This window comes from Pontibacter chinhatensis, from assembly GCF_900113285.1.
Taxonomy (GTDB): domain Bacteria; phylum Bacteroidota; class Bacteroidia; order Cytophagales; family Hymenobacteraceae; genus Pontibacter; species Pontibacter chinhatensis.
This window is the reverse complement of the sequence record NZ_FOOT01000001.1, coordinates 634,388-692,058: the sequence shown is the minus strand read 5'-3', so window position 1 is coordinate 692,058 and position 57,671 is coordinate 634,388. Positions and strand designations below refer to the sequence as shown.

Annotated in this window: 38 protein-coding genes (1 of these 38 cut by a window edge); 15 read left to right on the top strand and 23 right to left on the bottom strand. The window is 51.0% G+C overall.

Annotated features, from left to right (window positions below; genetic code table 11):
- Positions 1 to 3,420: the 5' portion of an alpha-2-macroglobulin family protein gene (locus BM040_RS02960; RefSeq protein ID WP_092098857.1), read on the bottom strand. 2,016 nt of this gene lie to the left of the window's left edge; only the first 3,420 of its 5,436 coding nucleotides appear in the window; the start codon lies at positions 3,418 to 3,420; the stop codon falls past the left edge of the window.
- 411 nt (positions 3,421 to 3,831) lie between these two features.
- Complete coding sequence (locus tag BM040_RS02955) at positions 3,832 to 7,218, bottom strand: SBBP repeat-containing protein (protein ID WP_394333070.1); 3,387 nt, start codon at positions 7,216 to 7,218, stop codon at positions 3,832 to 3,834.
- Positions 7,219 to 8,047: 829 nt separating this feature from the next.
- On the opposite strand from BM040_RS02955, the gene BM040_RS02950 reads away from it, so the two are divergent.
- From BM040_RS02950 to BM040_RS02940, 3 genes are all read left to right on the top strand, one after another.
- A complete protein-coding gene (locus tag BM040_RS02950) occupies positions 8,048 to 8,848 on the top strand; it encodes an alpha/beta fold hydrolase (RefSeq protein ID WP_092098853.1) in 801 nt (266 codons plus the stop codon).
- 3 nt (positions 8,849 to 8,851) lie between these two features.
- Complete coding sequence (locus BM040_RS02945; RefSeq protein ID WP_092098851.1) at positions 8,852 to 10,894, top strand: PAS domain-containing hybrid sensor histidine kinase/response regulator; 2,043 nt, start codon at positions 8,852 to 8,854, stop codon at positions 10,892 to 10,894.
- Positions 10,895 to 11,348: 454 nt separating this feature from the next.
- A complete protein-coding gene (locus tag BM040_RS02940; RefSeq protein WP_092098849.1) occupies positions 11,349 to 13,853 on the top strand; it encodes a PAS domain-containing sensor histidine kinase in 2,505 nt (834 codons plus the stop codon).
- A 137-nt stretch (positions 13,854 to 13,990) separates the two neighbouring features.
- Here the strand turns inward: BM040_RS02940 and BM040_RS02935 are convergent, their stop codons facing one another.
- From BM040_RS02935 to BM040_RS02910, 6 genes are all read right to left on the bottom strand, one after another.
- The gene (locus BM040_RS02935; RefSeq protein WP_245756076.1) at positions 13,991 to 14,599 is read right to left on the bottom strand and encodes an ankyrin repeat domain-containing protein; all 609 of its coding nucleotides are present in this window, start codon (positions 14,597 to 14,599) and stop codon (positions 13,991 to 13,993) included.
- Positions 14,600 to 14,658: 59 nt separating this feature from the next.
- On the bottom strand, positions 14,659 to 16,017 hold the full coding sequence (locus BM040_RS02930) for an amidohydrolase family protein (RefSeq protein ID WP_092098845.1): 1,359 nt from the start codon (positions 16,015 to 16,017) through the stop codon (positions 14,659 to 14,661).
- Between the two features lie 80 nt (positions 16,018 to 16,097).
- Entirely contained in the window at positions 16,098 to 16,946 is an 849-nt protein-coding gene (locus tag BM040_RS02925; RefSeq protein ID WP_092098843.1) for an AraC family transcriptional regulator, read from the bottom strand.
- A gap of 162 nt (positions 16,947 to 17,108) precedes the next feature.
- The gene (locus BM040_RS02920; protein WP_092098841.1) at positions 17,109 to 17,564 is read right to left on the bottom strand and encodes a lipocalin/fatty acid-binding family protein; all 456 of its coding nucleotides are present in this window, start codon (positions 17,562 to 17,564) and stop codon (positions 17,109 to 17,111) included.
- 133 nt (positions 17,565 to 17,697) lie between these two features.
- Entirely contained in the window at positions 17,698 to 18,105 is a 408-nt protein-coding gene (uraH, locus tag BM040_RS02915; protein WP_092098839.1) for a hydroxyisourate hydrolase, read from the bottom strand.
- A 72-nt stretch (positions 18,106 to 18,177) separates the two neighbouring features.
- On the bottom strand, positions 18,178 to 18,747 hold the full coding sequence (locus BM040_RS02910; RefSeq protein WP_092098837.1) for a Crp/Fnr family transcriptional regulator: 570 nt from the start codon (positions 18,745 to 18,747) through the stop codon (positions 18,178 to 18,180).
- Positions 18,748 to 19,173: 426 nt separating this feature from the next.
- Between BM040_RS02910 and BM040_RS02905 the strand changes: the two genes are divergently transcribed.
- On the top strand, positions 19,174 to 19,857 hold the full coding sequence (locus tag BM040_RS02905; RefSeq protein ID WP_092098835.1) for an NAD(P)H-binding protein: 684 nt from the start codon (positions 19,174 to 19,176) through the stop codon (positions 19,855 to 19,857).
- Between the two features lie 168 nt (positions 19,858 to 20,025).
- Here BM040_RS02905 and BM040_RS02900 read toward each other — a convergent pair whose 3' ends face one another.
- Positions 20,026 to 20,898 carry a cyanophycinase gene (locus BM040_RS02900; protein ID WP_092098833.1) on the bottom strand — a complete coding sequence of 291 codons (873 nt, stop codon included), beginning with the start codon at positions 20,896 to 20,898 and terminating at the stop codon, positions 20,026 to 20,028.
- A gap of 196 nt (positions 20,899 to 21,094) precedes the next feature.
- Entirely contained in the window at positions 21,095 to 22,294 is a 1,200-nt protein-coding gene (locus BM040_RS02895; protein WP_217646683.1) for an MFS transporter, read from the bottom strand.
- Positions 22,295 to 22,970: 676 nt separating this feature from the next.
- Here BM040_RS02895 and BM040_RS02890 point away from each other — a divergent pair.
- The 5 genes from BM040_RS02890 (at position 22,971) to BM040_RS02870 (ending at position 26,851) form a co-directional block, all read left to right on the top strand.
- On the top strand, positions 22,971 to 23,441 hold the full coding sequence (locus BM040_RS02890; RefSeq protein WP_245756075.1) for a thioredoxin family protein: 471 nt from the start codon (positions 22,971 to 22,973) through the stop codon (positions 23,439 to 23,441).
- A gap of 35 nt (positions 23,442 to 23,476) precedes the next feature.
- On the top strand, positions 23,477 to 24,526 hold the full coding sequence (locus tag BM040_RS02885) for an FAD:protein FMN transferase (protein WP_092098829.1): 1,050 nt from the start codon (positions 23,477 to 23,479) through the stop codon (positions 24,524 to 24,526).
- 5 nt (positions 24,527 to 24,531) lie between these two features.
- Positions 24,532 to 24,756, top strand: a complete 225-nt coding sequence (locus BM040_RS02880; protein WP_092098827.1) for a DUF4266 domain-containing protein — start codon at positions 24,532 to 24,534, stop codon at positions 24,754 to 24,756.
- Complete coding sequence (locus tag BM040_RS02875) at positions 24,747 to 25,955, top strand: DUF3570 domain-containing protein (protein WP_092098825.1); 1,209 nt, start codon at positions 24,747 to 24,749, stop codon at positions 25,953 to 25,955. Before BM040_RS02880 ends, BM040_RS02875 begins: the two co-directional genes overlap by 10 nt.
- A 152-nt stretch (positions 25,956 to 26,107) precedes the next feature.
- Positions 26,108 to 26,851 carry a phosphatase PAP2 family protein gene (locus tag BM040_RS02870; protein WP_175490957.1) on the top strand — a complete coding sequence of 248 codons (744 nt, stop codon included), beginning with the start codon at positions 26,108 to 26,110 and terminating at the stop codon, positions 26,849 to 26,851.
- Here the strand turns inward: BM040_RS02870 and BM040_RS02865 are convergent.
- From BM040_RS02865 to BM040_RS02845, 5 genes are read right to left on the bottom strand one after another with little or no spacing between them, the layout of a single operon-like run.
- Positions 26,835 to 27,563 (bottom strand): phosphatase PAP2 family protein, encoded by a 729-nt coding sequence (locus BM040_RS02865; RefSeq protein ID WP_092098821.1) that lies wholly within the window; start codon positions 27,561 to 27,563, stop codon positions 26,835 to 26,837. The genes BM040_RS02870 and BM040_RS02865 overlap by 17 nt on opposite strands.
- Before the next feature lie 7 nt (positions 27,564 to 27,570).
- Positions 27,571 to 28,704: a VIT1/CCC1 transporter family protein gene (locus BM040_RS02860; RefSeq protein ID WP_092098819.1), complete on the bottom strand. Its 1,134-nt coding sequence runs from the start codon at positions 28,702 to 28,704 to the stop codon at positions 27,571 to 27,573.
- Between the two features lie 30 nt (positions 28,705 to 28,734).
- Entirely contained in the window at positions 28,735 to 29,853 is a 1,119-nt protein-coding gene (locus BM040_RS02855; RefSeq protein WP_245756074.1) for an efflux RND transporter periplasmic adaptor subunit, read from the bottom strand.
- A 31-nt stretch (positions 29,854 to 29,884) separates the two neighbouring features.
- Positions 29,885 to 34,255: a CusA/CzcA family heavy metal efflux RND transporter gene (locus BM040_RS02850; protein ID WP_092098814.1), complete on the bottom strand. Its 4,371-nt coding sequence runs from the start codon at positions 34,253 to 34,255 to the stop codon at positions 29,885 to 29,887.
- Between the two features lie 11 nt (positions 34,256 to 34,266).
- Positions 34,267 to 34,749, bottom strand: coding sequence for a hypothetical protein (locus BM040_RS02845; protein ID WP_092098812.1), 483 nt, complete (start codon positions 34,747 to 34,749; stop codon positions 34,267 to 34,269).
- A 553-nt stretch (positions 34,750 to 35,302) separates the two neighbouring features.
- Between BM040_RS02845 and BM040_RS02840 the strand changes: the two genes are divergently transcribed.
- The 3 genes from BM040_RS02840 to BM040_RS02830 all read left to right on the top strand — a co-directional run bounded on the left by BM040_RS02840 (position 35,303) and on the right by BM040_RS02830 (position 41,512).
- Positions 35,303 to 37,009 (top strand): ArnT family glycosyltransferase, encoded by a 1,707-nt coding sequence (locus tag BM040_RS02840; RefSeq protein ID WP_092098810.1) that lies wholly within the window; start codon positions 35,303 to 35,305, stop codon positions 37,007 to 37,009.
- Positions 37,010 to 37,348: 339 nt separating this feature from the next.
- On the top strand, positions 37,349 to 39,886 hold the full coding sequence (locus BM040_RS02835) for a cation-translocating P-type ATPase (RefSeq protein ID WP_092098808.1): 2,538 nt from the start codon (positions 37,349 to 37,351) through the stop codon (positions 39,884 to 39,886).
- Positions 39,887 to 40,558: 672 nt separating this feature from the next.
- Positions 40,559 to 41,512, top strand: a complete 954-nt coding sequence (locus BM040_RS02830; protein ID WP_092098806.1) for a sugar phosphate isomerase/epimerase family protein — start codon at positions 40,559 to 40,561, stop codon at positions 41,510 to 41,512.
- Positions 41,513 to 42,003: 491 nt separating this feature from the next.
- Here BM040_RS02830 and BM040_RS02825 read toward each other — a convergent pair whose 3' ends face one another.
- Positions 42,004 to 42,732, bottom strand: a complete 729-nt coding sequence (locus tag BM040_RS02825; protein ID WP_092098804.1) for a LytR/AlgR family response regulator transcription factor — start codon at positions 42,730 to 42,732, stop codon at positions 42,004 to 42,006.
- Positions 42,701 to 43,738, bottom strand: a complete 1,038-nt coding sequence (locus BM040_RS02820; RefSeq protein WP_092098802.1) for a sensor histidine kinase — start codon at positions 43,736 to 43,738, stop codon at positions 42,701 to 42,703. Before BM040_RS02820 ends, BM040_RS02825 begins: the two co-directional genes overlap by 32 nt.
- A gap of 256 nt (positions 43,739 to 43,994) precedes the next feature.
- Here BM040_RS02820 and BM040_RS02815 point away from each other — a divergent pair, with 256 nt between their 5' ends.
- Both BM040_RS02815 and BM040_RS02810 read left to right on the top strand, forming a co-directional pair.
- On the top strand, positions 43,995 to 44,909 hold the full coding sequence (locus BM040_RS02815; protein WP_245756073.1) for an ABC transporter ATP-binding protein: 915 nt from the start codon (positions 43,995 to 43,997) through the stop codon (positions 44,907 to 44,909).
- Positions 44,906 to 48,496: an ABC transporter permease gene (locus tag BM040_RS02810; RefSeq protein ID WP_092098800.1), complete on the top strand. Its 3,591-nt coding sequence runs from the start codon at positions 44,906 to 44,908 to the stop codon at positions 48,494 to 48,496. The genes BM040_RS02815 and BM040_RS02810 overlap by 4 nt, the downstream gene beginning before the upstream one ends.
- Positions 48,497 to 48,818: 322 nt before the next feature.
- Here the strand turns inward: BM040_RS02810 and BM040_RS02805 are convergent, their stop codons facing one another.
- Together BM040_RS02805 and BM040_RS02800 are read right to left on the bottom strand one after the other, a co-directional pair.
- Positions 48,819 to 49,547 (bottom strand): LytR/AlgR family response regulator transcription factor, encoded by a 729-nt coding sequence (locus BM040_RS02805; RefSeq protein ID WP_092098798.1) that lies wholly within the window; start codon positions 49,545 to 49,547, stop codon positions 48,819 to 48,821.
- Positions 49,534 to 50,595, bottom strand: a complete 1,062-nt coding sequence (locus BM040_RS02800; protein ID WP_175490956.1) for a sensor histidine kinase — start codon at positions 50,593 to 50,595, stop codon at positions 49,534 to 49,536. The genes BM040_RS02805 and BM040_RS02800 overlap by 14 nt, the downstream gene beginning before the upstream one ends.
- A 223-nt stretch (positions 50,596 to 50,818) precedes the next feature.
- On the opposite strand from BM040_RS02800, the gene BM040_RS02795 reads away from it, so the two are divergent.
- Positions 50,819 to 52,681, top strand: coding sequence for an alpha-amylase family glycosyl hydrolase (locus tag BM040_RS02795; protein WP_092098794.1), 1,863 nt, complete (start codon positions 50,819 to 50,821; stop codon positions 52,679 to 52,681).
- A gap of 238 nt (positions 52,682 to 52,919) precedes the next feature.
- Here the strand turns inward: BM040_RS02795 and mnmE are convergent, their stop codons facing one another.
- From mnmE to BM040_RS02775, 4 genes are all read right to left on the bottom strand, one after another.
- The gene (gene mnmE / locus BM040_RS02790; protein ID WP_092098792.1) at positions 52,920 to 54,296 is read right to left on the bottom strand and encodes a tRNA uridine-5-carboxymethylaminomethyl(34) synthesis GTPase MnmE; all 1,377 of its coding nucleotides are present in this window, start codon (positions 54,294 to 54,296) and stop codon (positions 52,920 to 52,922) included.
- A 440-nt stretch (positions 54,297 to 54,736) separates the two neighbouring features.
- Positions 54,737 to 55,315 (bottom strand): thioredoxin family protein, encoded by a 579-nt coding sequence (locus tag BM040_RS02785; RefSeq protein ID WP_092098790.1) that lies wholly within the window; start codon positions 55,313 to 55,315, stop codon positions 54,737 to 54,739.
- Positions 55,316 to 55,370: 55 nt separating this feature from the next.
- Positions 55,371 to 56,249, bottom strand: coding sequence for a metal ABC transporter permease (locus BM040_RS02780; protein ID WP_092098788.1), 879 nt, complete (start codon positions 56,247 to 56,249; stop codon positions 55,371 to 55,373).
- Between the two features lie 84 nt (positions 56,250 to 56,333).
- Positions 56,334 to 57,617 (bottom strand): metal ABC transporter permease, encoded by a 1,284-nt coding sequence (locus tag BM040_RS02775; protein ID WP_092098786.1) that lies wholly within the window; start codon positions 57,615 to 57,617, stop codon positions 56,334 to 56,336.
- Positions 57,618 to 57,671 lie beyond the last annotated feature (54 nt).

Below are 57,671 nucleotides of genomic sequence, written 5' to 3'. Positions count from 1 at the left end.
CGACACCAGTTTTACCCGCTTGTTGGTAAGCGGATTGATGCGCTTGGCCAGGTCGTAGCCGTCGCCGCCCGTGCTGGAACGGTTGCCTATCTCGGGAAACAGGTAGGGGTAGAGGTCATAGCCGGTCACCTCCAGCGCGCGCTTCTGGTAAAAGAATCCATGCGGGTCAGGTGTCTGGTAATCCTTTATCTGCAGGATGCCTTCATCTACCACGGCCAGCGTCACTTCCGCATTCGGGGCGGTTTTAACCTTCACCTGCTGTACGCGGCTGGAGCGGGAAGCCTCCGGGGCAAGTATGGCCACGTCCAATTTCGTACTCTTTTTGGTAACGGTCAAAGGCTTGAAACCTCGGGCGATGGTCAGCGGCATCTGGTTGTCCTTTACCTGGCGCAGCGCGATGGCCGTGATGTAGGCCGTGGGCAGGTGCTCGTCTTTGATAGGCAAGGTGAGCGAAGCGGCTTTCTTGTCGGTTTTGAGGTAATAGTAGCTGAGCACATTGTTCTGCTCCACTGTTACTAGAATCTTTCCGGCAAACGGAGACTTAAACAGCACCTTGGCCTGCTCGCCTACTTCATACTTTTCTTTGTCCAGCGAGATGTCCACTTCGCCTTCTGTGTTCACGGCAAAGGAAGTACTTTCGGTGTCGCCCCAACCGTAGGCGTAGAATTCCTGCGCCACGTAGTTGTAGGCGCCCGGGCGCATCACCCTTATTTCATACTCGCCAGACGATACTGGCGTGAAATTGAACGTAGCGCCGGTGGCAGGTATGGCTAAAGTTTGGCTGCTGATAACGTTCTCTTTGCGCTGCGATTTATAGTTATACTCGTCGCTGTAGCGCTCTATCACCGACTCGTAGGTATAGCGCACCAGCTGCACGCGGGCGGTGGTGGAAACAGGCGAGCCGTTACGGTCCAGGGCAATCAGTGGGATGTTCATCGCACGGCGGGTGCTCACGTAATCATCAAAATTTTTGATGCCGAAGAAGGCCTGCTGCGTGCTTACATCAAACTTGCTGAGGCGGTTAACCGGGCGACCGCTTTCATCAAACACCGTAGTATAAAGTGAACCGTCCAGCAGACCGATGTCCTGGAAATTCTCCAGTTCAAACACTTCCTGTCCTTTGCCCTGCGCATCGGTTTCTCCCTGGCGGGTGCTGGTCTGGATGTTGATGGAACCGGAGGTATGGATGTCGAAGGTATAGTCGGCGTAGCGTTTGGCTTCGAAGGTCTTCTTTTTCAGGCTTAGCTGGGCCTCGTAGTTGCGTTTGGCAGCGGGCGGACCGAAGAGGTTTTGGGCTGTCAGATTCAGCACCAGCTTCTCGCCGGCGTTATAAGTGCTTTTGTTCAGCGTAGCTGTCACCTTCAGGCGGTCGGGCATAAACTCTTCCACACCGATTTTTTTGGCGCTCAGCAACACATCGTTGCCCGAATATACTTCCAAGGTATAGGTGCCTGTCACGGCCGCTCCATTCAGAATAAAACTGGTCTCGCTGGCGCCCTGCTTGTTCAGTTTGCCTTTGGTGCTGCGGTACTCTTTGCCGTTGGGCAAGAGCAGCTTCACTTTAACAGGCAATCCGGCCACCGTTTTCCAGTCCGGCGTACGCACCACGGTGTTGACGTGAATTGTGTCGCCGGGACGGTAGAGGTCGCGGTCACCGTAAATAAAGGCGTCATAATTCAGGTCGTTCAGCCGCTTGCCACCCACCTCGAAACGGGAGGTGTTTACCTGCGTCTGGCTGTAAGGCATGTAGTTAAAATCATCACCTTTGCGGGCCGTAATCATCCCCATCTTGAAGTCCGGCGCTGCCTGGCTTATGTTGCTGAACCGGGCGACCCCGTCCTTATCCGTCGTGGCTAGGTGCACCACTTGGTTGTTCGTGCTGATGAAGCGAATCTCCACACCTTCCATAGTCGTCGCCTCCCGGATGGAATTGGCAAACACGACCACTTCATTTTTGCCCTGTTTGGCAATCAGACCGATGTCCGACACCGATACGATTCTGGAATCCTTCAGCCAGTTTTTGTCGGTGCTGGCCACGGTGATGACGTACAAACCCTTGAACTGGCTGTCGAAATCAAGGTCGTTCAGGTTAAGGTTGAGCAGGTAGGAACTGCCCTGCTTGCGCAGGCTTTCGGTGCTGTACTCGCGCTCGAAAAGCGTGTTGCCGTTGTTCTCGTTCACGTCGTAGTAGGAACTGGAATAGTATTCCTCGGTCTCCTCGTCGTAATAGCCGTCGTACATTTTGCCCTCGCGCAGGTAGTGCAAAATGTTGTTTTCGTATACTTTGCTGATGCTTACCTTAATGCGCGGCACCTGGTTCAAGTTTAGGGCGAGATTCCGTGCCCCCTGGCTGCTGAGGTAAATGCTCTTGCCGCTGGCGAAACTGATGCCGGGTTGTGCGCTGGCAAAGGTCACGCTATGCCGGTAAGGCCGGCCCATCGGTTTGCCCTCCATCCCCATCAGGTCGCCCGATAGGGTGAGGGTATAGGTGCTGCTCTGGTTGAAATTTCCTTTCAGCACCAGGCCATTCTGCAGGCGCTCCACGGTATACTCCCGTCTTGGACTCACTTCAATTAAGTTGCCAATGTTGCTGTTGGTAACAGGTTGTGTGGTGAGGATGTAAATGCGCTCCTGCCCTTCTTCTAAAGCCGTAAGCACTTCTGCTACCATCATGCGCTGGCGGCTGGGTAGCAACACATCCCGCTGGATGGTCTGGTCGGACTGGTTGGTACTGCCGGCCACGCTCAGGCCCTTGGCTATACTTAGACGCAGCGGAATTTCCTTGTCCTGTTGCCCCTCCACATTCTTTACCCTTATCGTGATGTTGTCGCGGTTGCCGCTGGTCAGCTCTACGGGCAGTTCTTTGGTGCCGGCATATACTTTTAAATGCTCCCGAAGCTCCTGAAAAAGCACCGGATAGTTAAAGTCGAGCTGTAGGCTGGCCTCCAGCTGGTTCGGACTGTTCTCGTTGGCTACCCAATAGCTTTTCACCTGTTGCAGCCGGAGGTAAGGGGTATGGAAAGTGAAGCCTTGTCCGGCAGGGATTTTATACTTGGTGGCGGCGTGCCGGAGCAGGTTTTCGGTCAGTTCAGCCTTGTAGTCAGTGGTAGGGGCAAAGGACTTGTCCGGCGAGAAAACCAGTTCGTTCGGAGCTGTCCATTTATACTTGCCGGCCACCTTGGGCGTGATGGTCAGGTAGGGAATCGTGTCCCATCTGTTCAGTAGCGAGTCGCCCACTAAATCTTTATCAAAGGTAAACACCAGGTTCTGCTCCCGGGCAATTTCCTGTTCGAAGTTTTTACTTTGCAGCCGCAGTTCGTCGCTGTTGCTGCGGCACGCCGCCAGGCAAAGAATAAACAGGAATAAGCCGAATCGATACAGGTAATAAAGCGGGGTGGAGCGGACTTGTGTTAATTTCATAGTAAGGGTAGAAGTAGGGCAAGCGTTTATCAGTGCTTTTTAAGGCAGGCTTCCTATCTGCTATGTACGCAATAGCACCAAACAGGTAGTCGCACATAATCAGAGGGAATATAGCAAAATTGGTATGATTATGTATGAAAAAGTATAGCCTGAAAGATTTATAAAACTTAGCAGCTTAAAATGACTTCTGGAAGATATGCTAACTCAGGTAAAGTAGTGAAGAACTGAGCCAGCTTTTAGAGTAGTCTCTAGTGGCAATACAAACAGATACTTTACAGGTCAATGCTGATTAGGACTATGGGCGTCCTGCCTGATTAGAGCTTTTGTTGATATGTATACTCAAAAGAGAGCCTACCGCTGAACACCAGCGGTAGGCTCTAAAGTGTTTCTAGCTTGATAGCAGCGACTGCTCTACCGCTCTACGACTATCTTGACAGTCTGAACTTTTTTTCCTGCAGCCAAACGGGCAACATAAAGGCCTTTTTGCAGGTCCTCCGCACTCACCTCATGCTCGTAGCGGTGGCCTACCTGCGCCTTACCATTGGCGATTCGTCTCACCAGCGCCCCCTTTAAGTCGTAGAGTTCCAGACTGTACTCTGTGTCCTGGTCAGCGGTAAAGGCCAAGGTAGTGCGCTCACTGAAGGCAGTGGGGTAGGCCACAAATTCGCTCGCAGAATGTGCTTCCTCCAGTGCAAGAACAGCGCTCTCCCTGCGGGTCTTCATGTTCGGTGTATGGATGGTGATATTGCCGCCGCCGATAGCTGCGCAGGCCGATGCGTTCTCATCTAAGTTTGTGGAGCAGGCAGGCTGATTATCATAGACCCCCGCACCGCGGGTGCCATCAGCCTTCAGCTCCCAAATCAGGATGCGCAGCCGGTCCTCTGCTTTGGCCCCTTGGAAATTTCCGTCGGTAGCCGAGACAAGGTAGGCAAATTTGCGCGGGTCGGTGGTCATGCCCCCTGAGCCACTTATGTAGGAGAGGGTGCCCTGGCCGCGGTAGAAAGCCTGGTTACCGGTGATGACCAGCGACCCATCCTCTACGTTAGTGCTGTGAAAAATAGCTGGTCCGCTTTCCAGCAGGAGCATCAGTGAGCCTTGCGCTACGTCTTCCGTTTTAGGTTTATACTTTGCCACCAGGGCCCATTGAACCCTGCTGCTGGCTTGCATGAGTTCAAAATCCGGGTTGGCAGGTGTGGTGAGCCAGCCGCTGCCGGTGACAAAGCCAGCCTGCGGGTTGAATACATGCACATAGATCGTAGTGTCTTGGGCAGGGCAGCCCGCGCCGGAGCTGTAGCTGATACTCAGTTTGTACACATCTGGCGTAGCGGGCCAGTCAACCGAGATGGAGGAAGTGCCCTGTCCGGTGAAGCCTGTGTAGTCATTGCCGCTGGAGCCGGTGATGCGCCAGGTATAACTGGTGGCGTTGGAGCCGGTGAGGGTGTAAATAGCATTTCCGGTGTTCACGGCAGCTGTTGTACTGCCCTGGATGGCCGCATCAGCCAGTACTGCGCATTGGCCCTGGCTGTATTTGACGGTGAGGATGTCAGCCCCAGTTCCTGGACGGAAGCTGTAGCCGGTAACGAAGACATTGCCTTCAGTGTCTAAGGCCAGGTCCCTGGCAGTGTCATCTATCTCACCTTCTTCTGTCTGGATAGCCCATACCTGGGTGCCGTCTTCAGCCTTATACTTTATCGTGTTAAACGCTCCTCCCGAAGATGTTTCGCTGTGGCCGGTCACATAGACGCCCCCTGCGTTGTCCACAGCAATGGCGGTTGCAAAATCTAAGCCATTACCATCATACCGGGCAACCCATTTCTGCTCTCCAGTGGCAGCTTCGTAACCGACGGTGATAACATCATACGCAAAATCCACTTCTTCGCCCCCTATACTTTGGCTGCGCCCGGTAACGTATACGCCGCCGTGATTGTCGACCGCTATGGCTGCTGGGTAATCATAGCCATCCCTGCCGGCATCATACCGGCTCACCCATTGCTGCTGCCCGGTTGCCGCATCATAGCTTACCGTTGCATAATCCGCATAAGTATGGATGCCTCTGCTGTAGCCAATAACGTAGACACTTCCCTGATTATCGACAGCAATGTCTGAAACCCATTCCTGTCCATCGGCCTCCCCGTTGAAGGTTCTGGCCCATGCCTGCGTGCCTGTAGCTGCGTCGTAACGGACGGTAAGGTAGTCGCCTGCGCTATTTCCCGTCACATAGACGCCCCCTGTGCTGTCAACCGCAATGGCTTCTGCAAGATTGTCGTTATTGCTTTCTCCATGGAAGGATGAGACCCATTGCTGCTGCCCGGTTGCTGCATCGTAGCGGATGGTAACGTAAGTAGAGGTGTTTTCCCCTGTTTCGCTACTACCAGTTACGTAGAGGCCTCCTTTCCCGTCTAGAGCTAGTCCTGCAGCATTATCCCAGCCGTTGTACTCCCCGTTATAGCGTTTCTCCCAATCCGTGTTGCCGGTAGAGGCGTCGTAGCGGATAGTGACGTAGTCCCCATCGCTGCTTCCCGTCACAAAAACACCTCCTTCGTCATCAACGGCGATGCCGCTTACATGACTATTGAAGCCTCTATCATATACACTGACCCAAAGCGCCTCTCCTGTAGGGGAATACTTGATGGTGACAAAGTCGGCTTTACCTACGTTGTAGTTGTGGTTGTCATTCGTGCCGGTTACATAAGCATTCCCGGCAGCATCTACGGCAACAGCAATTCCATAGTCGCTTTGACTTCCAAAGCCATTATACCGCTGCTCCCAATCTTTTTCGCCGGTAGTAGCTTCATAGCGGATAACCACAATGTCGGGGCCTGTTTCTCTGGCAGGGTAGAACCCGGTCACAAACACGCCTCCTTTATTATCGATGGCAATGCCCCTTGCCTCAGCCCAGCCTTCGTCTTTTTCTCCGTAAGAACTGACCCATTTTAGATTACCTGTGTCTGCCTCATAGCGAATGGTGGTAAATACGTGGGTGGTTTCCCCGGTTTGGCTGGTACCGGTAACAAAAATGCCTCCTTGGTTATCTACGGCGATGCCCGCAGGCTGATCCCGACTATTGTCCTCTTTATTATAGTAACGAAGCCATTTCTGCTCTCCGGTGGCAACATCATACCTGATAGTGGTGAAATCTGAATTGTTGTAGGTGCTGCCGCTATACCCAGTAACATACACGCTCCCTTGGTTGTCGACGGCAATAGCGGTTGCCCAGTCGTAGCCGTTATCGGCATTATTGTGCTGGCTGGCCCACAACTGTTCTCCGGTGGTAGCACTGTAGCGGACAGTGGCGATATCATACCCCGTCGTGCCATTGTAGGTGGTACCGGTTATAAAGACGCTGCCCTGGTTATCGGCATCGATGAACGGCTCCCCGAAGAAGCCCCCCATGCTGTAGCGGCTCACCCAGTCCTGTTTGCCGGTAGCAGCATCATAGCGAACAGTGACGTAATCGGCGCCAAAATCTCCCGTGTAGCTTACACCGGTCACATAAACGCCGCCCTGGTTATCAACGGCAATGGCTGTCGCAAAGTCCGTGTCATCGTTCTCCCCGTTGTAGGTACTGGACCAAATCTCATTTCCGGTAGTGGCATCATAACGGATGGTAGCATAATTGGGGCTCTCTGTACTGATGGAGGTATTGCCGGTGATGTAGACGCTCCCTTGGTTGTCGACAGCGATGTCTGTAGCGCGAATACCTGTAGCGTTATCCCAACTTTCTGCACCAGTTTGTGTGTCGTAACGGACTATCGCATCGCCAGTAGCCACATATACGCCGCCTTTATTATCTACCACAATGCCTCTAGTTTCACTAAAAGATCCTTTTGCGTATTCCTGTACCCATAGTTCTTCCCCTGTCGGAGAAAGCTTAAAAGTCACAACTTTACTTTCGTATGTATTGTTGTTGGTGGCGGTGCCACTGACATAGCTATTGCCTTCATTGTCTGTAACGATAGTTTGAGTATATCCAGGTTTGTCTCCCGTTGGTCCGGAACTATCATATGTTCTGATCCATTCCTCAACGGGCTGCTGCGCCTCTGCTTTCATACTTAAGGTTAACAAGAATAGCCAAAGGCAGTAAAGTAGTTTTGTTTTCATGTGCGTGGTAGGTTTAAGATTGTACAATTAAATAAAGCATGCGTAGCAAAGAGAAGCTTCTGGTAGTGGAACAGAAGTCATGGAAGCTGCTGGGATACAATTGCTTACTTGAAATGTGTACGTTTTATATGTGAATAATTGCATTTAAGGAAGCTCAAATTTTGCTTTATTTTGTTTCAGTAGATGCTCACGGTGTGAAGGGTATAAAAGTGATGATGAATAGCTGACTGCCGCCTGTAGCATAATATGTGGAGGTATATCGGGTGATACCAAATAGGCCACTGCTACCATCATTGAAGTGCCGCAGAAATTGTAATTTTCTTTCTCCCAAGCTTTTACTTCAATATGTTGCGTCACCTGTGGCAAAGCAAACCTTTCTTAAATAGAAGGTTATAATCCTATACTTCGGACCGGTTCTGAAATAGACTTGTATCTAATTGCACTGGCAGGCTAAAAAAGTGAGAATAATCCGTTATATTTGAATATTAAGCAATTCTTTCCTTTTACAACTTTTCATAATTACAAGATGGATGTTCTTAAGAGAAACAATGTACAGGTAAGTGGAAAAGGCGAGAAGGCGATGGTCTTTGCCCATGGCTATGGCTGTGATCAGAACATGTGGCGCTTTATCACCCCTGCCTTCGAGGATGAGTATAAGATTGTGCTTTTTGACCATGTGGGCAACGGTAAATCTGATGCCACTGCCTATAACAAAGTAAAGTATGGCACATTGCACGGGTACGCAGATGATGTGCTGGCCATATGCAAGGCGCTGGACTTAGAGAACGCTATTTTTGTCGGGCACTCCGTAAGTGCGATGATAGGAGCACTAGCCGCCGTAAAGGAACCTAACCGGTTTGAAAAACTGGTAATGATCGGCCCTTCCCCTTGCTATATCAATGATGAGGGGTATATAGGTGGTTTCTCTAGAGAGGATATCGACGAACTGCTGGAGTCGCTGGACAGCAACTACCTGGGTTGGTCTGCAGCCATGGCTCCCGTGATTATGGGCAACCCGGGCAGGCCTGAACTGGGAGAGGAACTAACGAACAGCTTCTGCAGAACCAACCCTGAGATTGCCAAGCATTTTGCCCACACCACCTTCCTGTCTGATAACCGCTCAGACTTACAGAAGCTCAAGACAAAATCGCTTATTCTGCAGTGTTCAGAGGACGTGATTGCGCCAATGGAGGTGGGAAAGTATGTGCACGAGCAGATTGCAGATAGTGAGTTCATCCTATTAGATGCTACCGGCCACTGCCCGAACCTGAGCGCACCAGAAGAAACCATAGCAGCGATGAAGACGTTCTTGGAACGTAACAGATAAAACATGACTGGAGAAAATGGGGAGAAAAGAGCGGAGTTTAGCGTTCTGATAGAGGAAAGCGCAGAGGATCTTTATGAGAATGCTCCGTGTGGTTATCTCTCTACACTGCCGAACGGCACTATCGTCAAAGTAAACAAGACATTGCTGCGTTGGCTCGGTTACGAAGCAGAGGAGCTCTTGCATCGTAAAAAGTTTCAGGACCTGTTGCCTGTTGGCGGCAAGCTGTATTACGAAACACACTATGGCCCACTGCTCCAGATGCAGGGTTCTGTTAGCGAAATAAACTTTGATCTGAAAGAAAAGCAGGGGCAACGGTTGCCGGTGCTCGTTAATACCATCCAGATTGTGGGCGATGATGGCAAACCGTTGCTAAACCGTACCACCGTCTTCAACATCACAGACCGCAAGAAGTATGAGCAGGAACTGCTCAGGGCCAGGAAAGAGGCGGAAGAAGCGGCCAAGGTAAAGGCTGAGTTCCTCTCCACGGTCAGCCACGAAATCCGAACGCCTCTGAATGCCATAGTAAGCATTGCAAACCTGCTGCAGGCAACAGACCACTCAAAAGAACACAAAGAGTACTTCAGAGCCCTTAAGCTATCGGCCGATAGCCTCTTCCACCTCATCAACGACATCCTGGATTACAGCAAGATTGAGGCGGGCCGGGTAGAACTTATCGAGAGGCCAATGAGCCTGCGTGAGTTGGTTTATTCTCTTGTATACTCCGTCAGCATTACGGCTGAGGAGAAAGGGCTTGCCATGAAGGTGGAACTGGATGAGAGACTGCCGGAGCAGGTATTGGGGGACCCGGTTAAAGTCGGTCAGATCCTCACAAACCTGCTTGGCAACGCCATTAAGTTTACCGAGGAGGGGTATGTCGCTCTAAAATTACAAGTACAGGATCTGACAAATGAGGAAGCTTCCATTCACTTCCAGGTGGAGGACACCGGTATAGGCATTCCGCCCGACAAGTTAGAGAAGGTGTTTGAAGAGTTCACCCAGGCCAGTTATGACGTAAACCTGAAGTATGGGGGAACAGGCCTTGGCCTGACTATCAGCCAGAAGTTGCTATCCTTGTACGGGAGTAAACTCTCTGTTGAGAGCGAGGAGGAGAGAGGCACTACGTTTTTCTTCAACCTTCGGCTCAAACTTGCACCGGAACAGAATGCTACACCTGACGAGTTGACAAACGAATCAGAAGACTTTATTCGAGGCGTGAAGCTCTTACTGGTGGAGGACAACCCTGTTAACGTGTTGGTTGTATCCAGGTATCTTCAACGGTGGGGCGTGGAGTACGATGTGGCAAAGGATGGCATAGAAGCGGTGGAGCATGTGATGCGCCATGATTACAACCTGGTGTTAATGGACCTGCAGATGCCGCACATGGATGGCTATGAGGCCACATCGAAGATAAGAGGTCTTAGAGAGGAGAAGTACAGGCAGCTGCCTATTATTGCCCTTTCAGCCTCTGCCAGGTACGATTTTAAAGAACAGATGGAGGCCGCAGGCATCGATGACTTCATCAGCAAGCCATTCAACCCCATGGAGCTACGGGCTAAAATAACCTTCCATAGTCTCAACGCTGCTCAAGATGCGCTGGAGCCTGCAGGTACGGAGGAGTCACCTGGTTTCGAATCCTCTTGGCACTTAGAACCACCTACTGAACCAGATGCGCCTGCCTTTACATTGACTACCCTTGAGGAAATGCTGGAAGGGGACGAAAAGGATTTGGAAGAACTAGTCAGAATGACAATTCGCAATTTTGAGATTGCAAAGCTCGAACTCCAAAATGCACTTGTCTCCCAGGATCTGAAATCCTACAGGTCCAGTAATCATAGAATACGAATGACTGTGGAGCTACTGCATGCCGGCAGACTACTGAGCACCATCGAAAGGGGCAGAAGCCTGCTGGAAAGCAATGTGGCAGCAATGGAAGAAAAAGAGGAGGCATCCGTGGCAATGGGGGAGGAGTTCAACAGCGTTATCTCGGGGTTGAAAGACACGCTCATCAACCGTTGGGGCAGCGTGGAGGCGACCAACGGCCTTTAATCCTCTAATCTTCCAAGCTATTCTCATTCCCCGCGTCAAATAAAGATCTGTGATTTTGCTCCTAAGAGACCATCTGGTAGAACTGGAGTAAAGTATAAGGTCAGGCCTTCCCGCAGGAAAAGACAAACCTGAAGCATATTAGTCAAGCCCTTTATACTTGGTGCCCTTCCTATTAAATCACTCACAAGCTTTAGCCAAACTCAGCTTTGATGGCCGCTGGTCATACTTTTTCTGTTTCCATAAGGCAGGTCATTTAATTATCAGGCACCTTAGATGGGAAGTATAGCTTACTTTGAATTAATACAAAACTGTGAGTAAGCCTTTTCAGCTGTTACACAGCTTATTGGAATCGGATGCTGCCTGGTAAATCAGATTTTATGCCTAATCACTTGTCGATTTACTACTAACCCATGCGTGTTAGCAGCGTATATAGTCAACCTTTTATGACCTATTAATGATCAATAAATCATTTCCCGCCGCATCCGAAAATAATCCATTTCAGCCAGTACCTTTTCAAAAGGTGTTTGAAGCACAAGCAGCCTTACAGCTCCTTCTCTCACCTGAGTGGAACATCATAGGAGCTACGGATGCATATCTTCGGGAATGCATGACCGAGCGGGAAAGCATTGTGGGGAAGAGTATCTTTGATGTTTTTCCTGAGAACCCTGAAAATCATGACTCGTCAGCTACATCTAAATTAAGAAGATCCTTGGAGCAGGTCTTTGCTACTGGTAAGCCGCACCAGATCAAATCCTTCCGATACGACATACCTGATCCGGAGAGGTCAGGAATTTTTTTGGAGCGGTTCTGGTGCACTACCAACACACCTGTTATAGCTGAAAACGGCAATGTTATATACATCATACATGAAACCACAAATATTTCAGATGAAGTAAAGGCCAGAGAGCAGCTAAATGAGAGCAAAGAGAGGGAAAGACAAGCCCTGGCGCAAGCTGAACAGCAGCGAATTCGGTTGGAGCGTTTGCTGGAACAGGCACCTGCTGCCTTCGCTATGCTCGAAGGCCCTGCGTTTACGTACAGTGTACTTAACAATGCGTACCAACAGCTTTTCCCTGGTAGAGAGTTAGTTGGTTTGCCCTTGTTTGATGCCTTGCCAGAGCTTAGAAACCAGGTGGTGTATGACATCATCCACAACGTCTATAACACAGGGGAAACATTTGAGGGAAAGGAAGTTCTCATCCCGGTGGCCCGCTATAAAGACCAGCCCTTAGAAGAAATTTACTGGAACTTTATTTACCAGGCACTTTACGATGCTGATGGCAAAGTTACAGGTATCCTCATCTTTGCACTGGATGTGACAGAGTTTCTCGTAGCCCGGAGACAGGTAGAGAAAACCGCCAGCGCGCTACAGGACCTCAATCGGAAGCTGGAGGAAAGGGTGGAGGACAGAACGAAGGAATTACGAGTAGCACAGGCAGATGCGCTCAACAAAAAGCAACAGTTAGAAAGCCTGTTTATGCAGGCCCCCTCTGCTATCTGTATCCTGGATGGGCCTGACCATATATACCAACTGGTAAACCCTGTGTACCAGAAAATTTTCCCAGGCAGAGAATTACTAGGAAAGCCCTTGCTGGAGGCACTACCGGAGCTGGAAAACTCCACGATTCCAGAAATCCTTAAGATGGTGTACCAAGCAGGGGAGACCTATGTTGCCGGAGAATTGCCCCTGATGCTGGCAAGGCATGAAGGAGGACCGCTGGAGCAAATATACTGGTCCTTTACCTACCAACCACGCCATAATGGGGAAGGCAAAGTCGACGGTATATTGGTGTTTGCCCATGAGGTGACGAACCAGGTGGAGGTACGCAAGACTATTGAAAGCAGTGCTCAGCAGCTACGGTTGGTAACAGACTCCCTGCCTGTACTTATTTCCTATCTTAACAAGGAGGAAAAGTATAAGTTCGCTAACCGGGCATATGAGAGCTGGTTCAACATGAAAGTAGAGGACGTGCTCGATAAGACAGCATTGGAGGTGGTAGGAGTAAAAGCATATGATAAGGCAAAAGCATATATAAAACGGGCACTGGCTGGGGAACAAGTTAATTACGAGACAGCTATGCCTTATCCAAGCGGGGTAAGGTATACTAACACTAGCTTTGTGCCGGATGTGCGCGATGGCGAGGTGGCTGGGTTTTACGCGCTTATCTCAGACGTAACGGAACAGGTGGAGTCTCGGATGGCTCTGGAGAGAAGAGAGCAGGAAGCAAAGGCCATGGCAGAGAAATTGGCTAAAGCTAATCAGAGACTGATGCAGACCAACAACGACCTTGATAATTTTATCTATACAGCGTCGCACGATCTGAAAGCCCCTATTTCCAACATTGAGATGCTGGTTGAAGAGCTGCTTGTGGAGTTACCTGCAGAAAGCCTGGATCAAAAAGAGGTTAGTACCATTATCAACATGATTAGGGGAGCAATTGGCCGCTTTAAGAAAACGATATCCAGCCTGACAGAAATCACGAAACTGCAGAAAGATAACAGGGAAACGCTTGCCACCGTGAGCATAGCAGATGTTGTGAGTGAGGTTGTGCTTGACCTGGATAAGCTGATTGAAAAAACAGGTACTCAGATAGAAATAGCCGTGGGCGATTGCACCACAGCTTCCTTCTCAGAAAAAAACCTGCGCAGCATTATCTATAACCTCCTCTCAAACGCCATCAAATACAGACACCCTGCAAAAGAACCAAGAGTTACTGTAAGCTGTGAAATAAAACAAGACTATCTACTGGTGCAGGTACAGGATAATGGGCTGGGTATTGGCTCCAAGCAGCAGGCAAGGCTTTTCACTATGTTCAGGCGTTTTCATGATCATGTTGAAGGATCGGGCGTAGGGTTGTATATGGTGAAGCGCATCATAGACAATGCCGGTGGAAAAATAGAAGTAAGCAGTGAGGAGGGCGTTGGAAGTATATTTCGTGTATATATTCCTCTTTCCTGAAATAGCTTTATAGGCGAACTTACATTCTGCATGAAGAGATAGTTATTTTTATACTTCCTGCAGAACATCTACTCCCCCGGAAAGCGCAGCCGAACCCTTTCAGGCCTGTTCTGCTGATAATCCAAAGTATAACTAGACTAGCGGTTACTTGCCTTTTCTAGCAAGTTCGCAATCTCAGTATAGCCTCGCTCGCGGGCATGCTGCAGCGCTGTCACGCCATCTTTATCAGGAATAGTGATATCGCAGCCGGCGTCAACCAGCATCTGTACTACCTCTACGTAGGTTTTGCTGCCGTCTCCCAGCACGACGGCCTCCATCAGGGCTGTCCAGCCCAGGCGGTTAACGTGGTCGATTGGGAAGCCTTCGGTATTGGCCAGCAGCTTTACTACTTCCAGGTGGCCCCGTTCGCAGGCCGGGATCAAGGCGCTGCCGTTGTAGCGGTTAAACACATCAAAGCGGGCACCATGTTCCAAGTATAATTTCACCAAAGAAGTATGCCCGGCAGCCCCGGCATACAGGAATGGACTGTCCTTGATAACATCCTGTTGGTTTACATCTGCGCCGTACGCCACCAGCAGCTCCGCCATTTTAAGGTCGTTGTTATGGGTGGCCAGCAGCAGGAGGGACCTTTTCTGGTGATCTGTGGCATTGACATTGGCACCGTTAGCCAAGGCTGTAGATACCTTGTCCAGCTTTCGGTTTGCGACGGCTTTAACAACATTATCCTGTGCGGTTTGAGTATGCATGGTGTTTTCTGATTGGCAAGCGGTAAAAAGAAAAAGGGAAAGCATCAAAAAGAAAGTGTTCATACTGCAAAGCTCTGGTAAACGATTTTTCCTTGATGAATCAGTGAGGTAACAGGGGAGATACGGGATACGGCTTCTGCCGAGCAGCTGGCATCTACCAACACCATATCGGCTGTGTCGCCAACTTGCGGCCATTGGCGCTCTCCTTTGTCGCTTAGCGGCAGCATGTTGTGCGTAGCCAGTTTCAGGCAGCGGGAGAGTTCGAATTCGGTCGAGTAGCCGTATAGCTGCGCCATCAGGTTGGCTTTCTGCAGCACGCTGCCCGAGCCGAAGGTGTTCCAATGGTCGATGATGGAGTCGTTACCAGTGCGCACGTCCACGCCATACTTGTACAGTGTCGGGATGGGCATCACCATACTTCCGAAAGGTATGGTGGAGATGATGCCCACCTGGGCAGCGGCCAGCTTCTCGGCTACCTCCTCCTGTTTAGGCTTTTCGAGCCTGGCTAGCACAAAGGCGTGACTGATGAAGGATTTGCCCTTGAGGATCGGATTTTCATTTACCCGGGCGATCAGGTACTCTACGGTGCGTAACCCGGGCTCGCCGCCCTCGTGCAGGTGTATGTCAATTCCTTTGTTATAGTCGAGTGCCAGTTGCACCACAAAATCCATACTTTTCTCCACGTCCCCGTCGATGGCGTGTGGGTCCAAACCGCCAATGTAGTCGATGCCCATCATAGCTGCTTCTTTCATCAACGTTTGGGAGTTGGAACGGAAGATGCCGTGCTGCGGAAAGGCCACTAACTCTGCGCCAAAGCTATCCTTTTTGTTCTCCAGGGCCTGCTGCAGGTTTTTCAGGGAGTCGAGTTTGGAGGTGGGCTCGATATTGACGTGGCTCCTGGCAAAGTTTGATCCCTTCGATTGCAACAGCTCGATGAGCTTTTCGGCCCGCTCGGTAGAGGTCTTGAGCATCTCCGGCAGCACCCGCTGCTCGTAGGCAATCATGTCCTGCACAGTTCGGTTTGACTTGCGGCGCGCCTGCCACGGACCACCGTAAAATGTCTTGTCCAGGTGGATGTGCATGTCCTTGAAGGCGGGGAGTAGCAAATGCCCCTGGGCGTCGATAGCCCTGGCACCTGGGTTGTTGGGCAGTATGGCCTTAACTTTCCCCTCGCTCAACTCCAAGGTAAACAACTCAGTTTTGGTGCCGGTAACTTCCCCCTCCTCGTACACAAAACTGGTCTCGAGCCTGACGTTTTTGAGCAACAGATTCTTACCATTGGCAGGTTCTTCGCTCTGTTCAGAGGCTACTGGTTGACCGGCGGCAAGTATACTGTTGCATCCCATCAGGCCGCTACCGGCTAGCAGCATGGTGGAGTTAATGATAAAGTCTTTTCGCGTGATAAGTTGTGGTGCCATACTTCTTGATTTTATACTTGCAAAGGTAGCCCCGGTTATACTTTAAGCAGATGCAGGATTACTGCCAAAACTTGTGAATTTTATAACTGGCCTCGGAAGGCCCGGGGTGAGATACCAGTCTGAGCTTTAAAGAAATTAGAAAAATAAGCCAGGTCGCTGAAGCCGAGCTCGAAGGCGATTTCTTTCACCGTCATCTCAGAAGCCAGCAGGAGTCGCTTGGCCTCCAGGGTGATGCGGTTCTGGATGAGGTACATGGCCGGGACCTGCAGGTGCTTTTTGCAAAGTATGTTCAGGTAGTTGGCTGTAATATGCAGCTGGTCGGCATAGAAGGCCACTGTCTTGTGATCTTTAAAGTATAGGTCCACCAGCTTGTGGTATTTCAGCAGGGCAGGGGCGGCACGGTAGGCTATCAGGTCCTCATACTTATTTTCGGCCTCACGGCTGATAAGCTGGGCCACCAACTGGCACCGCAGGTTCAGAATGCTCCAGTGCAGGGGCTTTTTGCGTAGTTCGTCGCGGATAGTGTGGAATTCATACCGTAGTTGCCGGAGGGCCTCCTCGGAAAGGTTGAGCACGGGGTACTTCTGGTAAAGTATAAACGAAAACTCCAGGGAGGCTGAGAAGGTCTCAAACAAGGGCCGGCTGATCATCAGTTGGTAGGCTTGAGTGGTTTCGTCTAGTTCCCAACGGTGCACCTGGCCCGGAAGCAACAGGTGCAGCTGGTGCTCGCTTACGGGATACTCCTGAAAGTCGATGGTGTGGATGCCACCTCCTTTCTCTACCAAAAGCAAAATAAAGAAGTCGTGCTTGTGGGGCTTTTCGATGCGCATTTCCCCGCAGAGTTCGTGGTACTGCAAGTTCGCTTCCGCTTGCAGGTCCGGCTGAAACTCTTGTATTCCAAGTATGGGGAAATGGTCTTTCTCGTGCACAGGAGTAAGTATAAGTTACGGCTTTCGGTTAGCTACACAAAGCATACGGAGATTCCAAATCCTTGTGTTGACAAGCGGGCCGGAGGAAAGCTAACAGCTAGCGGGAGGCATTGTTATACCTCTCCTTCCGAATCCACCGCACACGAACTATGAAATGGCGTGCTACAGGTGCCGCTTCAGCACTACCACTTCCTGCTGCACAATCACTTCACCATCTTTCCGCTCTTCTTCCCTTTTCACCATTGTGAGCCTATTTTCTGTAAACGACAAAGCATAGGGCTCTTTATCGGTGTGGAACTGTCCTATATACAGCTCTCCTTCCAGCATCCATATTGGTAGTGTGGTTTGGTGGCGCCCAAAGCCATCTGTTATGATAAGCTTATTCTCAGCAGTAAATTCGTAAGTCTTCTCGCCAGGCTGATAAATGTCGCGGTCTGTCTCTTTCTCTACGCCTCTCACTTCTTCTGAGTCTGTTTTGGATATCACGTCCCATTTGCCCAAAAGTCTGTTATCAATGGGGTTCTGGCCATCTGCCTCCTTGTCTTTGTTCTCCTGGCAGGAGGCAGAAAGGGTAGCAACGGAGAACATCAACAGGATAAAGAATTGTCTAACGAACATAGTTGAAAAAATTAAATGTATAAACGACCCTAGAACTGCATTAGAGCAGCTCCAAGGGGCAAGAGGTACTTGTCAGCTTGGTACAGTGTAAAATCTATGAGCAGTATACAGCCGCCTCCGGTAAAGCTAGGCGCTAGTTGCCTCTGTAGGTGGAGTAGCCGTAGGGGGAGAGGGTAATCGGAACGTGATAGTGCTCTCCGTCCTTGATTTGAAACACCACTTCGATGAAGGGATAAAACGTTTCCGTGTTTTGCTGTTTAAAATAGTCGGCTACCAGGAAGGTGAGCCTGTAAACTCCTGTCTCCGTTTTTTTGTAGTCGAGAAAATCCTTGATGCGGCCTTTGCTGTCTGTCTTTTTCTCCTCCACTAGTGTCCATTTTCCGTTCTTCTCATTCAGTTTTTCCAGCTTTACTGGCACGCCTGCCGCAGGACGACCGGTAGAAACATCAAGAATGTGGCTAGATAACTGATGGGTATGCGCCTGTGAGAAAGCCACGGAGACAGCCAAGCTAAGCAGGAATGTCAGGATTAAGTGCCTCATAGTTGTATAGTTTTGCTTTAGCGCAAAGGTAGAGGCACCCAGGCTGAGAAACGTTGACGCAGGGCAACGTTTTCAGAGCTTTGCCTTGGTGCGGCTTAGCGTGGAAGGGGAGATGCCCAGGTAAGAAGCGGCCATTTTATTCGAAACGCGCAGCAAGAAATCGGGCTGATGCCTTATAACCCATTTTACTTTCTCCAATGCGTCGAAGCCCTGAAATCCGTAAATTCTTTTCTGAGCCATGATGAAGCCCTGCTCCAGAATCTGCCGGTAGATAAAACCAAAAGCAGGTATGGTCTCTGCTAAATGCAGAAAGTCCGCTCTGCGTATTCTGAGCAGTTCGGACCGCTCAATGGTTTGCATGTACTCAGCCGCTGGCACCTGTTCTATAAAGCTAGGCAGGGCGGTGCCAAAGCCTCCCTCGAAGGCAAAGAACCTGCTTGTGTCCCGGCCGCCTTCATGGATGGTGTAGATTCTGATGCAACCCTTATTTACAAAATAGTAATGCTGACAGACCTCTCCGCTAAGGAGCAGGTGCTCGTTACGCTTCGTGCTAACAGGGCTGAAGTAAGTATAAATCTGTTCTAAATCAGACGCAGCTATACTTGCCCTGCTGCTTATATATTTTCCTAAAAGCTCATACATGGTGCAAACTCCTCTGTATACTTCTTTGAAGCAGGCTAATGGTGCTTAGCTTCTTCTCCATAAAACAACAAGAAGCAAAGCACTTTTGCTGTAGCGTAACGGTTATTTTTTGAAAATATAGTAAGTATAAGCTTCGCTCTCTAAGTTTCAGAAAGTATCTGCATGCACTACTTCAAAGCACTACCCACCAAGATTTCGCTTCTCCCTATAGCAATCTTTTTCATGTATATCCTTCCTAGCAGAATACGCCAGCCATGGCGTTACACCTAAACGCTGAGAAGGTTTGTTGTTCCTTGAGTATGTCTTGTCTTTTCCATAAGTCGTCTTCTGCGTCCGGACTGAGTAAGGCTATCGGGTAGCTGACACAGCCTGAAAGCCAGGCACGCGTATAAGGCGGTACTACTTGTCACTTGAAAAATACATACTATGAAAACAGCACTCGTAATTGGCGCAACTGGTTTAGTAGGAAAACAGCTCGTACAGCTGCTGCTGGCTGACAGCCGCTTTCAAAAAGTAATCGTTTTTGGAAGGCGAACCCTGGGCATAGCTGATACCAAGCTAGAAGAGCATCTTATTAATTTTGATGCACCGGAGGAATGGCAGCACCTGGTGAAGGGGGATGTGCTCTTCTCTACACTCGGCACTACTTTAAAGCAGGCCGGCGGTCAGAACCAGCAGTACAGGGTTGATTACTATTACCAGTTTAAGTTTGCAGAGGCAGCCGCCCAAAACGGAGTGCCAGCTTATGTGCTTGTCTCCTCCTCAGGGGCCAACCCCGACTCCATGATCTTCTACTCCCGTATGAAAGGCGGGTTGGAGGAGGCAGTTAAGAAGCTTGATTTCCAGAGCATCAATATACTGCAACCCGGCCTGCTGCACGGGCAGCGCCAAGAAAGCCGCTTCGGCGAGGTAGCTGCTTACAAGGTGCTGCACCTGCTCGACAGGGTAGGGCTGGCGGGCAAGTACAGGCCTTATGAGGATAAGGTAGTGGCGCAGGCCATGGTGAACGCAGGTCTCACAGCACAGGCGGGCGTGCATACCTACACCCTGGGAGAGATATTTAAACTGGCAGAAAATAAACCGCAGGAAAGCGGGCAACACTATGTGTAGGTAACCTTAAGCAAGCCGGAGGGTTGGTTTAAGGTTTGGAAGAAATCAGTGCTCAGGAATTAACATGGCGTGTCCAGGCCATGCTTATTTAGTTAACCAATCTTATATACTGTTGCCTCTAAAATTAGACTGTATGTTAGGCTCTTTAATTATCTGGATTCTCTCCATTTAGCTTGCCTGCCCTTGCTCTTTCACAAACTTGCCGGAGCGTACCCGATAGCTTTTTCCTTTGGGCAGCACATGCAGGAGCAGGTGCTCCAGGCATAGCTGTTCGCCATTAGGAATGGCCGGGAAGTTGTTCTCATACAGCTGCCGCCCATCCATGAGGATGACAAGCCCTGAACCGATAGTCTCAATCACATTCCCGTTCCTGATCAGCACACCCGTGTCCTCACCCAGGCCGATGCCGATACGGTCTGGGTAAGCGGCTATTGACTCGATGAGGCGCGGGATACGGCGACGGTTTATAAAGTGGGTGTCGATGATCATATTGGGTAGCAGGGAAAGGCCCTCAGCCAGCCGTACTGTCCCTTTTGCCAGGATGCGCCGGTGCTCGGCACTTCTGATCATCATGCTGCAGAGCGCCATGGCCCCCGCGCTGGTGCCCGAAATCAGGAACCTGGCTTCCTGATCATAACGCTCCTGAAGCAGGGCCAGTGCCTTTGTGTGCAGGAAGGCCGCCGCTATCCTGCTCTGGTCCCCGCCCGTGAACAGGACGCCGTGTGCCTCCCGCAGACGTGCAAGGTTCTCCGGTCTGTCGGCCTCCTCGCGGGTGCGGATGTGCAACAGGCCAACGTTGTGGCTGTCGAGCAGATGAAACGCATGGACGTAGGCAGCTCCCATCTCCTCGGGTATGAGCGAGGCCGTAGTCACCACCTCCAGCCTGGACTCGGTGCCATAAAGTTCAAGGTGAATCCGCTCCAGAATACCCTGCTGAAAGAAGTTGATTTTACTTCTCAGGCTAGGAATGGTCGGCATGGGGTATGTGCCCTTGTCCACGTTGCCACCTATGGCGATTATTGTTCCCCTGGGAGTATGCATGGCAAGTTGTTGTGAAGCATTAATGCAGATACTTGCAGTTCTATTTCATACGGTTGAAAAATAAACTAAACAATGCTCCCGAAGTAAAAATAAATGTACGGCTGACATAGCAGCCCACTTTTACGTTGCGACAGGCTTACTGCTGCATTAGCAAAGTATGGTAACTATACTTCACGGCAAGTGGAACAAATAGCCCTTAACTACTGCTGCTCTGGGTAACCGGGGACTTAACGGAGAAGGCCAGGTACACCACTACAAGTATGGCAAGTATACCTGAAGCGGCAAAAGTGGTCGCGGGTCCGTACAATTGCCAGAGTAGGCCGGCCAGGGCAGAAGCGCCCAGCGTGGCTATACTTTCGAAAGCGGTATAGGTACCAATGGCGGTGGCGGTATCCCGGGGTGCGCAGATGTTCGTGATCCAGGCCTTGGATACGCCCTCGGTAGCTGCCGCAAAAAGCCCATAAGCAAGGATGAGCACCAGGTATACTTCCATTCGCAGCGTCAGCGCCATCCCCAAGTAGACAGCCGCAAACAGGCCCAAACCCATCAGGTATATTGGTTTGAGTCCCCATTTATCGGCTGCGATGCCCATCGGAAAAGAGGAGAGGGCATACACCAGGTTATAGAAGATGTACAGGCCGATAACATAAGTATCATCTAACCCCGCCTCTTTCATGCGGAGGAGCAGGAAAAAATCACTGCTGTTGAACAGCGCAAACAGCAGCAGGCCTACCAGCAGGCGCCTGTAAGCAGCCGGACTTTCCCGCCAGTAACTCAGAAAGTCCAGGAAGTTATACTTACTGCCCCTAGGGCTGACCTTAGCAGGCCTGCGCTTTTCCCGCAGCAGGTAGATTAGCAGCACCGAAGCCAGCCCCGGTACAAAAGCCATGTAAAACAGCGGCGTATACTTTCCCGGTTGCAGGTAGAGGTACAGCAAGGCAATGCCGGGCCCGATGCATGCGCCCAGCGTATCCATGGCCCTATGGAAGCCAAACACGCGTCCTTTGGTCTGGGGAGTTGCTTCGTCGGAGAGCAGCGCGTCGCGGGCCCCGGTGCGCAGGCCCTTGCCGAAGCGGTCGAGGGTGCGGGAACCGAATACCCAGAGCGGCAGGGGGGAGAGCGCCAGCATGGGTTTGGACACAGCTGCCAGCAGATAACCCCACCGGATGAAGGGGAGCCGCTGTCCGGTACGGTCTGAGAGGCGGCCGAAGTAGCCTTTGCTCAGACCGGCTGTAGCCTGTGCCACGCCCTCCAGCACACCTATGAGTAGAACCGAAAAGCCAATACTCCTCAGGTACACGGGCATGATGGGGTAGAGCATTTCGCTGGCAATGTCGGCAAAGAGACTAACCAGCGCCAGCACCCAGACCGTGCGGCTGAGGAGTCTAACTTTCACAGGATTATACTATGTCTTGATATCATCAACAAACAGATTGAATTTATTATAAGCCATGGTGATGCCACGGGCACGCAGTTCATGGCCTCTGGCTGTTATACTTTAGACCTTCCTCTTTATACTTTATACTTCCTGATTTATACTTTGGCCACCACTTTTATACTTATACTTTGGTTAACACCTTTATACTTGTATTTATACTTCTACTTGAGGTGTTTTATAGGAGTGCAGCATACAGTAAATCAGACGTACTGGTGGCGAGCCAGGGAACCAGACCTCTATGCCATCTGGATATCTGCCCTTGCGAAACCCTGTACCGCTAAGTCTCGGCACTACCAAACTCCGGCTACTGTTTGTGGTTTTTATACTTCCTGAAGTATGAATGGAAGGCGCTGTTTACCTGTCCCAGGCTTTCCCTTAAACCCCGCCTTTTAATACCTGATCGCGATTGTGAAACTGCTTCAGGAACAGTTGGTAATGCTATGAGGTACATCCTTAAAAATCAGGAAAAAAAGAATTGCGATTGAACACAACAGCAGCAGGAACACCAACGTTTAAACCATACAAAGCACCGCATACTTTCCTTAATGAGGCACTAATCTCTACACCTTGATTTTATAGTTCGCTTGTACCTGCCGTAGGACTGGCTAACTATGCTAAAATTAACTTGGTGTCTATGAAACGTCTCCTTTCCCTCGCTTTGCTGTGGGTGCTTCTCCCGCTCACTTTTAACGCTAAAGCTCAAACCAAACCGGACAAAACAACCTGGCAGCATAATTATGAAGCAGCGGCCAAACAGGCTGCGCTGGAGCATAAGCCTATCTTAATGGTGTTTGCCGGCTCCGACTGGTGCAAGCCCTGCATCCTGCTGCGCAGGGAAGTATGGGATTCCCCGGAGTTCCGGGACTATGCCCACGACCACTTCGTGCTGCTGGAGCTGGACTTTCCCCGGTTTAAGAAAAACATGCTCCCGGCGGAGCAGGCCAAGTATAACGAGCAAATGGCCAGCCGCTATAACAAGGAAGGCGTTTTTCCGCTGGTGGTGCTGACAGACGAAAAAGGGCAGGTGCTGGCAAAAACAGGCTACCAGCCCGGCGGACCAGAAAAGTACATAGCCCATCTCGAGCAGCTACTGCATCAAAAATAACCAAGCCGGCCGCTTTCTGAGCGGTTGTACTTCTTATGGCAAAAACAATCCATTTATCAATGCTGCTGCTGTTCCTGGCGATCAGTGGTGTGCAGGCGCAGGACCTGAAGACGGAGAAGAAGGTGCTTTTGCTGATGGGCACGCGCTTTGAGCTGGTGGCGGTGTCGGAGGATGAGGCGCTGGCAAACAAGGCCATAGAGGCGGGTATAAAAGAAATACAGCGCATTGAGGCCCTCATCTCGGAATGGGAGCCTACCTCACAAACCAGCGCCATCAACCGGAGCGCCGGGGGGATGCCCGTACCGGTGGACGAGGAGTTGTATGAACTCATCCGCCGCAGCCTCCGCATTTCAGAACTGACGGGAGGGGCTTTTGACATCAGTTGGGCGGCGGCTGACAAAGTATGGAAGTTCGACGGCTCGATGAAAGAAATGCCCGCACCGGAAGCGGTGGCCAATTCGGTCCGCCACATAGGCTACAAAAAGATACAACTTATACCCGAAACCCACAGCGTATACCTGACAGAAAAAGGAATGAAGATCGGCTTTGGCGCCATCGGAAAGGGCTATGCTGCCAACCGGGCACGTGATGTGATGCGGGGCATGGGCATCCGGGGCGGCGTCGTAAATGCAGCCGGCGACCTGATAACCTGGGGCAGGCAGGCGGACGGGCAGGCCTGGTACATCGGCATTGCCGACCCTGCCGAAAAGGACAAAGTGTTTTCCTGGCTCACCGCCAACGAAACTGCCGTAGTCACTTCGGGTAGCTATGAAAAATACGCCGAGATAGACGGCAAACGCTACAGCCACATCATCGACCCCCGCACGGGTTACCCTGCTACTGGCCTGAAGAGTGTGACCATCATTTGCCCCGATGCGGAACTGGCCGATGCCCTGGCAACGGCAACCATGATACTGGGCCGTCAGGAAGGGCTATACCTTATCAACCAGCTTAACGGGGTGGAGTGCCTCCTGATCACCGACAAGAACGAGATAGTAACCTCCGATAACCTGCACCTGCATTACTACAAGAGCAAGCCGCAGGCTCCAAAAACGGCAGCTGCCGTGAAAACTTCTAAACTTTAACCGGCATGAGGAATATAAAAACGCTCATACTTTTGGGTATTACCTTTTTTCCGGGCCTGCTCAGCAGTTGCGAGGTCGTGAAGCCATACCAGAAAACCTACCTCAACGAGGAGGAGATGAGACTGAGTGCCCGCAAGCTGGAGGTGTTCGAAACGAATTTTCAATCGTACCGGGAAGGTGCCTCCGGCGCGAATGGTGGTAAAGTGGGAGGGGGGTGCGGATGCAACTAAGGTATATCGGGCTGATGGTGGCCTGCACGCTGGCTTCTTCAGCCGTAGCGCAATCGCCTGCAACTTCTGCACCGGCACGTCGGGTTCGTAAGCTGGAGGACACCGAGGTGAATATACTGGGCAGCTACTATAGCCAGGACGGCGACCACTCCCCGGTTACGGGAGGCGTCGGCACAGAGCAGCTGACTGATGTGTCACCGGTTGTGATTGTGAATGTGCCGCTGGACACGGTGACCAACCTGAACGTGCACTTCGGGATGGATTTTTACTCTTCGGCCTCTACCGACAACATTGACTTTAACGTGTCCTCCGCCTCAAAATCAGACCTGCGCACCCACCTGAACGTGGGCATCAGCAGGCGTAACAGCCTCTCCCGGGTTACCAAAAGCCTGACGCTGGGCGCCTCCACAGAGTATGATTACCAGTCTTTCTCGTTGGGGGCCACCTGGGCGAAAGAGTCGCGGGACGGGAACCGGGAATTCAGCCTGGGAGGAATGGCTTTCTTTGATACCTGGAAACTTATCTACCCGCAGGAGCTCCGTGGCAACGGAGAGTTGGTGAATACCGACAAGCGGCAATCCTATACCCTCTCGGCCACCTTGTCGCAGGTGCTGACCCAGAAAATGCAGGCTTCGCTGTCGGCGGATATCGTGTACCAGTCCGGGTTGCTGTCCACGCCGTTCCACCGGGTATACTTCCGGGAGCAGGAGTTGCCACGGGTGGAGCAATTGCCAGACCAGCGCCTGAAGTACCCGGTAGGCCTGCGGGTGAACTACTATGTGAACGATTACCTGACCACCCGTTTCTTCTACCGTTTCTACAGCGACAACTGGGGGGTAACGGCAAACACCGTGGAAGTGGAGACACCCATTAAGTTCGGGCCTTTCTTCTCCTTTTACCCCTTTTACCGCTTCCATAACCAGAGCGCGGCCGATTACTTTGCCCCCTTCCAGGAGCACAGTCTGAGCCAGGAGCTCTATACCTCCGACTACGACCTGTCCGGTTTGAGTAGCCACAAGGCTGGTTTGGGTATTCGTTATTCTCCTTTAACCGGTATTGGAAATGTCGGATTGCCTTTCTCGAAGAACAGGGCGCATTTAAAAGGCATCGAAGTACGCCTGGCCAATTACTGGCGCAGCGATGGGCTCAGGGCCTTTATCATCAGCACGGATTTGAATTTCACGCTGCCCGGTAGATAGGTATTTTTATGAAACCACCTCACGTTCGCCATAAGGTCTGCCATTCAGTTTCCCTGTTGATTTTATACTTCTTTTTTACCTCTGTTAAGCTACAGGCGCAGGTATTACCCCCGCAACCAGACACCACTGCTGCTTATTTTTCAAATGCAGGTATGGGGCTTCCCGTCGCAGCAGCAATTGCAACCAGAAGAAGGACGGTGCTTTCGCCGGTGGCCAAAGGAGCCGCTGTGCTGGTGGCGGGAGCGGGTATCTGGGTGGCAACCTTTGCCTGGGGCGATGAACCTTTGCAACAGTATACCCAAAGCCATCGCACACCTACTTCTGACGCGTTGTCTTCTGTTGTGCAGCCACTGGGGAAACAGGGGTATATGGCACCCCTTGCCGGTGCCGCCTTTGCCGGAGGGGTGCTTTTAAAGGATGAAAAGCTGCAAAAAGCCGGTCTGCTCTCATTAGGAAGTATACTTATCAGCGCCGGCGTGACTGGTACCCTTAAGAACCAGTTTCACCGCTACAGGCCCAGCGACACAGGGGAAAACCACTACTTTGATGGGCCTGTTCATGCCTCAGCCCATACGTCGCTTCCCTCTGCGCACACGGCCACAGCTTTTGCTGTGGCTACTTCTGTTGCGGCCGTATATGGGCCAGAACACAGGTGCGTACCGCCTTTAGCTTACGGAGTCGCTACCTTGGTGGGGCTGTCCCGCATCCATGATAATGCCCACTGGACGACAGACGTGATGGCGGGCGCCGTGGTAGGCTACCTGTCGGCGAAAGGGGCTAATTACCTCTACGACATGGCCAGGCTGCAGAGGAGGATTCACAAGCAGCGGCGGTTGCTGATTATGCCACAACCGGGTATACAATCAGGAAGTGTGAGTGCTACGCTTGTTTTTTAGCTGTCGTCACTGCTTTGCTGTTTGCCTGCATTTTATACTTGCTTACATAAAAGTGCTCAAGCCGACTCATCAGGAACAAAGATAAAATCAACCACAGGATACCTGCCAGATAACCCGCCGCAACGTCTGTGGCATAATGTTTATGAAGGTAAATGCGGCTAAAGCCTACCAATATTACAGCCAGAGTGAGGAACACCGACAGCACCCAACGCCAGGTTTTGTTCTTCACGGTAGTCCAAATGATGTAAAGAAGCAGGCCATGAAAAACACCCCCGTTCATGGTATGGCCGCTCGGAAAGCTGAAGCCCATTATTTCCCAGGGAGCAAATTCGGGTCTGGGGCGCTCATAATAGTGTTTCAGGAACTCGTTTAACATGGAAGTGGTAAAGGTAATGATAAGGACCCGAAGCCCGTTCCAGCGCATGTCCCGGTAAAGGGAGAACAGCAAGGCAAGTATGGCCGGCATGATGACCAAATATCGGGCGGAGCCCAGAAAGGAAAAGACATGCATCGCGCGCGTCATGGCAGGGGAGGCGATACTGTCTGTAAAGGTAAATAGCATGGCATCAAAACCGGTGTCCCGGTCAGCGAATACATCATGGATGAGGTGGAAGAGTACCAGCAGGCTGACCACAAACAGCAGGCTGATCAGCAGGAACTTGACCGTGAGCAGGGCCACCAGGTGCAGTATGATTCGCTGAAGCCCTTTCATCTGCTAGCTATCCGGCAATGCTCACGCCAAGCAGTTTACCGATACCAAAGGTGATAGCCGCTGCGGCCAGCCCAAAAAGCACCTGCCGGAAACCCGAGAACCAGATGCTTTTGCCAGTAAAAAGCGTAATGGCAGCCCCAATCACAAACAAGCCGGCCGCACTGAACCCCAAGCTTTGGAAGATAGCCGCGTAACCGGAAGTATAGAAAAAGGGAATTACCGGCAGGATGGCTCCGATAGCGAACAGGATAAACGAAGCAATGGCCGCTTCCCAGGCAGAGCCTTTCAGTTCCTCGGCGTTTATGCCCAGTTCCTCCTTCACCAGTATTTCATGGGCGTGCTCGGTGTCCTGTATGGCAGCGTCCGCCATTTGATGCGCCTGTGCTTCAGGTATACCTTTGGCCATGTAAATTAGGGCCAGTTCGCGCTTTTCGCCTTCCGGATTCGTTTCAATTTCGAGCATTTCGAGTGCCATCTGCCGTTCATACAGTTCCTGCGAGCTCTTCACCGAAATCCACTCGCCCAGGGCCATCGAGAGCGCCCCGGCCAGCAGACCGGCCATACCTGCCAAGAGCACGCCGCTTTGCCCTTCGGTAGCACCGGCCACCCCCATTACCAGGCTCATGTTGGAGACCAGCCCATCGTTGGCGCCCAGCACAGCAGCACGCAGCGCGTTCCCGCCAATGGTGCGGTGCTTGCCTTCGATGCGGGAGAGATGCTCGCCGGTGACCTTGCTCTTGTTATTGAGCAGCGTCTGCAGGATTTTCACGTGGTTCGCTTCGTCCCCGGAAATGGGGATGTGGCTTTTCTCTTTTTGCGTCAGTTGCGCGTTGGTAATGCTTTTCTCGGTATCCAGCAGCACGCCAATCACATAGCCATACCCGAAAACCTTACCGATACGGTCCAGCATACGGGCGCGCCAGGAGGGCGGAGGCAAGGCGATGGCTATCCCTTTGCTGCGCAGGCCAGCTTCCATCTTCGTGACGTGCTCGTGCTCAATGGCACCCAGTTCCCGGAACATGCTGGCAATGGCCGGCACCTCTTCCGCCGCCGCGATACGTTCGTACAGAAAAGCAGCATCTACCTCTGTTTGCAGACTGGCAGTATATTTTTTATCTGGAAGTATGTCTGTTGCAGCCATAGAATATCGATGATGTTAAGTAGAGGACCTTTACTCTTCCTCTTTGTTTTTCAGCTTCATAAGCAAAGCATAAGCCCCGCTGGTGACGTAAGTCTGGCTTTCAGGGTGCAGGGTTGCGCTCGGCAGCAGGGCCGTATAGCCGTGTTCCGAATTGCCGGTCTGAGCTTCTACCATTTCGTAAATGCTGCTATCCCGCACCGCGAAAACGTACTGCTTGTTGCCGTAGCGCACAATGGCCTCGTCGGGCAAAGTATAAGCCTCCTTGCTCTGAACCTCTATTTCCGCATTCATGAACATGCCAGGCACCAACGACGGGTCTTCCTTCTCCAGATGACAATGCACTTCCACCGCCCGGTCGCCGGTGACATCTTTGCCGATGTAAATGATTTTGGCCTTATACTTTTTCTCCGGCTGATTAGCTCGGTGTGCCAGCACTTGCTGCCCGATGTCCAGTTTATCCAGGTCCTTCTCGAACACGGTGAGCATCAGGTGCAGGTCGCGCGGGTCCACTAGCTCAAACAACACGTCCGTCGGCACGACATACTTGCCGATGTTCACATTCACTTTTGTAACGTAGCCGTCGACAGGGGAGTAGAGGCGCATGGTGCGGGTGAGGGTACTTTCTGTTAGCCGGTTGGGGTTGATGCCTGTCATGCGCAACTTTTCGGCCAGCGCTTGCAGCAACACCCGCTGGCTTTCATAGTCGGCCTGGGTTTGCTGGTATACTTTGTCGCTGGTGGCTTTGCTTTGGTTGAGGTCGCGCTGACGGGCATATTCCTGCTCCAGGTACGCCAAGCGGGCTTTGGCTGTCAGGTAGTCCTGCTGCAGCTCAATGTAGGCCTGGTCTTCGAGTTCGGCCATCAGCTGCCCCTTTTTCAGGTGCATGCCGGGGAGCAGGGTGGTCTTTTTAAGGTATCCGCCCAGTGGAACGCTAACGGAGATGGCGTTTTGTGGAGGTGCTTCCATCACGCCGTTTACCTGCAGTACCGTTGAGATGATTTTTTGCTCCGGCTTGCCTGTCTCCAGCCTGGCGTTTTTGCGTTGTGCCGGGGTGAGCTGTACCAAGTTTGCCTCCTGCGGCTTTTCACCGGCGGTTGATTCGACCGGCCGGTCCGTGCCGCAGCCTGCCAGCAAACTAAGTAGGACCATAAGATAAATATGAAATGTTTTTTTCATGGCATTACCAGCTTCGGGTTAAGGCGTTGATTTCAAGTATACTCAGGTTGTAGTTTCTGACGGCGTCGAGGTAGTTGGTCTGCAGGGTGATGGCCTGATTAGTCAGCAGCACCCACTCCAGGTAGTCAATCTCACCACCCCGGAATTGCTCGTCGGCTGTTGAGAGGATAGACGCAGCATTGGGCAGGGCCGTCTGTTCGAAGTAGGAGAGGTTTTCCAGGGCCAGTTGGTATTGTTCCAGCGCCTTTCGCAGTTGCGTTTCCATACTTAGCTTGCCGGCCTGGTAGCTGTTGCGACTAACTTGCTCCTGCACCCGGGCGGCCTGTATCCGGGACTTCTGCGCACCAAAAAACAGCGGAAGCCCCACACCAACCTGCACGGCAGAAAAACGATCCGAGGAGGTATAGTTTCGCTCTACCCCATCCACAGTCTGCAGTCCTTTGATACTTTGGTTGCTGTAGCCTACCTGCAGCCCGGGCAGGAGCTTGGCTTGTTCCACTTTGGTCTGTGCCTGACTTACTTCCTGCTGTTGCTGTAACAGCTTCAGGTATGGGTGTGCGTCCAATACTGCCGTATCATCGGTGGCAGGTAAAGTCATTTTCAGCGGATGTGCAGCCGGAATGTACATCGTGTCTGTTTGGAGCAGCAACTGAAACTGCTGCTGAAGGCCGGCCATTTCCTGTTGCAGCTGCTTGAGTTGTATACTTACCTGCCCGCGCTGCGTTTGGGCCGTGTTTTTCTCCAGGATGTTGCTGGCCCCTTTTTCAAAGCGAAGCTCGGCGTTGCGCAGGAAGATGGCGTACAGGCTGTCCGTGCGGACCAGCAGCTTTTGCTTTTCGCGGGCATAGAGCATGTCGTAGTATACCCGCGTCACCTGCCATTGCAGTTCAAACGCGGTGAGGTCTGCCTGCAGCACGCGCTGCTGCCACTGGCGCCTGAGCAGCTGCTTTTGCTGTTTGTATACCGTTGGGAAATCGATGCTCTGCACCACGCTGAAGCGGGTATCGTTGTAAGCTGTGTTGAACTGCCCGTATTCCCCGGCTACCGTCGTTTGCGGAATGTCCCAGGCGGTCCCCTGAAGCTTCTGCTGCGAAACTGCCTGCAGCCGCTCGTTCTGCAGGGTGATATTCTGATGGAGTGACTTGGCAATCGCCTGTTCCAGCGTAATGGGCTGCTGGGCTACCGCCAGGTTCGGAAGCAACAGGAGGAGCATGACGCTGACACTGGTCGCGACCGGCTTGTTCACTGGTTTGTCATGGTGTGCCGCCTTCTCAAAAAGGATGTAAAGCGAGGGCAGCACGAACAGGGTAAGCAGTGTGGCGACAATCAAACCGCCAATCACCACTGTGGCCAGCGGGCGCTGTACTTCGGCCCCGGCCCCCATGCTCAAGGCCATCGGCAGAAAGCCCATGCTGGCCACGCTTGCTGTCATCAGCACCGGGCGCAGGCGCGTTTTGGTGCCTTCCAGCACAATCTCCTGCAGGCTGAGGCCTCCGGCCAACCGCAAGCGGTTAAACTCAGCCACCATCACGATTCCGTTGAGTACGGCCACGCCAAACAACGCAATAAAACCTACCCCCGCCGAGATACTAAAGGGCATGCCTCGAAGCCACAGGGCAAAAATACCGCCGATGGCTGATAGCGGGATCGCCGAGTAAATGAGCAGGCCGTAGCGCACGGAGTGGAAAGCAAAGTATAGCAGCAGGAAAATCAGCGCCAGCGAGATAGGTACAGCCACTGTCAGACGGTCACGGGCGGCTTTCAGGTTTTCAAATTCGCCGCCGTATACCACGTAATAGCCGGGCGGGAAACTTATCTGTTGCGCTACTTTTTGCTGCAACTCATCTACGATGCTTTGCACGTCGCGGCCCCGCACGTTGAAGCCAACCATAATGCGGCGTTTGGCGTCCTCGCGCTGTATCTGGAAAGGACCTTCCTGCAGCTGTACATCCGCCAGCAAGTATAGCGGCACCTGTTGCCCGGATGGTGTGGGGACGAGCAGGTTTTGCACATCGCGCAGGTTCTGCCGCAGTTCACCCTGCAGGCGCACGGCCAGGTCGAAGCGCCGCTCCCCCTCAAACACCAGACCGCTGCTGACACCGGCAAAAGCGGCATTTACGGTCCGGTTGATGTCGGCGATATTGGAGCCGTGCTGTGCAATACCGGCATGGTTATACTTGATCACAATCTGCGGCATGCCGGTAACTGTCTCCACATAAAGGTCGGTGGCCCCTTCCACCGTGTTAACTAGTTCGCCCAAACGGCCGGCATAACGGGCTAGTGTGTCCAGGTCCTCCCCGAATATCTTGCAGACCACATCCTGGCGGGCGCCCGTCATCAGTTCGTTAAAGCGCATCTGCACCGGGTACTGGAAGCCGGCCGTTATACCAGGCACATCCTGCAGGGCATGTCCCATTTTCTCGGCCATTTCGTCAAAGGAGGTAGCCGAGGTCCATTCAGCTTTCGGCTTCAGGATAACCATCATGTCGCTGGCTTCAATAGGCATCGGGTCGGTCGGTATCTCGCCGGAACCAATCTTGGTCACCACCTTCTCCACCTCCGGGAATCTATCCAGCAGGATACCGGCCGCCTGCTGGGTCGAGCGGATGGTCGTATTGAGGTTGCTGCCCGTCAGCACGCGGGTGTCCACGGCAAAGTCGCCTTCTTCCAGCGCAGGTATAAACTCACCACCCAGCGACATGAGCAACAGTACCGCCGTGATGAAAAGTATAACTGCCCCGGCAATGATCGTCTTAGGAAACTCGATCACTCGGCGCAGTTGCTTCTGGTAAAAATGCTCTATCCTGGCCATGATCCTATCAGAGAAAGAAGGTTTGTGGCTGATTTGCTTGCTCAGGAAAAGCGCGCTCATCATCGGCACGTAGGTCAGCGAGAGAATGCCGGCACCAATCAGGGCGAAGGAAACGGTTTGCGCCATGGGGCGGAACATCTTACCCTCTATACCCACCAGCGCCATGATGGGCAGGTACACGATCAGGATGATGATCTGCCCAAAGACGGCGCTGTTCATCATCCGGCTGGCCGAATGCTGCACCGTATCGTCCATCTCGGACTGAGTGAGGCGGGTGGCCGTGGCGAAGCGCTTGTTGGAATGAAACGTATGGAGCACTGACTCCACGATGATCACGGCACCGTCTACGATTAGGCCGAAGTCCAGCGCACCCAGGCTCATCAGGTTGCCGCTCACGCCAAAGGTGTTCATCATGGTGACGGCAAAGAGCATGGCGAGCGGAATAACGGAGGCCACGATGAGGCCGGCGCGTAAGTTTCCCAGGAACAGGACCAGTACAAAAACCACGATCAGGGCGCCCTCCAGCAGGTTTTTCTCCACCGTGCTGATGGCGTTGTTCACCATCTTGGTCCTGTCCAGGAACGGTTCAATGACCACACCCTCGGGCAGGGATTCGCTGATTTGGTCGATGCGGGCTTTTACGTTTTTGATAACTTCGTTGCTGTTGGCGCCTTTCAGCATCATCACGACGGCACCGGCCACCTCACCCTGGTCGTTGTAGGTCATGGCGCCGAAGCGGTTGGCATGGCCATAGCCTACCTCCGCCACATCGCGCAGGTAGAGGGGCGTGCCACTCTCCGTGTTTTTCACGGCTATACTTTTGATATCTTCTATACTTCCCAACAGGCCCTCGCTACGGATAAAGAGCACGGCTTCGCCTTTGTCGATGTAGGAGCCGCCGGTGTTCTGGTTGTTATTTTCCAGCGCCGTAAAAACGTCCGAGATGGTCAGGCCATAGGATTTGAGCCGGGAGGGATCGATGGCAATTTCATACTGCTTCAGATAGCCGCCAAAGCTGCTCACATCCGCCACGCCGGGCACCCCCAGCAACTGCCGCCGCACAATCCAGTCCTGAATGGTGCGCAGTTCCATGGCGTCATACTTGCCCTCGTAACCCTTTTCGGGCCGCACCACATACTGGTATATTTCCCCCAGGCCGGTGGTGACGGGCCCTAACTCGGGGGTGCCCACGCCTGCCGGTATCTGCTGCTGCACGGCCTGCAGCCGCTCTGCCACCTGTTGCCTGGCCCAGTACACATCTACCCCGTCCTCAAACACAATGGTTACCAGCGAAAGGCCGAAGCGGGAGAAGCTGCGGATCTCTTTTATACCCGGAATGTTGCTGTTAGCCTGCTCTACAGGGAACGTGACCAGACGCTCGATATCCGGGGCACCCAGCGAAGGCGCCACCGTGATCACCTGCACCTGGTTGTTGGTAATATCGGGCACTGCATCGATGGGCAGCCGCGTGAGGTTGTAAACGCCCATCACGATCAGCCCAATCACGAAAAGCCCTATGATGAGCTTGTTCTGTATGGAGAATGATATGATTCTGTTCAGCATCGCTGGTAAGCTTAATCATCGTCGCTCTCGCTGCTGTTCACTTGCTGGCTCAGGGGCTGGCTGCCACTTAACTCCGTGTGCCTGATCTGGCCACCTAAGTACCCGACGCGCGCCATGGCTGCAAATGCCACTAATGTGAGGATAGTAGCTAAACCAAAGGGTACCCTGGAAGAGGAGCGGTACTGCAGCAGCAAAGCAGCCAGGGAGGCTATACCCGCAGCGGCCATCAGCGAGATCGCTAACTCAGCAGCTTCTTCGTGTTCTTCCATGGCGCTCTCCGATATGCCTGTAACATTTTCAACGCGCTCTTCGGCAGGTTCCCCGGTCAGGTATACTGGTACGGCCATAATCGTCGTGGCTACGATGATGATAGCCGCTACTGCTTTTATTGTTTTCTGATTTAGCGCCATGCCCCACAGCATGACGCCCGCGCCGATCAGGGTACCGACAATTGGAAAATGATTCAGCAGCAGGTGAATGTGAGTTAAGTCCATGACAGTGCTTTTATAGGAAGGGCCTTTGTGTGCCTTTGGTGAGGGGTTGAAAAACCGTCAGTTGTAGGGCCGGTTTTTAGCCGGACCAGTAGTCAGCTGCCACTCCTCCTTTCAGAAGGATGCTGGCGTTGAAGCAGCCGAAGAAGTTGCAGGCTTTGCCGTGCTATGGGGTTACCGGGCTGTAAGTAACCAGGGTACATGACCCCGGCATCTTCAAGTACATGCTATATATTTCCCGGCTTTGTTTTGCCCATCTGTTGTTGATGAACAAAATAAATGTACGAGAGTAAAAGTAAATTGTAAATGACAAAAGTCATATTCTAAAATGCCTGTGTTCTATTATCTCGAGATTGTAATAAAGTATAGCAGGCATAAAGGCTTAATTGGGGAGCTGGCGTAGCAATTGGTTCTGAGTTCTACTACGGAGAGAAGTTGCCCATATGGTGTACATTCTTTGGTACCGCTCAGGAAGCGGAAGGCACACCGAGTAGGGGGTTAAAGGAGTATGAGAAGAGAGAGTAACTATGGCGATGTAAAGTATAAATAGACAGTTTTGGCGGTTAAAGTGGAGGGTACAACACTATTCCTTAAAACCAGAGTGCAGCTGGCGCTCCTTGGTTTTATTGTCATACTTACTTTTTTCCTGCACCTGGGCATGGCGGCTCCCAGTATCATGGAAGCCCGCAATTTTATTACAGCCAGGGAGATAACGCAGAACAATGCATGGCTTATTCCCACCATGAATGGACATGTGCGTTTAGCAAAGCCGCCGCTACCTACCTGGATTACGACGCTGGCTGGTTTAGGAGCCGGAAATATGGAGAACCTTGCCGCTTTGAGATTCCCTTCCTCGGTAATGGCCAGCCTCACTGTCTTTTTCCTTTTTTTTCTTGCTCGGCTGCTTTCCGCCGACCGTCTTGTGCCGTTTCTTGCCGCTTTGGTGCTTGCCTCTTCTTTTCTGTTCATCAATACCGGTCGGCAGGCTACCTGGGATATTTACTGCCATAGCTTTATGTTGGGCGCTATATGGCTGTTGGTATCGGCCGTTCAAAAGTCCGGAACCTCATTCGGTTTGTTTGCTGCGAGCGGTATACTTTTGGGCTGTTCCTACCTTAGTAAGGGACCGGTGGCATTCTTTGCCCTGTTGTTGCCCTTCATGCTGGCTTACGGTTTTGCTTTCCCGCTGCAGGCTGTGCGGAAAAAACGAAGCGGACTGCTGCTGACGCTGGTCGTATGTGTGCTTGTCGGTTTCTCCTGGCCGATGTATGTCTACCTTATGGAACCTGGAGGGCTGAGCCATACTGTTTCCCAGGAAAGCATTGCCTGGGTAAACCGGCATGTCAAGCCAGTCTGGTACTACTGGGGCTTTTTCGCACAATCCGGCATATGGACGCCTTTTGTTATAGCAGCCATGGTTGTGCCCTATGCAAGCCGCAGGGTGGCCAGGTATGGGAATTACCGGTTCCTCCTCTCCTGGATTCTCCTCACCCTGCTTCTGTTATCCATACTACCAGAAAAAAAGGAGCGCTACTTGCTGCCTCTGCTTATACCTATGGCGCTGCTTACAGCGCATTACCTGCGCTACCTGAATTCTGTTTTTTCTGAGAAATGGTTTTCCAGGTGGGAAAAAGCAATTCTGGTGACAAGCGGATACCTCTTTGCCCTGATAGCCTTTGCCGTACCCATCTACACGTTCTTCATGTCTTATACTTTGCGGGGTGAGGCGGAAGGACAGCAGGTCGCCGTGACATTGTTGTTTTTGCTTCTCGGAATAGCAATTCTGGTACTAACAAGAAGTCATCACGTTACTTGTTTAGTGGTTGCGGCTGCCTTGCTCAATGCCTTGGGGTATGTTTTCGTGATGCCGTATTACCTGGAAATGAAGGCGCTGAGCGGTAAAAGGGAAGGTGTGCCCGAACTGGAGGAGGTGAGGAATCGGGCCGAATTAAAATCAATGAAGTTTTATGCCATAGATGGAATGCGCCCTGAAAATGTTTGGGAAGTTGGCAAAACGGTGGATACACTCAAAATCTCAAACGGATACCTGCAGCTTCCGGTAGCATTGCCCGCTGCTATCTTTTCGCTTTCGCCTTTACCACAGACAGTGCTTCCTGATTCGGGCACTTGTTTATACTTTGTCGGCCAGTACCAGTACATGGATGATGTGAAGGACAAGGAATATCACCTGTACATACTTTCCAGGAATATAATCGAAGCCGAAGCACCAGTAAGCGGCATGGAGCAATTACCGACTGACTGACAGCTTGTGTATACTTCTGATGATGCCTGATTTGCTTCTGTACCGCTGCTGGGATAGCTGCCATTCCCGGATTATGAGCGCGAGCGTATACACCGTAAACGAAGCCGATGCCCCATACTTGGACTACCAGTAATCTGAAATATGTAGGCTTACCAGCACCCGGGTAGCTGCCAAATGCAGACGGGCTTATTACCTTGATAAGGTATTCAACTACTGCAGCCTTGCGGCATTTGATAGCGCATATTCGTAAGAGGTTGTAAAAAAGTAAGCAGCTCTTTCACTATGATGGCCAATAGTGCCTGTCTGCTGCAGCGAAAGTATAGTTTAACTCTCCTTCTCATGGCTGACGTAAAAACGCCGGAACACACCATTCATATTCAGGGGCTGAGCACAGACCAGGTTCTCGCGTCAAGGGAAAAGTATGGACTAAACCGGCTGGAGGAACGCAGGGATAATGCGTTTTGGGCAGCTATCAAGCGATTGGGGGAGGAGCCGATGGTGATCTTGCTGCTGGTCGCCTCCCTGATTTACTGGATAAGCGGCGACATCGGCAACAGCATATTTCTTGCCGCTGCTATTTTGATGGTAGCCGCCATATCCCTGTACCAGGACTCCAGAAGCCGAAGTGCATTGGAAAAACTGCGCAGCTTCACACAGCCCAACTGCAAGGTAATCCGCAACGGGAGGGTGGAGGAAATCAAGAGCGAGGAACTGGTGGTAGGCGACAGCCTGATGGTGGAGGAAGGGGGCTTGATTGCGGCAGACGGCAGTATCGTGCAAGCGAACGATTTCTCGGTGAACGAGTCGATCCTGACAGGGGAGTCATTGGCTGTGTTTAAGGACCAGCACCAGGAAGACCACTATGTTTATCAGGGTACCACTGTAGCCAGCGGTCTGGCCATTGCCACGATAACCGCCATTGGCAACGACACGAAGCTGGGCAGGATTGGCAAGAGTATGGAAATTATAGCGGAGGAGGTGACACCGCTGGAGCTGCAGATCAGTAGCTTTGTCCGGAAAATGGTGCTGCTGGGGGCGGTGGTGCTGGTTATCGTATGGGCGATCAACTTCTTCCATTCCTACAACATGCTCGACAGCTTGCTCAAGTCCTTAACCCTAGCCATGAGTATCCTGCCGGAAGAAATCCCGGTGGCCTTCACCACCTTTATGGCCCTGGGCGCCTGGCGCCTGATGCGGCTCGGGATTGTGGTGAAGCAAATGAAGACGGTGGAGACCCTGGGCAGCGCCACCGTTATCTGTACCGACAAGACCGGTACTATCACGGAGAACCGGATGCACCTGGACCGGGTTTTCGCGCTTGCCTCCCACCGGCTTTCCCGCCTGCAGGAGGAACTGGACGAGCATGATAAGGAGCTTATCCGGGTGGCTATGTGGGCCAGCGAGCCAATTCCGTTCGACCCCATGGAACTGTCGCTGCACGAGGCTTACAAGCAGTTGGCGGCAGCAGATGAAAGATCCCGCTATAAGATGGTGCACGAGTACCCGCTAGGGGGGAAGCCCCCTATGATGACCCATGTATTCGAAGACAGCCAGGGCAGGCGCGTGGTGGCATCGAAGGGAGCACCGGAAGCATATTTTGCTCTGGAAGGCCTCTCGGCCGATGAGAAGGCGGAGGTGGAGGGTGTGATGCGTGAACTGGCAGGAGAAGGCTATCGTGTGCTGGGTGTGGCGGAGGCAACCTGGGAAGGGAGCCAATTCCCGGACACGCAACAGGAACTGCCGTTTGTCTTCAAGGGCCTCGTCGCGTTTTACGACCCGCCCAAGCAGGGTATACAGGAGGTGTTCGAAGCCTTCTACGCGGCTGGGATAGAGGTAAAGATAGTCACCGGGGACAATGCCGCCACAACCGCCGCCATTGCCCGTCAGGTCGGTTTCCGGGGCTACGACAAAAGTATGTCAGGAGATGAGCTGGTTAACATACCCGAAGCGGAGTTGCCAGAGCGGGTAATGGATACCAAGGTTTTTACAAGGATGTTCCCGGAGGCCAAACTCCGCATCATCAATGCCCTGAAAGCAAAAGAGCAGGTGGTGGCCATGACAGGGGACGGTGTGAACGACGGGCCAGCTCTGAAGGCAGCCCACATCGGCATTGCCATGGGCCGGAAGGGGGCTGAAATAGCCAAGCAGGCTGCCTCGCTCATTTTACTGGAAGATGATCTGGGCAAGATGGTGGACGCCGTGGCCATGGGCCGGAAGATCTATGCCAACCTCAAAAAAGCCATTCAGTACATCATCTCCATCCACATCCCAATCATCCTGACAGTGTTTATCCCTCTGGTGCTGGGCTGGAAATTCCCCAATATATTCTCCCCGGCACACATCATCTATTTTGAGCTGATCATGGGGCCGACCTGTTCCATCATCTACGAGAACGAGCCAATCGAGAAAAACATCATGGTGCAGCGGCCCCGCAAATTCTCCCAGACCTTTTTCAACTGGCGCGAGCTAACCACCAGCATCGTACAGGGCCTGGTAATCACGGCAGGGTCTTTATCCATTTACCAATTCGCCGTGCAGCAAGGGTATAACGATGCCCTGACCCGTACCATGGTCTTTACCGTGCTGATCTCGGCTAATATTTTTCTGACCCTGGTCAACCGCTCTTTCTACTATTCGGTGCTCACCACCATAAAGTATAAAAACAACCTGGTGCTGCTGATTATTAGCGTAACCACCGCGTTGTCGGGCCTGTTACTATACGCAGATCCTTTAGCGCGCTTTTTTGGGTTTGTTTCCTTAACTGGAGCGCAGTTGCTACTGGCCGTAGTCGCTGGGTTTGTTTCTGTGATTTGGTATGAGGCTGTGAAGTGGATGAAAAGGCAAGATAACCCAGTTAAAACAGAGATCACTAAATGAAGCGTACATCCAACTGCTGGGGACTCCTTACTCTAAGAGGTACTTCATAATTGCAGCTGGTGTGGTGAAAAAGGCTGTCCATGGATTGATTTGAAACATTAGGTAATATTTATCAGCTTAAGTGTCTGTATTCTGGGTCTCATTTTTCGTGATGTAAAGTCAAATATGTGATGTAAAGTCAAATATTTTGAAGAGGGTCAATCCAGACATCAAAGTTTTATAGAAATTAACTTAATGATGTTGAGTGAGTCTTGTTTGGATTAAAGTCCCTAACGGATAAACCTTTAAAAGAAGGGTGTCCAGCATAAATTAACTTTTACCTCTTAACCCTTCAATCCTGCTTTGCTTCCCTTACCATAGATTAGCAAATAGAGAAGCTGTACGCCGTTAGGCCCAGCCGTAAGCAGAAGCTTGGATAGCTATGTGCCGCCCACACAGCCCCAGCATGCCGTGCTGTTACAATTATTCCCTGTTACACGAGGTTAACCACTTCATCCGCGAATTCCTAAACTTCAACGAAGGTGGCTTTGGCAGAAGACTTGTAAGAGATGGGGAAGCGCAGCAGAAGTATAAAACATGCCGCTGGAGTGGCGGTTTCGCTTGCTTTTTCGGGAATATTGGCTTAATTTAATGTACGTTTCCTACTGCATCTCTCACCTTAAACTATAACCAATGTCAACAGATCGTCGCAGGTTTCTGCAGCAGCTGGGCAGTGCCGCCGCGGGCCTGGCCGGAGTTTCCCTTTTAGGTCCTGATGTCTTTGCCGCACAGCCTGCTAAAAAGCTTTTCTTTAAGATTTCTCTCGCGCAGTGGTCGCTGCACAAGTCGCTGTTCAACAAGGAAATAGACACGCTGGACTTCCCGAGGCTGGCCCGCGAAGTATACCAGATAGAAGCGGTGGAATACGTCAACCAGTTCTTCAGAGACAAAGTAACCGACCAGCAGTACCTGCGCCAGCTCCTGACCCGCAGCCAGGACCATGGTGTGGTGAACCACATGATCATGATTGACGAGGTAAGCGACCTGGGTGATGCTGACCAGAGCAAGCGCCTGAAAGCCGTGGAGGTGCATAGCCGCTGGGCCGATGCCGCCAGGTTTCTGGGTTGCAGCATGATTAGGGTAAACGCCTTTGGCGCCGGCAGCAAGCAGGAGGTAAAAAACGCGGTCGTAGACGGGCTGGGGCGGCTGGGCGAGTACTGCCACCAGATTGGCCTGCAGCTGGTCACCGAAAACCACGGCGGCCTGTCGTCGGATGCCGAGTGGCTGGCCGACGTGCTACGGCAGATAGACAAGCCCTACATTGGCTCCTTGCCGGATTTTACTAACTGGTGCCTTCGCCGCGAGGGACCCGGCTTCTGGGGAGGCAAATGCCTGGAGGAGTACGACCCCTACAAAGGTGTGGCCACTCTGATGCCCTTTGCCGCCGGCGTCAGCGCCAAAGCCTTCGACTTTGACGCCAAAGGCAATTGCCTGGACATCGACTACACTAGAATGCTCCGGATTGTGAAAGACGCCGGCTACACCGGATACATCGGCATCGAGTACGAGGGGGAGAGCCTTCCGGAAAAAGAGGGTATCCTGAAAACGAAAGCCCTGCTGCAGCGCGTAGGGGCCAAGCTGAGCTAAGTAAAGGGCATGCGCTGTAGTAGCGCCCTGCAAAGGGCGGTCAGCACAAATTTCATAACGTAACTTTAAAGTATAGAACGCAATTTCGCTGTCTTTACCGCTGACTGACTATAAGAGAAGCTGGCCGTGTTGAGTCTTTCACAACCTTGTAGTTTTGGTAGTGGGAGGAGAGGTCCCGGCAGTGATCGGAGCAGCCGCTTTCTCGCCATTCTGCCAGCCGTATCACTGTCTAGAAAAAAGTGTACCCGCCTATGCTGGCCAAGCATGTTCGAGCTCTTGTTTAGTTGGGCAGGGAGTTGAGGATATGAACGCTGGTGCAGGCTTGGAGGCGGAGCCGAAGCTCGAGGAGCGAGAGGAACTCCATTAAGCCCTCCAGCAGGCAGACCGTGTTGGCGCCGCGACTGATATAGGTGATATCCTTTGGGGAAGAGGAGCCCTTAAACCAGGCATTGCGCAGCTCATTATAGGTGTTACGTCCTATCTGTTCGTATTTAAGTCAAGCCTCTTAATTTTTTGTAAAAGCTATCACTGTAGGTATCACTGATCGGGATGATCTGATCTGCAATTCTGATCCTGTTCTTCTCTATGTGGTCTATCTTATCTATGGCCACCAGGTAGGAGCGGTGCACACGGGCAAAATCTGGGGCAGGCAGCAGCTCTTCCAGTTTCGCAAAGTTCAGGAGCGTCATGATTTTCTCCCTGGCTGTATGGATGCGCAGGTAGTCTTTCATGCCTTCCACAAATATTATATCACGGGTCGCTATCTTCTGAATGCGATGGCCTACCTTCAGGAAGAGGTAATCCTGCTCATGATTTGACGCTGCTTTCGTTTCTTTCTTTTCAGGCTGATGCAGGGGGCTTTGTTCCTGGTACAGCCGCAGCACACCTTTGTAGAACCTTTCGAAAGAAAAAGGCTTCACCAGATAATCTTTTACTTCCAGTTCAAAGGCTTTCAGGGCATACTGTTCATAGGCTGTTGTCAGGATGATCATCGGCTTGGGGTTCAGCATCGGTATAAAGCTAAGCCCGTCCAGATCCGGCATGTTGATGTCCAGGAAAAGCAGGTTCGGCTTGTCTTCATTCAGTTGTGCCGCCGCTTCCAGGGGGCTCATAAAGGTGCCTTTCAGATCCAGGAAAGGGACTTTCGCTATATACTCTTCCAGTATTTCCTGCGCCAGATGCTCGTCATCAATTATATAGCAAGTGAGTTTCTCCTTCATGAACCTTTAATGGCAGACCGTTAATCTTTAAAGTTACTGTAAATATTTCATCCAAGTTGCTGATTTCCAGGTTGTGTTTGCCCGGATACAGCAAAGTCAGTCTTTTCCGGACGTTTGGCAGGCCTATACCGCCAGGTTCTTCCAGCGTATTCGCCGGGCTTTTACTGACCGGGTTCTGAATACGGAAGATGAGAGTGCTCTCTTTTATGGTGACGTGCACCTTGATATCACCCGGTTCCAGTCGTGCAGGACTGTGTTTGTAGGCGTTCTCCATCAGGTGAATGAATAACAAGGGGGCAATTTGGCAGGAAACTGTGTCTCCCTCAATAGCCAGGTCCACAACCGGGCTTTTCTTATACCGGAGCTGCTGTAAGCCCACATAATCCTGCAGGTACTTCATCTCCCTGGAAAGCGGTACCGTGGGTGCATTGGATTCATAGATCATGTAGCGCATTAAAGAAGCCAGACGCAAAACGGCCTCCGGTGCTGCGGGCGCCTGTTTGTATACCAGTGTATGGATGTTGTTGAGCGTATTAAAAAGAAAGTGCGGGTTGATCTGTGATTTCAGATAATGCAACTCGGCCTGGACTGCTTGTTTTTCCAGCTGCTCTTTCTTGATGGTATTCAGCACGAGGTTCTCTGTTACCCTGGCAAGCCAGCTAAGAATAAGAAAAATCGGCACAATGGTCACGAGGGCCATGGCATAGTAGCCGAGGTTAGGGTTCCAGTTATCCTGTTTGTTGTAATGCGTCAGCTGAAACAGGAGAGGCCCGGTGAAGATAATAGCTACTAGCTGGCTTAAGTAAGCACCGCGCTTTCTTTTACCTGAAAAGCGGGTCAGGAGAAAAAAATGGCTGTAAAAAACATACAGGCATGGCAGAATGAACCCAACAGTTAAGCGAAACCAGTTGGAGCTATCCTGACTTAGCTGGAGGGCTACCAGCAGGCCAAACAGAATCCAGAGACCGATGTGGATCAGCGTAAATACCTTCTTAATTCTATTCATTATACAAAGATATTTTATCCGCTCACTCCCTTATCACCTACTCGGCCATAGCCCTGTCTCCATCTACGAAACCTCCTGTTGCCTCTGCCAGTGCTTTGGCGGAAGCATAGCAGCCCTTTGTAGATTACTTTACGTCAGTAGCATATTGCTTTTTGCCTTCCCATCCCATGCTGTTTCCTTTATTAGAAAATGAAAGGGAAGCATCTGTAAAGTGGCTTCGCTTTTCTAATGAAAAGCTCACTAACAAATCAGAACTATGGAAAATCAGCAAATCAGCCTGTCTATTCGCAATGTCTCTAAGACCTATGCAAACGGTGTGCAGGCACTACGTAATGTTTCGCTGGATATTCCCACAGGCATGTACGGCCTACTGGGGCCCAACGGGGCGGGCAAATCTACCCTCATGCGCACGCTGGCAACACTGCAGGAGCCTGACAATGGCCAGATATTCCTGGAGGGAATCGATGTCTTGAAACATAAAGAAGAGGTGCGCCAGATGCTGGGGTACCTGCCACAGGAGTTTGGAGTCTACCCCGGGGCGAGGGCGGAAGACCTACTGGATTATTTCGCCGTGCTCAAAGGCATCACCAGCCGGGCTTCCAGAAGAAAAGTGGTAGCTGTCCTGCTGAAACAAACCAATCTTTGGGATGTACGGAGGCAAAAGCTCGGCGGCTTTTCCGGGGGGATGCGGCAGCGCTTCGGGGTAGCAGTAGCCTTGCTGGGAAATCCGAAGCTGCTCATCGTGGATGAACCTACGGCAGGCCTGGACCCGACCGAGCGGGTACGCTTTCTCAACCTGTTGAGCGAGCTGGGGGAAAACAGCGTGGTAATTCTCTCTACCCACATCGTGGAGGATGTCTCGGAACTGTGCACACACATGGCCATCATCAACAAAGGGCGGATACTGCAGGAAGCCGAGCCATTGAAAGCAGTGAAGGAACTGCAGGGGATGATCTGGCGCTGTGTTGCTGAGAAAAGGGCGCTGCCGAGTTTGGAGCGGGAGCATCAGGTAATCTCTACCAAACTGCTAGGCGGTCGAACGGTGATACATGTTTACAGCGAAGGAGATCCTGGCAACGGCTTTGAACTAGTGCAGCCAGACCTGGAAGATGTCTACTTCACAACCATGGCAGGATGTAATCGAGCACAGGTAGAAGGGGTACGGGTATGATACGCTGGAAGATCTTTCGCTTTGAGTTCGTCTACCAGCTAGGGCGCATCTCCACCTGGCTCTGTGTAGCTGTTCTGCTTGCCTTAACTTTTGGTATGAGCCAGGTTGTCACCCCCGGCGACGGCGTCTACCCTAACAATACTTTCCTTATTACGGCCCTTACCGCTATTGGCATCCTTCTCTGGCTTTTGATGGGTGCATCCATCGCTGGCAAGGCGGCAGCCCGTGACGTGCAGGAACGTATACATCACCTTATCTATACCACCCCTGTTTCGAAGCGTGACTACCTGTGCGGCAAATTTCTGGCAGCCTTTGCGGTAAATGCACTGCTGATACTTTCTTTGCCGGTAGGTATACTCCTCTCCTTTTACCTGCCAGGTACGGAGCATGGAGAACTGTTGCCTTTCAGGCCATCGGTATACCTGAATGTATATTTCCTGATTGCCTTACCGACAGTCTTTGTAACAACAGCTTTGCAGTTCACGTTCGCGGCGCTTAGCCGGAAGGTAATGACAAGTTATCTGGCCAGCCTGCTGCTAGCCATTTTCCCTCAGCTGATTGCCATGTCAGCGGCAAAGCTCCTTGGGAACTGGGACCTGGTAGAATTGCTCGATCCGATAGGCGTTGCAGGACTTATAGGCAGCGAAATGCAAACATGGACGGCACCAGATAAGAATACACGATTGATTGCGCTGGAAGGAATGTTTCTTCTGAACCGCATTTTGTGGCTTGGTGCTGCTACAGGGGTGCTATGGCTTACTTTCCGCCGCTTCAGTTTTACTAATCCCGTAACAAACAGCTGGTGGAGTCGCTTTGAAAAGCGGCCGAAACCACAGGCCGAAACATTTGCTGAAGTAGTGGTGTCCGGAGCAGACACGATTACTGTTCCTCATGTTCAGCGCAGCTTCGGCTTTGCCACCCAGCTCTGGCAGCTTCTTACGATGACGAGAGCATCTTTTGGGATGGTAGCCAGGAATCCTGTAGGATTTACGCTGGTGGGCGCCATTGCCCTGGCCTCTGCTGTGTTTGGCTTCAGCATTATGACAGAGAATGGGATTCCGCTGCTCCCGACCACCCAGCAGGTGATCGGCTACCTGGCCGCTCCTGTAGGCAACGTCTCTTCTCCCTGGGTTGTAATCCCGCTGCTCATCATGTATTTCGCGGGCGAGCTTGTGTGGCGTGAGCGGGATGCAGGCTTGGGTGATGTGGCTGATGCAGCACCGGTACCGGATTGGGTCCTTTTCACGGGCAAGTTCATGGGCCTGGGACTCATCATCCTTGTCTGGCTGGTACTGCTCATGGCCTGCGGCATAGGGATGCAGTTAATCCTGGGCTACGATACATTTGAGATGGACCTATACTTAAAGACTCTCTTAGGGCTTCAACTCGTAGACTACGTGCTCTTTGCCCTGCTTGCCCTGGTAGCACACGTTGTGGTGAATCAAAAACACATTGGTTACCTGGTGGCACTCCTTGTTTTCAGCTTTATAGCCTTCCCCTCCAAGTTCGGTGTGGAGCACAGTATGCTCATCTTTGGAGCGGATCCGGGATGGTGGTACACCGATATGCGTGGTTTCGGACCTACACTTGGGCCGTGGCTGTGGTTTAAACTATACTGGACTGCCTGGGCCTTACTGCTTATCGTGGGGGGAAGGCTGCTTTGGGTACGGGGAAAGGAGCAAAATCTGAAACACCGTCTTCGGTTAGCGCAGCGACGCATCACGCGCCCAACTGCCTGGGTGACCATGATCGGAACAGGGCTTGTTTTTACTACAGGGAGCTTCATCTTCTATAATACCAATGTGCTGAACGAGTACACAAGGGACGCTGACATCATAGAATGGAAGGCTGAATACGAACGGCGCTACGGCCAGTACAGAAATGTCACCCAACCCCAACTTACGGCTACAAAGCTGCAGGTTGAACTTTACCCGGACCAACAGGAAGTCAAAATCCGGGGAGCGTATACACTTGTGAATAGGAGCACAGTAGCCATAGACTCCATACATTTAGGAAGCGAACCGGGAGCTGAATTAGGTGAAGTAAGCTTCATTCGGCCAGTCGCAGAGGTACTGATAGACAGAAAGTTCGGTTATCGCATTTATGCACTGAAAGAGCCACTGCTGCCGGGAGATTCGCTACAGGTAGACTTTGTAGTGCACTATAAACAGGTTGGTTTTCGTCACAGCGCCACAAAGCCCTTGGTGGTGGAGAACGGTACCTTCTTTACAAATTACGACCTGCTCCCTGCCATTGGCTACCAACGCTACAGGGAAATCAATGACGCCTACAACAGAAAAAAGCATCAGCTTGCAGCGCGCCCCGCATTACCTTCTCTCTATGATCTGGATGCACGTAAAAAGCCTTTCAGTACAGATCAAACGACCTTTGAAGCCATTGTAGGCACCGCTATGAATGAAATAGCCGTTGCGCCGGGTGTTCTGCATAAAGCCTGGGCAAATGATGGCCGTCGTTACTTCCACTACAAAACAAATGCTCCTATTGGTAGTGAGTACGCCATCCTGTCGGCTAATTATAAGGTGACGGAGTGCAAATGGAATGATGTTGCGATCAGGGTCTATTCTCATCCCGACCATAATCAAAACATAGAACGCATGCTCCGGAGCGTAAAAGCTTCACTGGACTACTATACCGAACAATTTGGCCCTTACCCTTTTGAATTCTTTACGCTGGTAGAGAGTGCCGGTCCTGGGGGAGGAGCAAGTGCAGATGCGGGCATCGTATACTTTGGAGAGCAGTATGCCCTTTTGAACCCTGATGACAGTCCCGGTGGCTTCGACCTTCCCTATTATATAATGGCGCATGAAATGGCGCACCAGTGGTGGGGCTTGGCCAGATTAACACCGGCCTACGTTGAAGGAGCCGGTGTACTGATCGAGAGCCTTTCAGTATACGCCGGCATGCAGGTGCTGGAAAAGAAGTATGGGGACAGTCACTTGCGGCAATACGTGAACTATCTGCATTCCTCTTACGCTATGCCCCGATCACTGGTCTCTGCTTCCCTGCTTCAGGCAAACGAGGAGTTTTTATATTATAAAAAAGGGGGGCTCGCTTTGTATGCCCTAAGTAAGTATATCGGGAAAGATAAGGTCAATGGTGCACTTCGGAGCTTGCTCCAACGTTGCACATCAGGAGAACTACTCTTGCCGACTACGCTGGATCTCTACGAGGAGCTATATCAGGTAACCCCCGACTCCTTAGATTATCTGTTAACCGACCTGTTTAAGGAGAATACATATTGGCGCCTCAAAACAGAACAATTCGAGGTAGAGGAAACGAAAGCGGGCAACTGGCTGGTAACCCTGAAGGTGCAGGCTCAGAAGGTGGTAGTGGACAGTGCAGGCAACGAACAGGACATACCGATGAATGACTGGTTGGAAGTTGGTCTCTATGAGGAGGGCAAGGGGCTGAACGAGCCACTCTACCTGCGGATGCACCGCATCCGGTCCGGCGAGCAGTTTATAAAAGTGACCGTTCCGCGAAAGCCCGGAAGCGGAGGCATTGACCCTAACAAGCTGATGATTGACGTACGGCTTGAAGATAATGTAATGCAACGGGACGGGTAACCAAGTGCATGCGCATTCCCTTTTGCAGTAGTTGATTCTATTCTATCGATTATAATGGCAAAGGCAAGATTTCTAATGACCTATACACGGGTTTACAGGAATTAGAAATAACAGGTCTGCGAATATAGGTTATGTTACCGAACCAAAAATGCCGCTCTGGTTTTCCTGGAGCGGCATTATTTGGTTGTAGTAGATCAAAGGATCGAATTATCGACACATTTCCACAAAGATTTAATGGCTTAGGAGATTTGTCTGGATACGTAGAACAATAAGTTCTCCTACACAGCAAAGGTTTATTGAGCATAAGGTGACATGAACCAGCTTATTTTACATTTGCCCTCAAAGTACTATTAAAAACATCACTGTACATCCTTCCGATGGGAATTTGTTTGTCCTGTATTACCACATAGCTACTGTTATAAGCCTTTACTTTATTTAAAGCGATAATAAACGATCGGTGCACCCGTAAAAATAAAGTATCTGGTAATTTTTCTTCCATTTCTGAAATGGCCAGGTAAGATCGGTATATCTCATGTTCAGTAAAGATTAGCAAACAGTTCCGTTGCGCCTCTAGGTATAGAATATCATTCAGGAAAACCTTCACCGTTTTACGGTCACATTTAACGAAAACAAATGGCTTTGTATCAGTTTTATCAACCGTTGGTAAAATAGCGCCACTATGTTTGTAAAGGGTCAGGTAACGGTTTATAGCTTTGGAAAACCGTTCGAATGGGATAGGTTTCAGGAGGTAATCCACTGCATTTAACTCGAAGCCCTGAACAGCATATTTGCTATAAGCTGTCGTGAAGATAATGCCTGTGGTAGCCTTGATTGTAGAGGCAAACCGGTTTCCCGGCATACCAGGTAAATTAATGTCTAAAAAGACAAGGTCAATCTGTTCTGAATTAAGAACTGACAGTGCTTTTGTACTACTGCTGAAAGTTCCCTTTAATTTGAGAAACGGGAACTGAGCGATGTGCATTTGTAGTACTGTGGCTGCCGGTGATTCATCCTCTACGATGATGCAGTTAATGTCTTCAGGCGGCTGCATATAGTTTTATTTTTAAGGAGATAAAATAACTGTCCTCCTTTTCGGAGACTTGCAGATAATGATTTTCAGGGTATAAAAGCGCAAGACGTTTTTTTACATTCACAATTCCAAATCCACTTTGTCCTTCTAGCGCGTTGGCATTAGCCTTTTTTTGTGGGATACTGTTTTCTACTTTTAAGGTAAGCCAGTCCTCTTTTATAGAGATGTAAATGTTAATCCAACCGTTTTCCCGTTCATCGTTCAGGCAGTGCTTTAAACTGTTTTCAATGAATGGCAGCATCAGGAAAGGCCCTATCATACTGTTTTCAGCTTTACCTGTTACTGTAAAGCTCAGTTCAAGTCGGTTATCGAAACGCATCTGCTGCAACGCAATGTAGTTGCTGATGTACCGGATTTCTTTGTCAAGCGCTATCGTTTTGTCATTTGCCTCATACACCGAAAAACGCAGCAGCGAAGAAATTTGAAGCAGCATCTCGGCTGCATCATCAGACTTGGCCAGTATTCTGGAATAAAGGCTGTTCAGTACATTGAACATAAAATGAGGATGAAACTGGTTACGCAGGGAATTTAACTCAGCCTCCAATTTTTCTGCCTGAATAGCCTGCGCTTTGTTCTTCTCTTGGGCCCAATAGTAAAAAAGCTTAATGGAAAAAGGTACTGTTACCACAAACTGCAGTTTAATTACATTGTACAAGTATGGAGCTGTGCTTAGTAAGGGTTCTTTTGTCCAAAAAGTCAGGAAATAGCTTAAGATAATGTGGTTGTCGATCAGCCTAAGAATAAAAGCAAAAACTAACAGGAGACAAGTATAAATAATAAGAAACCTTGCTATTTGGTTTTTAAAGAACATGGCATCCATCTGCCACTCCACTACAAGCAGAACAAAAATTACTTTTGGAAGAAGACTGAACAGCTCATTGTAAAACGAGGTCAGAATATCCCTGGAAGCAAAGCCTTGCACAAAACTGAACAGCATTATATACCCTGCCCAATATACGATGTACATGTTGCGTTTAGCGGCCCCGGTAGGCGTAAAAATCTCTGTCATTAGCTGGGGCATAGGTGGTTTTGAGTCAGGTGATGAATATAAAAATAACGACTTTCATCTTATTTAAATCACTTTTTAGCAAAGAATACTTTAGTAGAAGTTGGGTAAATCGGGCTGCTATGTTGTTTGCATCGGAAAACCTGATTTATGTATAGGATAATTTTAAGTTTTTGAAATCAAAATTATATTGATATCCATTTTAAAGGCTAAAAATCAACCCTATATGAAAAAAAGGAAGGTATTGCTATTACTTCTTCTGCTTGTTTTTGGGATATCTTCAGTAAGCACGCAGGCTGCAACGGAAGTATACCCGACCAACTGGTGGACAGGCATGAAGATGAACCAGATCCAGTTGCTACTCCGAAGTACAGATGATGAACTGGCAAGTAAAAAAGTAAGTATTTCTCATCCGGGCATTACCATCCTGAAAACCCACCAGTTCGAAAATGCCAGGTATGTAGCTGTTGATATTTCCATTGCACCTACAGCCAAACCAGGCGTTGTAAGTATAGAACTGAAGGGAAAGGGGAAGACACAAAAGATAAAGTGGCAACTGGATCCAAAGCGGGAGGGCAATGGCACTACGTATGCTCAGGGAGTTACTTCATCCGATTTTATCAACCTATTGATAACAGACAGGTTCAGCAACGGCGATACCTCCAACGACCGAGTAGCCGGCATGCGCGACCAGTCTTTGAACAGGGATTCTATTTATCACAGACATGGCGGAGATTTTCAGGGTATAATTAATCATATCGATTACTTCAAAAGCCTGGGTGTATCGACCTTGTGGCTGCTGCCTGTCCTGGAAAACGACCGCCCCGACAGAACGGAGCATGGTTATGCTATTACCAACCATTATAAAATAGACCCGCGCCTGGGTGGAGCTGCCAAGTATAAGGAACTGAGCGATGCCCTGCACAAAAATGGGATGAAGCTGATCATGGATGCGGTATATAACCACACCGGTTTGCAGCACTTTTTAGAACTGGACCCACCGGCACAAGACTGGATGCACCGCTGGCCAACCTTTACCCAGACTACTTACAGGGAACAGACCCTGTTCGACCCATATGCTGCCCCATCTGATAAAAAAAGAATGAGTGATGGCTGGTTTGATAACGGTATGCCTGACATCAACCATGACAACCCGTTCATGGCTAACTTTATTATTCAGAACATGATCTGGTATATACAGGAATTTGGCATTGACGGCATCCGGATTGATACTTATACTTACAGTGACCTTGAGTTTGCCAACCGATGCAACAAAGCTATTATGGATGAATATCCTAACATCACCATGTTCGGTGAAACCCGGGTGTTCGGAACAGCCAACCAGGCATACTTTAATGCGAATAATCTGGACTTACCTTATAAAAGTAACCTGCAGGCATCCGTGGACTTTCAGTGCCTTTATTATGGCATTATACCTGCGCTTACAGAACCAATCAATTGGACAAACGGCGTAAATAAGCTCTACAATACTGCCAGCAATGATTTCCTGAATAAGAACCCCATGCAAAATGTATTGCTTCTGGATAACCATGATGAGCCCAGGTTTTTCTCGGTAGTAGGCGAGAATGTGGAGAAGCAAAAGATGGGATTCCAATGGCTGCTTACCTACCGTGGCATTCCACAGTTATACTATGGTTCAGAAGTATTGATGAAGGGCTTTACAAACCCATATGATGGGCTGGTGAGAAAAGATTTTCCGGGGGGATGGAGTGGCGACGCTAAAAATGCTTTCACCGGAAAAGGGTTAACAAAGGATGAAGGCGAAGTTCAGGACCTGGTCAGGAAGCTAGGCAACTTCAGGAAAAACTCTTCAGCTATAAAGACAGGAAAAATGATGCATTATGTTCCGGTTGACGGTGTATATGTATACTTTCGCTACGACGACGACCAAACTATAATGTGCGTGATGAATACGGACAGCAAAGCCCATGAGGTGGATTTTAAGAAGTACGCTGAAAGAACAAGTACCTTCTCGGAGGCAACCAATATCATCAGCAACGATAAATTAAATGTCTCGGAGAAAGCCACCATACCGGCTATGCAAATGTGGGTGTTGGAATTAAAATGATAAAGACGAAAAGTTCAGTACTTTCTTCATTGTAACTCCCCATGAATCAGCAACAAAACCAGAACACATTCCTGCCATTAAGAGGGTGCTGGAAAACAATGGATCCCTTCACCTAGTTTCCGAAAAGATGAGGGACGTACTTTCTTCGAAGTGGAGATACATTTTGACTTAAAAAAGCCCCTAAATCAACAGTTTAGGGGCTTTTGCTAGTTATTTGTTATGTACTGGTTTGGGTGGTTTATTTGCCGATGCAGAACTTTGTAAAGATGTTATCTAACAAGTCATCCGTTGTGATCTCACCTGTGATCTGGCCTAAGCTATACAGTGCCCGGCGGATATCTGCAGCCACCAGGTCACCGCTTATGCCCAGGCCTAAGCCGTTGAGCACATCGTCCAGGGCGGCGTAGGTTTTGTTCAGGCTGTCTACGTGGCGCAGGTTCGTTACGATGGTTTGGCTTTGGGTATCCAGTTTGCCCAGGTTTACCTTTTCCACCAGCGCCTGTTTCAGGTCCTCCAAGTGGGCGCCCTCAGCGGCAGAAATCTGTACCAGGCCTTCCATAGTTACAAAAGCAGCCAGCTTTTCGGGCGAGGCCTGGTCTATCTTGTTGGCCACGGCTACCAGAGGAAGGTTGTTGGGGTTGAGTCTTTCCAGTTCGGCCTGCACTTTGGCCGGCGTTTCTTCTGTTATATCAAACAGGTAGATGATGAGCGAGGACTGGCTGAGCTTCTGCATGGTACGCTCTACGCCAATAGCCTCTACTTTATCCGTTGTCTCGCGCAGGCCGGCCGTATCAATAAAGCGGAAGGTGATCCCGGCTATACTTATCTCGTCTTCAATAAAATCGCGCGTGGTGCCCGGCACATCCGAAACGATGGCTTTTTCCTCGTTCAGCAGCTTGTTCAGCAGCGTGGACTTACCCGCATTAGGCTTCCCGACTATCACGGTAGGCACCCCGTTTTTAATCACATTGCCCAACTCAAACGACATCAGCAGTTCCCGGATTATACTTTGGATGTTACCTATAAGCGAGCGCAGCTGATCCCGGTCGGCAAACTCCACGTCTTCTTCGCCAAAGTCCAGCTCCAGTTCTATCATGGAGGCGAAATGCACCAGTTCGGCGCGCAGGCGCTTGATCTCCTGCGAAAATCCGCCGCGCATCTGCTTCATGGCTACATCATGCGAAAGGGCGGAATCAGAGGCGATTAAGTCGGCCACGGCCTCGGCCTGTGCCAGGTCAAACTGACCGTTGAGAAAGGCGCGCTTGGTAAACTCCCCGGCGTTGGCAAGGCGTGCACCCTGCTTTAGCAGCAACTGCATGATCTGCTGCACAATGTAATCAGAGCCATGGCAGGAGATCTCCACCACGTTCTCTTTGGTATAGGAATGCGGGGCCACAAACAGCGATACCAGCACCTCATCCAGCACTTTCTCATTGTCGCGGATGGTGCCGAAGTGGATGGTATGGCTGGCCTGTTTGGTGAGGTCTTTGCCCTTGAAAACGGAATTGGTAATAGTAATGGCTTCGGGGCCGGACAGGCGGATAACGGCAATGGCGCCGGTGCCTGAGGCAGTAGCCACAGCTACAATGGTGTCGGTGTTGTTAAGTTGAATCAAGGTAAGTCTACGTTAAACGCTTCGCAAATTTACGCTTTTTAACCGGGATTAGCAGGGGAGAGGTTTCGGTGGATGAGGTAGGCCATACTTTCCATTCGGTCAAATCCTGCAGCTTATACTTCCGGGATGCCTAAAATCATACTTTTTATACTTTGCTATACTTTCCAATACCCCGGATCTATACTTTGGAGAAGCCCGAAATCATACTTCTATACTTACATCAGACTCAAAAGCGTTCGCCTAAACCAAGCGGCATTTATACATTATACTTCAGCCTACGTTTTATACTTGTTGCGTAACTATGCTTGTATAGCGTGGCAGGACGCCACATTGATACCGCACACTCGCCAGAGGCGAGCGAGAGCATAATACCCGGAGTTATACTTTATACTTTCCTGAACCTTATTATTTGCTCCTAAAATCCCTTAATCTTAGAGATCCTAGTTCTTCTTTTCGTACTCCTGGAAGTTCATCGACTGGTGGTGGTTCTCGCCGAAGTAGCTAAGGATTTTGGAAAAGGTTTTGGCGTTGAGGTAGCCGGGCACAGGAGCCAGCATATTCATCTTCTCGTCCAGGTACACGGTAGTGGGGAAGCTCATCTGCCCCTGCAGCAGCGCCACCGCCAGCTCGTGCGATCGGTACTCGCCTTTATACTTGAACGTTTGCCCTCTAAGCGTGATGGGGTCTTTTCCCTCCGCGTTCAGCTTTACGGCATAGTAATGCTTGTTCACCAGCTCCACCACCTTCGGGTCGGTAAAGGTTTCCTTGTCCATTTTCCTGCACCAGCCGCACCAGTCGGTATACACATCGATTACAATTTTACGCGGCTCTTTTTCCATGCGTGCGGCGGCCTGTTCTATCGTTAGCCACTGTATTTTGGCTGCCTTTTCGGAGGCCGGCTGATATGAGGTCAGCAGCGCGGGAATGGTAGTTGCAGTTTCAGCGACGGGTGTATTGCCCTTGCAGCCGCTAAAAAGTGCCAGGGCAAGTATAGGAAGTATAGCGAGGTTGTATTTCATACTTTATAATTATGTACCGGGTGATTAACAGGAGCGGCAAAGTATAAATTCCTGCTTAATGCTGCACCGGCTGTAGTTGCTTTTTTCTGACAAGTATACCCCGGGTAGGGGAGAACAGGAAGGCCAGCATAAACTCAATACCTGTGACTGTGGCAATGGCCCCGGCTATGGAACCATCTATCCAGACAGCCAGGTAATAACCTGCTATGGAGGCAAGTATACCAGCCACAACCGAGAGTAGCAGCATCGTCTTGAAATTATCCGTCAGCAGGTACGCCGTGGCGGCGGGTGCTACCAGAAAAGCCACCACCAGTATCGCCCCCACCGACTCAAAAGAGGCCACGGTGGTAATGGAAACAGCCGTCATGAGGGAGTAGTACCATACCGAAGTAGAGATGCCGATGGCTGCCGCATAGGCCGGATCGAAGGTGGTTAGGAAGAGTTCTTTATACCCCAGCACGATGTAAAGTATAATCAGCATGGTAACTACGGCAAGTGTCCAGACGGTGCGGGGACCCAGGTTCAGGCCACCTTCCGTAATCCAGAGATCCAGCGGCACATAAGCTATCTCGCCATATAACACGCAGTCCTGGTCCAGGTCTACCTGACCGGCATACACAGAAATTAGGATGATACCAATCGCAAAGAGCCAGGTGAAGGTAACGCCAATGGAGGCATCGGCCTGCACGCGCGCGTAGCGGTGAAAGAACTCAATCAGGAACGTGGTTAAGACGCCCAGTAAACCAGCTCCGATCAACATCGGCACAGAATCCCTTGACCCAGTTAGCAGAAAGGCAATCACGATGCCCGGCAGCACGGCGTGCGAAATCGCGTCGCCCACCATGGCCATGCGGCGCAGGATAAGGTAGCAACCCAGCAGGCTACAGCAAGTGGCTACCAGCGATCCGGTAAGTATGATCCAAAAGGCGTTCACGGTTTCTACTTGTTAAATGGTTGATTGTTTGTTGTGAGATTTTTAACTCTCCAACTCCTAAACTTTCTAACTCTCTAACTCCCCTCAGGGTATCCTGGCACTATGCGGGTCAAGCACGGGATAGTCCAGCTCTTCCATCAGGCGTTGCTCCAGTTCCGGGGTAATGATATGTTCAATGGTTTCGGCATCCTCGTGCACATGGTCGGAGGCAAGCTGCAGGTATTGGGTAAGGTATAGCTCCCAGAGGCGGTGCAGCCGTACCACACGCTCCCCGCGCCGCTGCCCCTGCAGGGTGAGTTGCCAGCCTGCGGGCGTCTTTTCGATGTAACCCTGCTTTCTGAGCTTGCTCAGGCCCGCGCTAACCTGTTTTTTAGGAATCGCCCTTTTCTCTAAAATCTGTTGTAGTGAGTGTGGCAAGTGAAAGTCCTGCTTCTCTTCGCCCAGGTGGTAGAGGAGCTTCAGCAGGTTTTCTTCGAGTATAAGCGTTTTGTTGCGGCGCTGCCGCAGCAACCGTGACACCCATCCTTTGCCGGGCGCGAAGGCAAAAGAAAGTATGGCAATCATCGAAACAATCAGTACAATCCAAGGCCCGGTAGGCATGGCAGGCGCTGTGTACGATACATAGGCCCCGGATACTCCCGAGAAAGCGCCTATCAACGCGGCCAGCACCAACATCAGGCTCAGTTTATCGGTCCAGAAGCGGGCGGCAGCAGCCGGTGTAATGAGCATGGCCGCCATCAGCACCACCCCAACCGCCTGTATGCCTACCACCACCGCAAAAACGGTAAGGGTAGTCAGGAGCAACTCCAGCGCCCGCACCGGGTAGCCGATGGTTTTAGCATAAGCCTTATCGAAGCAGAGCATGGCCAGCTCCTTATAAAATAGGATGGTAGTGACTAGCAGCAGCACCGCCACCAAGCTAAAGGCAATCAAATCTTCGCCCACCAGGGAAGCCGCCTTCCCGAACAGGAACTTATCCAGGCCACTCTGTGCGGCGTTGCCCGAATGTTGTATGGCCGTGAGCAAAAGTATACCGATGCCGAAGAAAACCGAGAGCACCAGTGCTATCGCGGTGTCTTCTTTGATGCGGGAGCGGGAAGTAATAAAATCTATCGTGATAAGCGACAGCCAGCCGGTGACGAAGGCGCCCAGCAAAAGTATAAACGGGTTCTTGGTACCCGAGAGCATAAATGCCAGACAAACGCCGGGCAATACCGCATGCGCCACCGCATCGCCCACCAGCGCCCGCTTTCGCAGCAGCGTAAAGCAGCCCACCACTGCCGAACTGGTAGCCAGCAGCACAGAGCCCACCGTTACGAAGCGTATGTTGGCGTCAGCAAAAGAAAAGAACTCTATAAACTCGCGCATGCTTTTAATAGCTGAATGGTTAAATTGTTCGATTGCTAAATGGCTGATTGTTTA

What these genes read in the sequence shown, in the direction of transcription:
- BM040_RS02950 (WP_092098853.1), top strand. Translation starts at nt 8,048, where the DNA reads ATGGATGTTCTTAAGAGAAACAATGTACAGGTAAGTGGAAAAGGCGAG.
- BM040_RS02945 (WP_092098851.1), top strand. Translation starts at nt 8,852, where the DNA reads ATGACTGGAGAAAATGGGGAGAAAAGAGCGGAGTTTAGCGTTCTGATA.
- BM040_RS02940 (WP_092098849.1), top strand. Translation starts at nt 11,349, where the DNA reads ATGATCAATAAATCATTTCCCGCCGCATCCGAAAATAATCCATTTCAG.
- BM040_RS02935 (WP_245756076.1), bottom strand. Translation starts at nt 14,599, where the DNA reads ATGCATACTCAAACCGCACAGGATAATGTTGTTAAAGCCGTCGCAAAC.
- BM040_RS02930 (WP_092098845.1), bottom strand. Translation starts at nt 16,017, where the DNA reads ATGGCACCACAACTTATCACGCGAAAAGACTTTATCATTAACTCCACC.
- BM040_RS02920 (WP_092098841.1), bottom strand. Translation starts at nt 17,564, where the DNA reads ATGTTCGTTAGACAATTCTTTATCCTGTTGATGTTCTCCGTTGCTACC.
- uraH (WP_092098839.1), bottom strand. Translation starts at nt 18,105, where the DNA reads ATGAGGCACTTAATCCTGACATTCCTGCTTAGCTTGGCTGTCTCCGTG.
- BM040_RS02910 (WP_092098837.1), bottom strand. Translation starts at nt 18,747, where the DNA reads ATGTATGAGCTTTTAGGAAAATATATAAGCAGCAGGGCAAGTATAGCT.
- BM040_RS02905 (WP_092098835.1), top strand. Translation starts at nt 19,174, where the DNA reads ATGAAAACAGCACTCGTAATTGGCGCAACTGGTTTAGTAGGAAAACAG.
- BM040_RS02900 (WP_092098833.1), bottom strand. Translation starts at nt 20,898, where the DNA reads ATGCATACTCCCAGGGGAACAATAATCGCCATAGGTGGCAACGTGGAC.
- BM040_RS02890 (WP_245756075.1), top strand. Translation starts at nt 22,971, where the DNA reads ATGAAACGTCTCCTTTCCCTCGCTTTGCTGTGGGTGCTTCTCCCGCTC.
- BM040_RS02885 (WP_092098829.1), top strand. Translation starts at nt 23,477, where the DNA reads ATGGCAAAAACAATCCATTTATCAATGCTGCTGCTGTTCCTGGCGATC.
- BM040_RS02880 (WP_092098827.1), top strand. Translation starts at nt 24,532, where the DNA reads ATGAGGAATATAAAAACGCTCATACTTTTGGGTATTACCTTTTTTCCG.
- BM040_RS02875 (WP_092098825.1), top strand. Translation starts at nt 24,747, where the DNA reads ATGCAACTAAGGTATATCGGGCTGATGGTGGCCTGCACGCTGGCTTCT.
- BM040_RS02870 (WP_175490957.1), top strand. Translation starts at nt 26,108, where the DNA reads ATGGGGCTTCCCGTCGCAGCAGCAATTGCAACCAGAAGAAGGACGGTG.
- BM040_RS02865 (WP_092098821.1), bottom strand. Translation starts at nt 27,563, where the DNA reads ATGAAAGGGCTTCAGCGAATCATACTGCACCTGGTGGCCCTGCTCACG.
- BM040_RS02860 (WP_092098819.1), bottom strand. Translation starts at nt 28,704, where the DNA reads ATGGCTGCAACAGACATACTTCCAGATAAAAAATATACTGCCAGTCTG.
- BM040_RS02855 (WP_245756074.1), bottom strand. Translation starts at nt 29,853, where the DNA reads ATGGTCCTACTTAGTTTGCTGGCAGGCTGCGGCACGGACCGGCCGGTC.
- BM040_RS02850 (WP_092098814.1), bottom strand. Translation starts at nt 34,255, where the DNA reads ATGCTGAACAGAATCATATCATTCTCCATACAGAACAAGCTCATCATA.
- BM040_RS02845 (WP_092098812.1), bottom strand. Translation starts at nt 34,749, where the DNA reads ATGGACTTAACTCACATTCACCTGCTGCTGAATCATTTTCCAATTGTC.
- BM040_RS02835 (WP_092098808.1), top strand. Translation starts at nt 37,349, where the DNA reads ATGGCTGACGTAAAAACGCCGGAACACACCATTCATATTCAGGGGCTG.
- BM040_RS02830 (WP_092098806.1), top strand. Translation starts at nt 40,559, where the DNA reads ATGTCAACAGATCGTCGCAGGTTTCTGCAGCAGCTGGGCAGTGCCGCC.
- BM040_RS02825 (WP_092098804.1), bottom strand. Translation starts at nt 42,732, where the DNA reads ATGAAGGAGAAACTCACTTGCTATATAATTGATGACGAGCATCTGGCG.
- BM040_RS02820 (WP_092098802.1), bottom strand. Translation starts at nt 43,738, where the DNA reads ATGAATAGAATTAAGAAGGTATTTACGCTGATCCACATCGGTCTCTGG.
- BM040_RS02815 (WP_245756073.1), top strand. Translation starts at nt 43,995, where the DNA reads ATGGAAAATCAGCAAATCAGCCTGTCTATTCGCAATGTCTCTAAGACC.
- BM040_RS02810 (WP_092098800.1), top strand. Translation starts at nt 44,906, where the DNA reads ATGATACGCTGGAAGATCTTTCGCTTTGAGTTCGTCTACCAGCTAGGG.
- BM040_RS02805 (WP_092098798.1), bottom strand. Translation starts at nt 49,547, where the DNA reads ATGCAGCCGCCTGAAGACATTAACTGCATCATCGTAGAGGATGAATCA.
- BM040_RS02800 (WP_175490956.1), bottom strand. Translation starts at nt 50,595, where the DNA reads ATGACAGAGATTTTTACGCCTACCGGGGCCGCTAAACGCAACATGTAC.
- BM040_RS02795 (WP_092098794.1), top strand. Translation starts at nt 50,819, where the DNA reads ATGAAAAAAAGGAAGGTATTGCTATTACTTCTTCTGCTTGTTTTTGGG.
- BM040_RS02785 (WP_092098790.1), bottom strand. Translation starts at nt 55,315, where the DNA reads ATGAAATACAACCTCGCTATACTTCCTATACTTGCCCTGGCACTTTTT.
- BM040_RS02775 (WP_092098786.1), bottom strand. Translation starts at nt 57,617, where the DNA reads ATGCGCGAGTTTATAGAGTTCTTTTCTTTTGCTGACGCCAACATACGC.